47 protein-coding genes, 1 tRNA gene and 2 pseudogenes (2 of these 50 cut by a window edge) are annotated in these 57,203 nt (G+C 69.4%); 28 read left to right on the top strand and 22 right to left on the bottom strand.

What is annotated here, in order from left to right; all coding sequences use genetic code 11:
* A protein-coding gene (locus BSP109_RS08035; RefSeq protein ID WP_101599958.1) for an FAD-dependent oxidoreductase crosses the window boundary here: on the bottom strand, positions 1-549 show its start. It extends 1,683 nt beyond the left edge of the window; the window shows 549 of its 2,232 coding nt (coding positions 1-549); the start codon lies at positions 547-549; the stop codon falls past the left edge of the window.
* 185 nt (positions 550-734) lie between these two features.
* Here BSP109_RS08035 and BSP109_RS08030 point away from each other — a divergent pair, with 185 nt between their 5' ends.
* The 3 genes from BSP109_RS08030 to BSP109_RS08020 all read left to right on the top strand — a co-directional run bounded on the left by BSP109_RS08030 (position 735) and on the right by BSP109_RS08020 (position 4,496).
* Positions 735-1,340 carry a GntR family transcriptional regulator gene (locus tag BSP109_RS08030; protein WP_101599957.1) on the top strand — a complete coding sequence of 202 codons (606 nt, stop codon included), beginning with the start codon at positions 735-737 and terminating at the stop codon, positions 1,338-1,340.
* Positions 1,341-1,764: 424 nt separating this feature from the next.
* Complete coding sequence (gene dctP / locus BSP109_RS08025) at positions 1,765-2,976, top strand: TRAP transporter substrate-binding protein DctP (RefSeq protein WP_180959652.1); 1,212 nt, start codon at positions 1,765-1,767, stop codon at positions 2,974-2,976.
* Positions 2,973-4,496, top strand: a complete 1,524-nt coding sequence (locus tag BSP109_RS08020) for an AMP-binding protein (RefSeq protein ID WP_219618515.1) — start codon at positions 2,973-2,975, stop codon at positions 4,494-4,496. Before dctP ends, BSP109_RS08020 begins: the two co-directional genes overlap by 4 nt.
* A 192-nt stretch (positions 4,497-4,688) precedes the next feature.
* Here BSP109_RS08020 and BSP109_RS08015 read toward each other — a convergent pair whose 3' ends face one another.
* On the bottom strand, positions 4,689-6,131 hold the full coding sequence (locus BSP109_RS08015) for an aspartate aminotransferase family protein (protein WP_101599975.1): 1,443 nt from the start codon (positions 6,129-6,131) through the stop codon (positions 4,689-4,691).
* Between the two features lie 38 nt (positions 6,132-6,169).
* A complete protein-coding gene (locus BSP109_RS08010; RefSeq protein ID WP_101599955.1) occupies positions 6,170-7,663 on the bottom strand; it encodes a CoA-acylating methylmalonate-semialdehyde dehydrogenase in 1,494 nt (497 codons plus the stop codon).
* 158 nt (positions 7,664-7,821) lie between these two features.
* Between BSP109_RS08010 and BSP109_RS08005 the strand changes: the two genes are divergently transcribed.
* Positions 7,822-9,429 (top strand): PucR family transcriptional regulator, encoded by a 1,608-nt coding sequence (locus tag BSP109_RS08005; RefSeq protein WP_101599954.1) that lies wholly within the window; start codon positions 7,822-7,824, stop codon positions 9,427-9,429.
* A 135-nt stretch (positions 9,430-9,564) separates the two neighbouring features.
* On the opposite strand, the gene BSP109_RS08000 is transcribed toward BSP109_RS08005, so the two are convergent.
* A complete protein-coding gene (locus tag BSP109_RS08000) occupies positions 9,565-10,401 on the bottom strand; it encodes a hypothetical protein (protein WP_087003742.1) in 837 nt (278 codons plus the stop codon).
* Between the two features lie 188 nt (positions 10,402-10,589).
* On the opposite strand from BSP109_RS08000, the gene BSP109_RS07995 reads away from it, so the two are divergent.
* The 3 genes from BSP109_RS07995 (at position 10,590) to BSP109_RS07985 (ending at position 13,121) form a co-directional block, all read left to right on the top strand.
* Entirely contained in the window at positions 10,590-11,129 is a 540-nt protein-coding gene (locus BSP109_RS07995) for a peptidylprolyl isomerase (RefSeq protein ID WP_087003739.1), read from the top strand.
* Positions 11,126-11,842 (top strand): rhomboid family intramembrane serine protease, encoded by a 717-nt coding sequence (locus BSP109_RS07990; RefSeq protein ID WP_101599953.1) that lies wholly within the window; start codon positions 11,126-11,128, stop codon positions 11,840-11,842. The genes BSP109_RS07995 and BSP109_RS07990 overlap by 4 nt, the downstream gene beginning before the upstream one ends.
* Before the next feature lie 97 nt (positions 11,843-11,939).
* Positions 11,940-13,121, top strand: a complete 1,182-nt coding sequence (locus BSP109_RS07985; RefSeq protein ID WP_101599952.1) for a pyridoxal phosphate-dependent aminotransferase — start codon at positions 11,940-11,942, stop codon at positions 13,119-13,121.
* Between the two features lie 154 nt (positions 13,122-13,275).
* Here BSP109_RS07985 and BSP109_RS07980 read toward each other — a convergent pair whose 3' ends face one another.
* Both BSP109_RS07980 and BSP109_RS07975 read right to left on the bottom strand, forming a co-directional pair.
* Positions 13,276-13,941, bottom strand: a complete 666-nt coding sequence (locus tag BSP109_RS07980) for a YitT family protein (RefSeq protein WP_087003731.1) — start codon at positions 13,939-13,941, stop codon at positions 13,276-13,278.
* Positions 13,942-13,951: 10 nt separating this feature from the next.
* Positions 13,952-14,728 carry a cell division protein CrgA gene (locus BSP109_RS07975; protein ID WP_257944600.1) on the bottom strand — a complete coding sequence of 259 codons (777 nt, stop codon included), beginning with the start codon at positions 14,726-14,728 and terminating at the stop codon, positions 13,952-13,954.
* Positions 14,729-14,942: 214 nt separating this feature from the next.
* On the opposite strand from BSP109_RS07975, the gene BSP109_RS07970 reads away from it, so the two are divergent.
* The 3 genes from BSP109_RS07970 to BSP109_RS07960 are packed head-to-tail and all read left to right on the top strand — an operon-like array spanning position 14,943 to position 17,094.
* On the top strand, positions 14,943-16,283 hold the full coding sequence (locus tag BSP109_RS07970; RefSeq protein WP_101599974.1) for a class E sortase: 1,341 nt from the start codon (positions 14,943-14,945) through the stop codon (positions 16,281-16,283).
* Positions 16,283-16,447: a hypothetical protein gene (locus BSP109_RS17260; RefSeq protein WP_087003721.1), complete on the top strand. Its 165-nt coding sequence runs from the start codon at positions 16,283-16,285 to the stop codon at positions 16,445-16,447. Before BSP109_RS07970 ends, BSP109_RS17260 begins: the two co-directional genes overlap by 1 nt.
* Positions 16,447-17,094, top strand: a complete 648-nt coding sequence (locus tag BSP109_RS07960) for an aminodeoxychorismate/anthranilate synthase component II (protein WP_179207012.1) — start codon at positions 16,447-16,449, stop codon at positions 17,092-17,094. Before BSP109_RS17260 ends, BSP109_RS07960 begins: the two co-directional genes overlap by 1 nt.
* On the opposite strand, the gene BSP109_RS07955 is transcribed toward BSP109_RS07960, so the two are convergent.
* Positions 17,080-17,757 carry a TetR/AcrR family transcriptional regulator gene (locus BSP109_RS07955; RefSeq protein ID WP_087003715.1) on the bottom strand — a complete coding sequence of 226 codons (678 nt, stop codon included), beginning with the start codon at positions 17,755-17,757 and terminating at the stop codon, positions 17,080-17,082. The genes BSP109_RS07960 and BSP109_RS07955 overlap by 15 nt on opposite strands.
* Positions 17,758-17,953: 196 nt before the next feature.
* On the opposite strand from BSP109_RS07955, the gene BSP109_RS07950 reads away from it, so the two are divergent.
* From BSP109_RS07950 to BSP109_RS07935, 4 genes are read left to right on the top strand one after another with little or no spacing between them, the layout of a single operon-like run.
* Positions 17,954-19,264 carry an acyl-CoA dehydrogenase family protein gene (locus BSP109_RS07950; RefSeq protein ID WP_087003712.1) on the top strand — a complete coding sequence of 437 codons (1,311 nt, stop codon included), beginning with the start codon at positions 17,954-17,956 and terminating at the stop codon, positions 19,262-19,264.
* On the top strand, positions 19,261-20,682 hold the full coding sequence (locus tag BSP109_RS07945; RefSeq protein ID WP_101599950.1) for a phosphotransferase family protein: 1,422 nt from the start codon (positions 19,261-19,263) through the stop codon (positions 20,680-20,682). The genes BSP109_RS07950 and BSP109_RS07945 overlap by 4 nt, the downstream gene beginning before the upstream one ends.
* Before the next feature lie 49 nt (positions 20,683-20,731).
* Positions 20,732-22,324: a long-chain-fatty-acid--CoA ligase gene (locus tag BSP109_RS07940; protein WP_101599949.1), complete on the top strand. Its 1,593-nt coding sequence runs from the start codon at positions 20,732-20,734 to the stop codon at positions 22,322-22,324.
* Positions 22,325-22,336: 12 nt separating this feature from the next.
* Positions 22,337-23,350 carry a cyclase family protein gene (locus BSP109_RS07935; RefSeq protein ID WP_101599948.1) on the top strand — a complete coding sequence of 338 codons (1,014 nt, stop codon included), beginning with the start codon at positions 22,337-22,339 and terminating at the stop codon, positions 23,348-23,350.
* Positions 23,351-23,517: 167 nt separating this feature from the next.
* Here the strand turns inward: BSP109_RS07935 and pknB are convergent, their stop codons facing one another.
* From pknB to BSP109_RS07900, 7 genes are read right to left on the bottom strand one after another with little or no spacing between them, the layout of a single operon-like run.
* Complete coding sequence (gene pknB, locus BSP109_RS07930; protein WP_101599947.1) at positions 23,518-25,437, bottom strand: Stk1 family PASTA domain-containing Ser/Thr kinase; 1,920 nt, start codon at positions 25,435-25,437, stop codon at positions 23,518-23,520.
* The gene (locus tag BSP109_RS07925; RefSeq protein WP_101599946.1) at positions 25,434-27,317 is read right to left on the bottom strand and encodes a protein kinase; all 1,884 of its coding nucleotides are present in this window, start codon (positions 27,315-27,317) and stop codon (positions 25,434-25,436) included. Before BSP109_RS07925 ends, pknB begins: the two co-directional genes overlap by 4 nt.
* Positions 27,314-28,786, bottom strand: coding sequence for a penicillin-binding protein 2 (locus tag BSP109_RS07920; RefSeq protein WP_101599945.1), 1,473 nt, complete (start codon positions 28,784-28,786; stop codon positions 27,314-27,316). The genes BSP109_RS07925 and BSP109_RS07920 overlap by 4 nt, the downstream gene beginning before the upstream one ends.
* A complete protein-coding gene (locus BSP109_RS07915) occupies positions 28,783-30,348 on the bottom strand; it encodes an FtsW/RodA/SpoVE family cell cycle protein (RefSeq protein WP_256970142.1) in 1,566 nt (521 codons plus the stop codon). Before BSP109_RS07915 ends, BSP109_RS07920 begins: the two co-directional genes overlap by 4 nt.
* Positions 30,345-32,000, bottom strand: a complete 1,656-nt coding sequence (locus BSP109_RS07910; RefSeq protein WP_257944599.1) for a PP2C family serine/threonine-protein phosphatase — start codon at positions 31,998-32,000, stop codon at positions 30,345-30,347. Before BSP109_RS07910 ends, BSP109_RS07915 begins: the two co-directional genes overlap by 4 nt.
* Complete coding sequence (locus BSP109_RS07905) at positions 31,997-32,500, bottom strand: FHA domain-containing protein (protein WP_087003673.1); 504 nt, start codon at positions 32,498-32,500, stop codon at positions 31,997-31,999. Before BSP109_RS07905 ends, BSP109_RS07910 begins: the two co-directional genes overlap by 4 nt.
* The gene (locus BSP109_RS07900) at positions 32,493-33,425 is read right to left on the bottom strand and encodes a DUF3662 and FHA domain-containing protein (RefSeq protein WP_087003670.1); all 933 of its coding nucleotides are present in this window, start codon (positions 33,423-33,425) and stop codon (positions 32,493-32,495) included. Before BSP109_RS07900 ends, BSP109_RS07905 begins: the two co-directional genes overlap by 8 nt.
* Before the next feature lie 406 nt (positions 33,426-33,831).
* On the opposite strand from BSP109_RS07900, the gene BSP109_RS07895 reads away from it, so the two are divergent.
* Positions 33,832-33,915, top strand: a tRNA-Leu gene (locus tag BSP109_RS07895).
* A 104-nt stretch (positions 33,916-34,019) separates the two neighbouring features.
* Here BSP109_RS07895 and BSP109_RS07890 read toward each other — a convergent pair.
* Positions 34,020-34,931, bottom strand: a complete 912-nt coding sequence (locus tag BSP109_RS07890; RefSeq protein WP_180959651.1) for a LysR family transcriptional regulator — start codon at positions 34,929-34,931, stop codon at positions 34,020-34,022.
* A 159-nt stretch (positions 34,932-35,090) separates the two neighbouring features.
* Between BSP109_RS07890 and BSP109_RS07885 the strand changes: the two genes are divergently transcribed.
* Positions 35,091-35,285 (top strand): hypothetical protein, encoded by a 195-nt coding sequence (locus tag BSP109_RS07885; protein WP_101599943.1) that lies wholly within the window; start codon positions 35,091-35,093, stop codon positions 35,283-35,285.
* Positions 35,286-35,432: 147 nt separating this feature from the next.
* The gene (locus BSP109_RS07880; RefSeq protein WP_101599942.1) at positions 35,433-37,145 is read left to right on the top strand and encodes a sodium:alanine symporter family protein; all 1,713 of its coding nucleotides are present in this window, start codon (positions 35,433-35,435) and stop codon (positions 37,143-37,145) included.
* 69 nt (positions 37,146-37,214) lie between these two features.
* Here the strand turns inward: BSP109_RS07880 and mgtE are convergent, their stop codons facing one another.
* Complete coding sequence (mgtE, locus tag BSP109_RS07875) at positions 37,215-38,588, bottom strand: magnesium transporter (RefSeq protein ID WP_101599941.1); 1,374 nt, start codon at positions 38,586-38,588, stop codon at positions 37,215-37,217.
* 127 nt (positions 38,589-38,715) lie between these two features.
* Between mgtE and BSP109_RS07870 the strand changes: the two genes are divergently transcribed.
* Both BSP109_RS07870 and BSP109_RS07865 read left to right on the top strand, forming a co-directional pair.
* Positions 38,716-39,054 (top strand): metalloregulator ArsR/SmtB family transcription factor, encoded by a 339-nt coding sequence (locus BSP109_RS07870; protein WP_219618514.1) that lies wholly within the window; start codon positions 38,716-38,718, stop codon positions 39,052-39,054.
* A gap of 18 nt (positions 39,055-39,072) precedes the next feature.
* The gene (locus tag BSP109_RS07865; RefSeq protein ID WP_087003662.1) at positions 39,073-40,050 is read left to right on the top strand and encodes an SRPBCC family protein; all 978 of its coding nucleotides are present in this window, start codon (positions 39,073-39,075) and stop codon (positions 40,048-40,050) included.
* Positions 40,051-40,090: 40 nt separating this feature from the next.
* Here the strand turns inward: BSP109_RS07865 and BSP109_RS07860 are convergent, their stop codons facing one another.
* From BSP109_RS07860 to BSP109_RS07840, 5 genes are read right to left on the bottom strand one after another with little or no spacing between them, the layout of a single operon-like run.
* On the bottom strand, positions 40,091-41,716 hold the full coding sequence (locus BSP109_RS07860; protein WP_101599939.1) for an ABC transporter permease: 1,626 nt from the start codon (positions 41,714-41,716) through the stop codon (positions 40,091-40,093).
* On the bottom strand, positions 41,716-42,516 hold the full coding sequence (gene modA / locus BSP109_RS07855; RefSeq protein ID WP_101599938.1) for a molybdate ABC transporter substrate-binding protein: 801 nt from the start codon (positions 42,514-42,516) through the stop codon (positions 41,716-41,718). The genes BSP109_RS07860 and modA overlap by 1 nt, the downstream gene beginning before the upstream one ends.
* Positions 42,517-42,540: 24 nt before the next feature.
* Positions 42,541-43,917 (bottom strand): molybdopterin molybdotransferase MoeA, encoded by a 1,377-nt coding sequence (locus tag BSP109_RS07850; RefSeq protein ID WP_101599937.1) that lies wholly within the window; start codon positions 43,915-43,917, stop codon positions 42,541-42,543.
* 2 nt (positions 43,918-43,919) lie between these two features.
* The gene (locus BSP109_RS07845; RefSeq protein WP_101599972.1) at positions 43,920-44,222 is read right to left on the bottom strand and encodes a MoaD/ThiS family protein; all 303 of its coding nucleotides are present in this window, start codon (positions 44,220-44,222) and stop codon (positions 43,920-43,922) included.
* A 15-nt stretch (positions 44,223-44,237) separates the two neighbouring features.
* Entirely contained in the window at positions 44,238-45,482 is a 1,245-nt protein-coding gene (locus tag BSP109_RS07840; protein ID WP_101599936.1) for a GTP 3',8-cyclase MoaA, read from the bottom strand.
* A gap of 126 nt (positions 45,483-45,608) precedes the next feature.
* Between BSP109_RS07840 and BSP109_RS07835 the strand changes: the two genes are divergently transcribed.
* From BSP109_RS07835 to BSP109_RS07800, 8 genes and pseudogenes are all read left to right on the top strand, one after another.
* Positions 45,609-46,748, top strand: coding sequence for an MFS transporter (locus BSP109_RS07835; protein WP_257944598.1), 1,140 nt, complete (start codon positions 45,609-45,611; stop codon positions 46,746-46,748).
* A 76-nt stretch (positions 46,749-46,824) separates the two neighbouring features.
* A complete protein-coding gene (gene glp / locus BSP109_RS07830) occupies positions 46,825-48,309 on the top strand; it encodes a gephyrin-like molybdotransferase Glp (RefSeq protein WP_101599934.1) in 1,485 nt (494 codons plus the stop codon).
* Positions 48,306-48,800, top strand: a pseudogene (gene moaC / locus BSP109_RS07825) (cyclic pyranopterin monophosphate synthase MoaC); the annotation flags it as partial. The gene glp and the pseudogene moaC, both read left to right, overlap by 4 nt.
* Positions 48,801-48,904: 104 nt before the next feature.
* Complete coding sequence (locus tag BSP109_RS07820) at positions 48,905-50,212, top strand: molybdenum cofactor biosynthesis protein MoaE (RefSeq protein WP_101599932.1); 1,308 nt, start codon at positions 48,905-48,907, stop codon at positions 50,210-50,212.
* An 8-nt stretch (positions 50,213-50,220) separates the two neighbouring features.
* Complete coding sequence (locus tag BSP109_RS07815; protein ID WP_146001103.1) at positions 50,221-51,603, top strand: HesA/MoeB/ThiF family protein; 1,383 nt, start codon at positions 50,221-50,223, stop codon at positions 51,601-51,603.
* Positions 51,604-51,665: 62 nt separating this feature from the next.
* Complete coding sequence (gene fdhD / locus BSP109_RS07810; RefSeq protein WP_087003639.1) at positions 51,666-52,541, top strand: formate dehydrogenase accessory sulfurtransferase FdhD; 876 nt, start codon at positions 51,666-51,668, stop codon at positions 52,539-52,541.
* 53 nt (positions 52,542-52,594) lie between these two features.
* A complete protein-coding gene (locus tag BSP109_RS07805) occupies positions 52,595-53,377 on the top strand; it encodes an SDR family oxidoreductase (RefSeq protein ID WP_087003635.1) in 783 nt (260 codons plus the stop codon).
* Positions 53,378-53,544: 167 nt separating this feature from the next.
* Positions 53,545-54,465, top strand: coding sequence for an enoyl-CoA hydratase-related protein (locus BSP109_RS07800; protein ID WP_101599930.1), 921 nt, complete (start codon positions 53,545-53,547; stop codon positions 54,463-54,465).
* 323 nt (positions 54,466-54,788) lie between these two features.
* Here BSP109_RS07800 and BSP109_RS07795 read toward each other — a convergent pair whose 3' ends face one another.
* Positions 54,789-56,312, bottom strand: a complete 1,524-nt coding sequence (locus BSP109_RS07795; RefSeq protein ID WP_087003629.1) for an OFA family MFS transporter — start codon at positions 56,310-56,312, stop codon at positions 54,789-54,791.
* A 250-nt stretch (positions 56,313-56,562) separates the two neighbouring features.
* Between BSP109_RS07795 and fdnG the strand changes: the two are divergent.
* A pseudogene (gene fdnG / locus BSP109_RS07785) lies at positions 56,563-57,203 on the top strand (formate dehydrogenase-N subunit alpha); its annotated part runs 2,530 nt beyond the window's last position; the annotation flags it as partial.

The raw sequence follows: 57,203 nt of genomic DNA, 5'->3' as shown, positions 1-57,203 counted from the left end.
CGGGGAGACGAAGGAGTCCATGAGGTGGCCCCAGTGCTGCAGTTCGAGGCCGTCCAGGCCGCCGTCGGCCACCCGCCGCGCCGCCTCCGCGTAGTCGGCGATGATGCGGTCGATGTCCCAGTCCTCGGCCTCCTTCGCGAAGGCGCGGTGGGCGGGCTCGCGATACCGGCTCGCAGATACGAGAGGCAGCCAGTCGCCGGTGAAGTTCGAGGACCGGGCGCCCAGATGGGTCACCTGGATCATGACCTTGGTGCCGAGGTCATGTACCTCGTCGGTGAGCTTCCGCAACCACGGGACGACGTCGTCTGTGCTCAGGTCGATGTTGCCGAACGCGGCGGGGGAGTCGCGGGAGACGATGGCGGAACCGCCGATCATCGTGAGTCCCACACCGCCGCGGGCCTTCTCCACGTGGTAGCTGCGGTAGCGGTCTGCGGGCATGCCGCCGTCGGTGTAGGCGGGTTCGTGTGAGGTCGAGACGACCCTGTTGCGCAGGCGGACGGAGCCGATGGAGAACGGCGTGAGCAGCGGGTCCGAGGCGGGGGATGACATGAGGGGGAACCTCCGGCGCATCGCGGTGTCGGATCGCCGCGTTGCGATCCGGGTACTCGGTAATCGATTACCGAGTACCTGTACTGTAGTGACCTGGACCACAGGTGCACAAGGGGTGCGCACGAGATGGGTGCGGCGGTGCACAGCGGTGCGCACGAGCTGCTCACGAACCGGAGGTGACGAGGATGTCGCTGCGAGAGACAGCGCTCGAGGAGATCCGCTCCGCGATTGCGGTGGGGGACCTCGGCGAGGACCGCATCTTCTCCGCCGCGGGGCTGGCGAAGACCCTGGGCATGTCCCTGAGCCCGGTGCGGGAGGCGATGATGTCACTCGTGTCGGACGGCACGGTTGAGGCAGTGCCCAACCGCGGGTACCGGCTGGTCCCCGTCACCCACGCGGATCTCGACGAGATCCTGCGCCTGCGTCTCCTGCTCGCGGGGCCGGCGGTGCGTGCGTTGTGCGAGGCGCGGGATGAGGGCACACTGGCGGACCTCCGCGCCGCTGCGACAGACGCCACCACCGCTGCCGAGGCCGAGGACCGGAAGTCGTTCTTCGCCGCCGACCGCCGGTTCCACTTCCTGGTCCTGAGCAGGGGGCTGGGGGAGAAGGCGGCCTCGATCGGGTTGCGCCTGAGGGATCAGAGCCGCGTCGCGCACGACGAGGAGAAACCGCAGGAGGCCGACAGGGAGAGTGCGGCGCAGCTGCACGGGCTAGTCGACCTCATGGAAGCGGGTGATGCGGAGGCTGCGATCGAACTGGTGGACGACAATCTGCGGTACTTCGTGGCGTGAGTGGCTTCCTGACGTGAGCGCAGGTGCCGCGGGCAGAGCGGCGCGGCGTTCGGTCGGCCGGCCGCCTCTGCGTGGGCACCCTCCCAGGGCGGCCGAGGAGCACCGCCGATTTCGAGTGCTCAACATACGAGCTCTCAGGTCGCCGATTCACCCGCATTGTGAACACTCGTCCTGGGTGCAGCTTCGCACACGCGTCGTCTCCCCGCCGCGCTGCGCGCCCGGACCGCACACCCGCAATAGTCCGCGCGCGCCCGTGCATTAGACAGACTGAACGAGCGTTTGTTAATTTCACAGGGACCGGCAGTCTGCCGATGCATCACGTGCGCACGAGGAAGTGGGTTCAGGTTTGAGAGCGATGAAGAGGTCAGTCTCTGCGGTTCTGGCGGTTGCCGCTTTGGGACTCGTGTCGGGATGTGCGGGCTCGGTGAGCGGAACCGAGGCGCAGGGCGGCGGAGACGGATTCGCCTATGGGTCAACGCAGGAGGACGTCGATGCGGCGCTGGCGGACCTGGAGCCGGTGACGCTCACGTACCAGCCGGGCGGGTCCTCGGCAGAGTCGGTCACCGCGGCCAATGGACTGGCCTTCCGGGAGTACGTCGAGGAGCGCTCGGGTGGGAAGATCACGCTCGAGACGACGTGGGGTCAGGCCATCGCGCCGTACGGAGAGCTGGTCGACGCCCTCAACGACGGTCGCGTCGACATCGCCTATCACGCAGCGATCTACTTCCCGGACGAATTCCCCACCGTCGATGCGTTCAGCAAGATCACCCAGTACTCCACGCCGGCACCGCTGACCGGAGAGGCGATCTCCGCAGCGATGATGAGCGAGCTCGCGTGGAACAGCGATGAGCACCTGCAGACCATCGAGGACCAGGGGCTCGTCCCGCTGTCGCCGCTCATGAGCTCCGGCGACTACTGGACCGCCTGCGGAAAGCCGGGAACCACCGCTGAGGACTGGAAGGGCCGGCAGATCAGGATCGCGGGCACCGCGCACACGGAGCTGGCGAACGCGATCGGCGCCAGCCCGGTGTCGATGGAGTACGGCGAGACGTATGAGGCCCTCCAGCGGAACACCGTCGACTGCACCTTCGTCCAGCCTCAGGTCGCCGGTGCCACCGGTCTGCTCGAAGTGGCTCCGCACGTCGCGCACTTCTCCGAGCAGCGCATGACGGGCGGAGCGACCGCCATGCACGTCGCCGGCTCGGGATTCCAGGACCTCCCGCTGGCATACCAGCAGATCATCTTCGATGCCGAGGCCGAGCACATGCACGGCATCATTCAGGCGACGCTCGACGCGGGTCACAAGGCGGTCGCAGATTCGAGCGCCGCCGGCGGAGAGTTCTCCACCATGGACGAGGAAGTCGAGGAGATGCTCGTCGCGAAGCAGGAGGAGCTGGTCGACGACCTCATCGCGGACGGGCGCCTGCCCGAGGACATCAGGGACACGATGACGGAGCTCGCGGACAAGTGGACGGCGATCGTCGAGGAGCTGGGCTACACCGACGACGGCGAGCTGGCGGAGTTCGACGAGTGGTACGAGCCGGGCAGCATCGACTTCCGGCCGCTGGGCGAGCGGGTCTTCACGGAGGCCGCGGAAGCACACCGACCCGGAGCAGCATCGGAGGATGATCAGTGAACATAGAGCTCGAACTCTCACGCACCCATCTGCCGATCGCGGGAGTGTATCGGCATGCCCACGAGCTGCCCGATCGCACTGCCATGGTCGACAGCACCACGCGGATCACATTCGCTGAGTTCCTGGTGCGCATCCAGCAGGCGGCGGCCCGATTGGTCGCGGCCGGGGTGGAGCGCGGCGATCGGGTGGCCGTGGTGGCGGGCAACTGCGCCGAGTTCCCCGTCGCGGCGTACGCAGCCAACTACCTGGGCGCGATCATCGTGCCGGTGAACTTCCGTCTCGCTGCGGGCGAGGTCGCCTACATCGTCGGCAACTGCGAACCCTCCGTCGTCATCGCGGATGCGGACAGGATGTCGACCGTCCACGACGCGCTGGCCGAGCGCGGGGACGCGGTGCCGGTCATCGACCTCGCGGTGCTCGCCGCGCCGACAGGTGAGTCGACGATCCCCGATCCTGTGGTGTGCGCGGAGAATGACGACCAGGCGATCATGTACACGTCGGGCACGACGGGCAGGCCCAAGGGCGCGGTGCTCACGTACTCGAACTTCCTGAGCACCACGATGCGCTCGTCCGCCTCTTGGGCGTATGTGCCGGGCAGAGACGCCGTCCTCGTCGCCTCCCCGATGTTCCACATCGCCGCGTTCAACGTCATGACGACGAACATCGCGAACGGTTCGGCCTGCGTGATCACTGCGTCGACCGGCTTCGATGCGGGCCATCTGCTCGACGTCATGGCCGAGCACCACGTGACGCGCACCTTCATGGTGCCGGCTCAGTGGCAGCTGATCGTCGATGAGCAGCGGCGCACGCCGCGTGACGTGGACCTGCGCTTCTACAGCTGGGGTGCCGCGCCTGCGACAGAGGCACTGCTCACCGCACTGCGCGAGACGTTCCCGGATGCCATGTCGCAGGCCGCGTTCGGGCAGACGGAGACGACCGCCTCGGGCCTGTCGCTCAACCACGAGGACTCGGTGCGCAAGCTCGGGTCGGTGGGGCTGCCGGACCGCAACGTGTCGATCCGAGTGGTCGACGCACACATGAACGATGTGCCGCAGGGTGACGTGGGGGAGATCGTCTACCGCGGCCCCGGCGTCATGGATCGCTTCTGGAACAACGAAGCGGCGACGAGGGAGTCCTTCGCCGGGGGGTGGTTCCACTCGGGAGACCTCGTCAAGAAGGACGACGAAGGTTTCGTCTATGTCGTCGACCGGGTGAAGGACATGATCATCTCCGGCGGCGAGAACATCTACTGCGCGGAACTGGAGAACGTCCTCGCCTGGCACCCGAAGGTCGCCGAGGTCGCGGTCGTCGGCCGCAAGGACGACAAGTGGGGCGAGGTCCCCGTTGCGGTCGTCGTGCCGCACAGCGACGACGAACCGCCCTCCCTCGATGAGCTGCGCGAGTTCTGCGAGGGTCGTTTGGCGCGGTACAAGATGCCCAAGGACATCGTCGTCCGGGATGCGTTCCCCCGCAGCGGCACCGGGAAGATCCAGAAGAACGTGCTGCGCGACGAGGTGTGACGGCGCTCGCCGCTGCGTCCAGCACTGAGCTGGGATCGCTTCAGATCCAGTGAGTAGAACCTGGTCCAGAGTCGTGGAGAACTGGACCAGGTTGCACTCACTCGCGGTGGGGCGCGCGGTGGCACGTGCCGCGGGGGTGGGTATGGCAGTCGAGTGATCCTGCGGGTCGCTCGACTGCCATACCCGACTCGCTCACTCCACGTAGCCGTCCGCCACATCGAGCGCGCGGTCGATGACGTCGAGCGCGGTGCGGACGTCCTCTTCGCTCACGTTGAGCGGCGGGACGACGTGGATGCGGTTGAAGTTGGCGAACGGCAGGACGCCGCCTTCCTTGATCGCACCCATCACCGCGTTCATCGCGTCGGAGGAGCCGCCGTAGGGCGCCATCGGCTCCTTCGTCTCGCGGTTCTTCACCAGCTCGATGGCCCAGAAGCAGCCCATCCCGCGGACGTCGCCCACAGACGGATGCTTCGCCTTGATCTCCTCCAGCCGCGGACCGATGACCTCGTCGCCCATGCGCTTCGCATTCTCGATCATGCCCTCGTCGCGCATCGCCGTGATCGTCGCGACGGCCGCGGCGCACCCCAGGGGATGACCGGAGTACGTGAGTCCGCCGGGGTACTGGCGGTCGACGAACGAGGAGTACACCTCGTCGGAGATGATCACGCCGCCCAGCGGCACGTAGCCGGAGTTGACGCCCTTCGCGAAGGTGATGAGGTCCGGCGTCACGCCCCAGTGGTCGATCGCGAGCCACTCGCCGGTGCGGCCGAACCCGGCCATCACCTCGTCCGCGATGAACATGATCCCGTGGCGCTCCGTGAGCTCCCGGACCCCTTCGAGGTACCCCGCGGGAGGCGCGTAGATCCCCGCCGTGCCCGGGACCGTCTCGAGGAGGAGTGCCGCGATGCTCTGCGGGCCCTCCAGGGTGATCATGTCCTCGAGGTGGCGCAGCGCCCGCTCCGTCTCCTCCGCCTCCGTCGTCGATCCGAAGTAGGACCGGTACGGGTAGGCCGGCATGAAGTGGACGACGCCGTCGCCGGGATTGTCGTTCGCGAACCGGCGCGGATCGCCCGTGAGGTTCACCGCGAGGTTCGTGCCGCCGTGGTAGCTGCGGTAGGCGGACAGCACCTTCTGTCGACCCGTGTGGAGGCGCGCCATGCGGATCGCGTGCTCGTTCGCGTCCGCGCCGCCGTTCGTGAAGAAGACGTGCTCGAGCCCGTCGGGTGCGATCTCCGCGATGAGGCGGGCGGCCTCGGACCGGGCGTCGTTCACGTGCTGCGGCGCGATCGTGCAGATGTCCGCCGCCTGGTCCTGGATCGCACGGACGACGGCCGGGTGCTGGTGGCCGATGTTCGTGTTGACCAGCTGGGATGAGAAGTCGAGGAGCTCGCGCCCCTCGCCGTCCCAGACCCGCGTTCCCTCGGACCTGACGATCGTCATCGGGTTGAAGGGGCCCTGCGCCTGCCAGGAGTGGAAGACGTGCTTCCGGTCCAGGTCATGGGCCCGCCGGCCGCGGGCCAGCATCTCCTCCGTCACCGGACCGGCCGCAGTGGCGGACCCCGCCGCCGAGGCCGCTGCGGCCTCGGCGCCGATGTCACCCGCTGCTGTGGATGTGTTGTGCTCTGTGTTCGTCATGGTCATGATCGAATCCTTGTCTCCGTGGGAGCCGCTGCTCACGAGTTGGTGGGGAACCCGAGGTTGATGCCGCCGTGGCTGGGGTCCAGCCATCGCTTGGTGATGACCTTGCCGCGGGTGAAGAAGTGCACGCCCTCCGCGCCGTACGCGTGCGTGTCGCCGAACAGGGAATTCTTCCATCCGCCGAAGCTGAAGTGGGCGACCGGCACGGGGATCGGCACGTTGACGCCGACCATCCCGACCTGGACCTCGTTCTCGAACTTCCGTGCCGCACCGCCGTCGTTCGTGAAGATCGCGGTGCCGTTGCCGTACGGGTTCGCGTTGATGAGCGCGAGGCCCTCCTCGTAGGACGGCACGCGGACGACGACGAGCACGGGTCCGAAGATCTCATCCGTGTAGATCGACATGTCCGGCGTGACGCGGTCGAACAGCGTCGGGTTGAGGAACGCGGCGTCGCTGTCCGCGTTCGGGCTGGTGGTGCGCCCGTCGAGCACGAGCTCCGCGCCGGATTCCACGCCGGCGTCGATGTAGCCCGCGACCTTGTCCCGGTGCGCGACCGTGATGAGCGGTCCCATGTCGGAATCGCGCGTGCCGTCGCCGACCTTGAGGCCCCTGGTCCGCTCTGCGATCTTCGCGACGAGTTCGTCCGCGATCGCATCGACGGCGACGACGACGGAGATCGCCATGCAGCGCTCACCGGCGGCGCCGTAGCCCGCATTCACAGCGGAATCGGCCGTGATGTCGAGGTCCGCATCCGGCAGGACGAGCATGTGGTTCTTCGCGCCGCCCAGAGCCTGGACGCGCTTGCCGTGCGCGCTCGCCGTCTCGTAGATGTACTTCGCGATCGGCGTGGAGCCGACGAAGGACACGGAGTCGACCTGCGGGTCGGTCAGCAGCGTATCGACGGCCTCCTTGTCGCCGTGGAGCACGTTGAACACGCCGTCCGGGAGTCCCGCCTCCTTCCACAGCTCCGCAAGCCAGTTCGCGGTGGACGGATCCTTCTCCGACGGCTTGAGGACGACGGTGTTGCCCGTGGCGATCGCGACGGGGAAGAACCACAGCGGCACCATCGCGGGGAAGTTGAACGGCGAGATGATGGCGGAGACGCCGACGGGCTGGCGGACGGAGTGGACGTCGATGCCGGTCGACGCGTTCTCCGAATGGCCGCCCTTGAGGAGGTAGGAGATGTTGCAGCACAGCTCGACGACCTCGAGCCCGCGGCTCACCTCGCCCAGTGCGTCGGAGAGGACCTTGCCGTGCTCGGCGGTGATGATCGCCGCGAGCTCCTCCTTGCGGGCGTTGAGCAGCTCGCGGAAGTTGAACATGATCGAGGTGCGCTTGGTGAGCGACGTGTCGCGCCAGGCGGGGAACGCCTCTGCGGCGGCCGTGATCGCCTCACGGCTGCGGTCGGCGGAGGCGAGTGCCACCCTGCCGGAGTTCACGCCGGTGGCGGGGTTCACGACGTCGCCGAAGCGCGCGCCGTCGGATTCTGCGACTGTCTGTCCGTTGATCCAGTGACTGATGGTGTTCACGGTGACTCCCTTCGTTGCGAGTACTGTGATCGCGCATGCGCGGCGTCCGCGCGGGTGCGACGATCCGATGCCTCCAGTGTGGGTGGTGCGGAGCCTGCGCGCCAGATGCACAGTGTGAAGTATGAATGCGTGAAACTGACGGTCTGTAAGATCGAGGCATGTCCGTGCACACCGCTGTTCCGGAGCCGCACTCCTCACCTGCTGTGACACCTGCTGTGACAGTCCGCTCGATCCTCCACCTCGATGAGATTCGCGGGGCGCGCCCCCAGGTCCTGAGCGGGTCCGATCGCCTGGACCGCCCCGTCCGCTGGGTGCACATCGCAGAGACGGAAGAGGTGCCGTCCCTGCTGGAGGGCGGGGAGCTCATCCTCAGCAGCGGCACGATGTTCCGCCAGTCGCCCGTGCGGACGCGCGACTTCCTCACGCGGCTGGATCAGGCGGGAGCCGCGGGGTTCGTCATCGAGATCGTCGATGAGGCGGGGAGGCCGTCGACCATCGACCGGGACGTCCTCACGGAGGCCGTTCGTGGACTGGACTTCCCCGTGATCGTCCTGGCGGCCCGTGCGCGCTACGTCCGGGTCACGCAGGCGGCGCACAGACTGCTGATCGGGGAGCAGCTGGCCCGCGTCGAGCGTGCGCGCCGCGTGCACGACGTCTTCACCGACCTGAGCCTCCGCAGCGCGGACGAGCAGCTCATCGTCGACACGACGGCAGAGCTCCTCGGATCGGCCGTCGTCCTGGAGGACGCCGCGCACCGCGTGCTCGCCTTCAACTCCGCCGCCTCCTCCCCGGGCGAGTTGCTCGACAAGTGGCCACTGCCCAGCCGCCAGCAGGTGACCGTCGGTGTGCGCGGCAGGCGATGGGGGAGGCTCGTCGCTCCGTTCGCCGCGGCGGATGACGACCATGCCGGTGAGGTGCTGGAGCGGGCGGGACAGGCCGTCACACTCGTGCGGATGGCGACGCAGAACGAGCGGGACCTGCTGCAGCATGCGGCGGACGCGCTGATCCACGAGCTCATGGGCTCCAGCGACATGGCAGAGGAGGAGGCGCGTCTCCGTGCCCGGTCCCTGGGCCTGGGACCGGCCCGCGCCTACGTGCCGATCGCGGTGCGGATCTCCGCTCCCGAGGCCGTGGAGGAGGGGATCGCGTCCCTCCAGCTGCGCGAGCAGGCCGTGCGCACCGAACTCGTCGCGGCGGCGAAGCACGCCGGAGCCACCGTCATCTCAGGCGGCCGCCGGTCGGGGATGATCGTCGGCGTCGTGGGCTGCAGCGGCAGACGGGTCGAGGACACCCTGACGGCGCTGTTCCAGCGCTTGGGCGAGGAGTCGGGGGAACGGCACAGCGCCGGTGCCGGTGCCGAGGCCGACACGCTGCTGGAGGCGGGGCGTGACCTCGAGCATGCGGTGCAGGTGGCGGACATCGTCGCGACCATGTCCGTGCGCGACCGGCCGTTCTACCGCTTCGCGGACGTGCGGCTGCGGGGGCTGGTCTCCGCGCTGCGGGATGATCCGCGGCTGCGTGCGTTCGCGGAGTCGGAGCTGGGGACGCTCACGGACGAGGGGGCGAGCGACGACCTCGAGTTCCTCGAGCTGTTCCTGCGGGAGGGCGGGAACAAGTCCGCGATCGCCCATGCACTGGGACTCAGCAGGCCCTCCGTCTATGCGCGGGTGAAGCGGGTCGAGTCAGCGCTGGGGGTCTCTCTGGAGGACGCCGAATCGCGCACGTCCCTGCACACCGCTGTGCTCTGGTTCCGGGCGCAGGAGTGAGCGCAGGAGTGAGGGCAGTCCGTGCCCGCACACGACTGCGCCCGGGGGAGCGGATCCCCCGGGCGCAGCGGTGATGCGGTGTCTGAGCGGGACTCAGTGGGTCGGGCTCAGCGAGTCGGGCTCAGAGAGCAGGACTCAGCGGTTCTGCGTGTCCTCGTCGTCCTCATCCTGGCCGTCGACGTCGACGCCCTCGGCCTCTGCCTGGGCGACTGCAGCCGCCGGGGCCGGGACCTGCGAGGTGATCGACTCGTTGGCCGGCTGCTCCGAGGCGGGCGTGGAGCCGACCGGACGGGCATCCGCAGGACGGTTGCTCGGCAGCGGGGTCGACCACGGATCGTCGACGGGCTGCAGACGGCGGGCCACGGCGAAGCCGATCGCACCCAGTCCGACGACGCCCAGCACGATCCAGAACCACTTGCCGCCGCCCGAGGACTTCTGCGCAGTGCGCTTCTCGAGGTCCGCGCCGGCCTTCTTGAGCGCCTTGCGGGCCTTCTTCACGGCCTTCTTGTCGCCGGTGAAGCGAGCGACCGCGTCATCGAAGCCCTTCGAGGTCTCCGTCGAGGCGAGCAGACCCGCCACCGATGACGCCTTCGCGCCGGCCTTCTCCGCGACGTCGCGGGCACGCTTCTCCGCCTCTGCGGACTGCTCGCGCAGAGCCGGCGCCACGCGCGCCTCGTATTCCTTCTCCGCAGACGCACGGGCGTCGTCGAACCGCGACTTCGCGTCGCTGAGCGCGCCTTCGACGTGGGGGCGGACGGTCTCTGCAGCGGACTGCAGACGACCGCTGGCCTCGCGGATGCGCGGTGCGGCGGCGTCGGACGCCTCGTTGAGCCACGCATTCGCGCGCTCGAGGTACGGGCCGGATGCCTCGAGGGCCTGGGCCGACGATTCGCGGACCACATCACCCACGGAGTGGAGCCTCTCACCGACTTCGTCGATGAAGGTCTTCGGCTGGGACCTCTTCTTGAACATCTCACCCTCCGAGGTGGTCGGCAGACTTCTTCTTCGCTGACAGTCTATGGGGTGGTGTCGAGTCCGGACGCACCGATAGCGCCAACTGGCCAGACTGTGGGCGTACTGCCATGGTCCGGAGAGCGCGCACCCACGTCCCGATGCACCTCCGGCCGTCCTGTGTCCGCGGCTCATGGAACAATGAGCGTATGACTGTTTCAACTGGCAAGGCCATCCTGCACACGAACAAGGGCGACATCACGATCGAGCTCTTCGGCAACCACGCTCCGAAGACCGTCGCCAACTTCGTCGGACTCGCGACGGGCGACAAGGAGTACGTCGACGCGCAGACCGGTGAGAAGAAGACCGGACGCTTCTACGACGGCATCGGCTTCCACCGCATCATCAAGGACTTCATGATCCAGGGCGGCGACCCGCTGGGCACCGGCACCGGCGGCCCGGGCTTCGAGTTCGACGATGAGATCCACCCGGAGCTCCAGTTCGATCGCCCGTACCTGCTGGCCATGGCGAACGCCGGTCAGCGTGGGGGGAAGGGCACCAACGGCTCGCAGTTCTTCATCTCCACGGTCCCCACAACGTGGCTGAACGGCAAGCACACCATCTTCGGCGAGGTCGTCGATGAGGAGTCGAAGAAGGTCGTCGACGCGATCAACGCGGCTCCGACCGGCGCGATGGACCGTCCCAAGGAGCCCATCGTCATGGAGTCGGTGGAGATCGTCGAGGCGTGACCCACCCGTCACCGCCGCCGGCCAGGCGTCCCCGCACGGGGATCCTGGCCGGGGCGCCCGTCACACAGGCCATCGTCATCGTGACGGTGGCCTGTTGGCTTGTCGGCCTGATCCCCGGGGTCGAACTCGGCAGGCTCCTGGGCTTCAGCCCGCTCCTGTCCGCGACGGAGCCGTGGCGCGCACTCTCCGTCATGCTCGTCCACGCGGACATGCTCCACCTCCTCTTCAACATGGTGGGCGTCCTGCTGTTCGGCTCCTTCGTGGAGCGGTCGCTGGGCCACGCCCGCTTCCTGACGGTGTACCTGCTGTCGGGGCTGGGCGGATCCGCAGCGGTGCTGCTGCTGGCCGCGCCGTACGAGCCGGGGTGGTTCTCCCTGCATGTGGGGGCCTCGGGCGCGCTGTTCGGTCTGCTGGGAGTCGTCCTCACTCCCACCCGCTCGCTCGACCGGAACTGGGGCGGCGCCGCCGCCTTCCTCGTCCTCAACGTGATCTACAGCGTCGTGTCGCAGGGGATCTCCTGGGAGTCGCACCTGGGCGGCCTGGTGGTCGGCTTCGGCCTGGGGTGCGCGGCGCTGCTGCCGCGGCGCGGTGAGCGCTCCACGCGGGATCGCGCCGTGACCGTGTGGTTCTGGGCGGCGGCCGGCGTCCTCCTCGTGACGATGGTCGTCGCGGTGCTGCCGGGACTGCGCGCCTCTGCCCTCATGGCCGGCTGACGGACGCTCCGCGTGTCCGCCCCGCCCGCGCGGGACCGCCGGATAGCGTGGTCGAGGAGCCCTCACGGCCCGTACGGGCAGAAACGGAGATCCGACGATGAGTCACGACGACGCTGCGGGGCCCACCGCCTCGCAGATGGCGACGACCTACCCCGCGAGCGTCATCCGGCAGGTGTTCGAGCGGGTCGCGGCGTTCGACGACGTCACATCGCTGACGGTGGGCGAACCCGACTTCGACACCCCCGCGCACATCGTGGACGCGGCCGTCGACTCCCTGCGCGCCGGCGATACCCGGTACACCCCCAACGCGGGCATCCCAGAGCTGCGCGATGCGGTGGCGCGGCTGTACTCGGAGCAGTGGGGCCGCGATCTGCAGCGTGAGAACGTCGTCGTGACCGTGGGCGGACAGGAGGGGATGTTCCTCGCCCTGCGCACCGCGGTGGATCCCGGCGACGACGTCCTGGTGACAGACCCGTCGTATGCGAACTATCAGGGACAGATCCACCTCATGGGGGCGCGGGCCGTCGCCGTCCCGCTGACGGAGGACAACGGCTTCATCGTCACCGCGGACCAGGTCGAGGCCGCTCTCACACCGCAGACGAAGGCGCTCATCCTCAACTCGCCGGCGAATCCGCTGGGCGCAGTCGTGCCCGAGGAGGAGCTGGTGAGGATCGCGCAGCTCGCTCGCGAGCACGACTTCCTCGTCGTCTCCGACGAGGTGTACGAGCGGATCATCTACGACGATGTCCGGCACGTGTCGATCGCACAGGCGGTTCCCGACTTCGAGCACTTCCTCATGGTGGGATCCCTGTCGAAGTCCTATGCGATGACCGGCTGGCGGGTCGGGTACATCGTGGGACCCGCGCACCTGCTGGCGGCGACGACTCACATGAAGGAGGGCGTCACCTCCTGCTCGCCCGCGTTCGTCCAGAAGGCGGCGGTCGCCGCACTGGACGGCCCGCAGGACGCGCTGCATGCGATGGTGGCGTCCTACCGGTCGCGGCGAGACCTCATCGTCGAGGGCCTCTCCGCGATTCCAGGTGTGTCGTGCACGGGTGCGAACGGCGCGTTCTACGTGTTCGCGGACATCCGTGCATCGGGCCTCTCCAGCGCCGAATTCGTGGAGCGCCTGCTCATCGACCACCGGGTCGCGGTGATCCCGGGGTCGGCGTTCGGAGCACAGGGCGAGGGGTTCATCCGGCTGTCCTACGCGACGGATGAGGCGACGATCACGGCGGGCGTCGCCGGGATCGCCGCCCTCATGGCGTCTGTGGCGTGATTCCCCGGGTTATCCACAAGTCTCTCCACAGCAGTGGATAGAATAACACCGGTGTGTTTCAGCTGGTCAGAACCGTGCGCTGAAACGCTTATCAGCTGGGCAGGGCGCCTGTCCACTAGATGTGTGGACAGGCGCGGCGAGGGGTGTACGGGTGTCAGTCCGCGTCTGTCGTGAGGGGATCGGCGCGGCCCAGGAGCTTCTCCGCCAGGATGAGGAAGAACTGGGTGATGTAGCCGATTCCCACCGCGTAGGCGATCGTTCCGACGCCGAATGTGCCGCCCAGCAGGAAGCCCGCGATGAGGACGGCGATCTCCACGATCAGGCGCATCGCCCACACCGGTCTGCCCGTGCGCTGCACGAGGCCGGTCATGAGTCCGTCGCGCGGGCCGGGGCCGAAGTTCGGGATGATGTAGAGAACCGTGGCGATGCCGTTGAGGACGATGCCGAACACCAGCAGGGCGATGCGGATCGCGAGCGAGTCCTGATCGGGGACGATCGCCATCGTGATGTCCATGAAGACGCCGACGAGCACGGCGTTCGACACTGTTCCCAGCCCCGGCCGCTGCTTGAGCGGGATCCACAGGAACAGGATGATGAACGAGGCGATGATCGCGATGACGCCCACGGAGACGGTCAGTCCGAGGCTGCCCAGCTGGATCGAGATGCCCTCGTGGAGGACGTCCCAGGGGAAGTTGCCCAGGCGGGACTCGATGACGAGCCCCGCCGATGCGCCGAACAGGACGAGCCCTCCGTAGAGGGTGATGAGGCGGATCCACAGGGGGTGGCCGCCCAGCAGACGGAAGTTGCCGGTCGATTTCACTGACGCTCGACTAGCGCCAGCGTGTCGACATCACGAGACCCACGACGAGGATCGCGAATCCGACGCCGAGGTTCCAGTAGCCCCACGCCCCGACCGGGTAGGCCCCGCTGGAGACGTAGAAGACGACCAGCCAGGCGAGGCCCAGCAGCAGGACCGTGACCATGGTGGGCACGAACCAGCGGCCGTTCGGCTTGATCGTCTGCGCGCCGGGGGTGCTGGTGTACGAAGCGGTCTTGCGGTTGGCTGCGCGCTTCGCGGGATCGCCGGACTTCGCCGAGTTCTTGCCGCTCTTCTTCGCACCGGTGGCCTTGGAGTCTGCGGCCTTGCGGTTCCGGCCCGTGGCCGTCGCGGACGCCTTCGCGGTCGTGGAGCCCTTGGCGTTCTTCGCGGAGGAGCCCGTGGCATCCTTCGCCTTCGTGGGCGCGGCGTCCGCTGTCGCGGACTTCTTCGACGAGGCTGCCTGTGTGGTCGAGTCAGCCTCGGATTCCGTCGTCGAGTCCGTCTCCGCCTCTGCGTCGTCCTCGTCATCCGTCTTCACGGCGTCCGACGTCGCAGGTGCCGGCGTCTCGGGGAAGGTCTTCCCCGAATCGACGACCGTGTCCGCATCGTCCGGTGCGTCGTCCTGCTCTGGCTCAACGCCGGGCAGGTCGTGGGCGTCCAGCCTGGCTTCGTCGGCGTCGAGCTCCTCCACCGGCAGGTCGGAGGCTCCCGTGCCGACGGTGTCCTGCTGGTCCTCCGCGGAGTCGGATGTCCGGCGGACCCGGTTCGTGCGATTCGACTTGGCCACGTCTCTCCTCGGGAGGTCGGCTGCAGTCCGACCGTGGTGTCTCAGGCTGATGATCGTTGGCCAGTCTAGCTCCCGACATCCTTCTTCGCGCAGAGGACGTCCGCGCATGCGACTATCATGGGCGGGGTGTGCCCAGCCCGATCCGCATCGTGCTGGAGCCGCACGGCAGACGATCGCTGGATGGAAGCCGGAGGGGGCTGATGTGGACCAGCCGATGACGAGGCGTGAGCGCCGGGAGCGCGAGCGCGCCGCCGAGGCTGCCGGAAGCGACCGCCCCGCCGGCCCGACCGCGGATTCACCGGCTGCGGGACCGCCGGGTGCGGGCTCACAGAACACCGCGCCCACCGCTGGTCCGCCTGGGTCTCAGCAGTCCAGGGCACCGTGGTCGCAGCCGGCCGGCTCACAGCAGCCCGCTCCGGCCGGCGAGCAGCGTCCCCTCATCCGGCCGGCGTCCCGTGCGCCGGGCCGCACCGGTTCCGGCCCTGCACACCATCACGCCTCTCCGCAGAGCCCCCCTGCACAGGGGCAGCCCACTCAGGCATATCCCGCACAGGCCCATCCGGCACAGGCGTATCCGGCTCCGGGCTCGCCCACTCAGGGCACTCCAGCCCAGGGTTCCCCTACATCGACGTTCCAGTCAGCAGGGCCCACCGGCGGATGGTCGACCTCGCAGGGGCAGGGCGCCGTGCGAGGTCCGGGCGCGGCGCAGTCCGCCGGCGCGACCTCCGCGGCCGATCCCAGCGGGAGGGGCGATGCGCGGGGTGCTGCTGCGGCCTCGGCGGTGGGAGCCGGGCGGACCGACCGCAGGCGGAAGACCGAGTATCAGCCGCTGGGTCCGGTCCGCGGCACGATCCGCGCGTTCGGCGAACTCTGCATCACGGCGGGCATGGTGCTCATCCTCTTCGTCGTGTGGCAGCTGTGGTGGACCGACATCGCGGCGAACAGGGACAACGAGGTGCTCGCGGACCAGCTGATCACCGATTGGCAGGAGAACCCCGACAACACGCTCCCCGACGACCCGGACACGCCCTTCGTCGCAGACCCGGTCGCGGAGAACACCGGGTTCGGCATCATGTACGTCCCCCGATTCGGCGAGGATTACTACCGGACGGTCGCGGAGGGCGTGTCCATGGAGCCCGTCCTCAACCGGATGGGCGTGGGCCGCTACCCCAGCTCCGCGATGCCCGGCGAGGTCGGCAACTTCTCCGTCGCCGGCCACCGCGTGACGTACGGCAAGCCGCTCAACCAGATCCACCAGCTGCGTCCCGGCGATGAGATCGTCGTCCAGACCGGCGACGGGTTCTACACGTACACGTTCCGCAACTTCGAGATCGTCCTGCCGGATGCGACGGAAGTGCTCGCGGCCGTCCCGACGATGCCCGACTACAAGGGCAAGGACCGCATCATGACTCTCACTGCCTGCAATCCGATGTTCTCCGCGCAGGAACGCTACGTCGCGTACGCGGAGCTGACGGACTGGAAGCCCGCGGGCGATGGCGCACCCGCGTCGATCGCCGACTCGCCCGCCTTCCAGAAGGTCGGAGGGGATGCCTGATGTACGCGCTGCTGTGGAGGGCTCTTCCGGGGCCGTGGATCGTGAAGCTGATCATCTGCCTCATCCTCATCGCGGCTGTCGTGTTCCTGCTCATGGAGTACGTGTTCCCCGTGATCGCGCCGTACATGCCGTTCAATGACGCGACGATCGAGGAGGGCGGCTGATGGGCGCGAGGATCCTGGTCGTCGACAACTACGACAGCTTCGTCTACACACTGGTGAGCTACGTCGAAGAGCTCGGGGCGACGACGACGGTGGTGCGCAATGACCAGGTGACCGACGCCGAGGCCGCGGCTCTGCTCGCGGACCACGACGGGGTCCTGCTGTCGCCGGGTCCCGGAGCGCCGGCCGATTCCGGGATCTGCCCGGGCCTCATCCGTGAGGCTGCGCGCACGAACACGGCGCTGTTCGGCGTCTGCCTGGGGCACCAGGCCCTGGGCGAGGTGTTCGGGGCGACCGTGGCGCATTCGCCGGTGCTGATGCACGGCAAGACATCGCAGGTGGAGCACCGCAGCACGAGCGTGTTCGCCGGATGCCGCAGCCCTCTGATCGCGACGCGGTACCACTCGCTGTCGATCGTCGACGACACGATCGACACCGACGTCTTCGAGATCACCGCGCAGACCCCCGACGGGATCGTCATGGGCATCCAGCACCGGAGCGCACCGCTGGCAGGAGTCCAGTTCCACCCGGAATCGGTCCTCACACAGGACGGCTACCTGATGGTCGGGAACTTCCTCGCCATGGCGGGGATGCCGGCGGCGGTCGAGGCGGCGGCCGGCCGGACGCCGGTGGTCTCAGCGCAGGTCTGAGCGAGGGGACTCCATCGTCTGCCTCGACGTCTCACCGACGGTGCTGCGCGCAAGCTGCTGATAGCGAGCGATCATCGTGTCGATGTCGGTGCGCCCGTCCGGTCGGTACCAGCGTGCGATCCCCGTGCAGGCCACGATGATGAAGCGGGAGGCCTCGCGGGGGATGTCCGTGGCGAAGACGCCCTGGCTGACGCCCTGCTCGATCGTCGAGGTGAAGAGCTCCTCCTGCCGGTCTCGGTAGGCGACGACCTCTGCGTACGAGTCCGCGTCGAGGTTGTGCAGCTCCGCGTTGCCGATCGCGCTCTCGCGGGGGTGGGCCGCGTGGATTCCGACGTGCATTGCCACGAGCGCATCGAGCTGAGCGCGCGGGTCGCTCCCCGCCTCGGCCTTCGCGCTCTGGCTCGCGGTGACAAGAGCGATCATCCCGCGCAGGGCGATCGTCGCGAGGATGTCTGCCTTCGATCCGAAGTGGTTGTAGAGCGACCCCGAGCTCATGCCTCCGCGCGCACCGATGTCCCGGATGTTCGTGCCGTTGAATCCCTTCTCTGCGATCGCCCCGGTCGCGGCGCGCAGGATGCGGGCAGCCATCGGATCGTCATCGCCGCGGAGGACGCCGCCGGGGAAGCGGTCCGTGAGATCCGCGGCGGGAGGGGAGTCGGTCATGTCTCTGCAGTGTAATCGGATGGAGCCGACCTCTTGCGCGGTCCACGGGACGACAGTAGTGTCGCAGACAATCACCCACTGATCAGTTGATCAGAGGCGCGATCGCGTGGTGCACGCCGGCGTGCATCTCGTCCCGCAGGTCTCTGACCAGCACTGTCATGGGGTGGACCGTCACCGCTGAGAGGACCGCAGACCGATGATCGACGAGTACACAGAGCTTCCCACCCACCTCCAGGAGTTCCTCGCGGAGCTGGATGCCTTCATCGAGGCGGAGATCCGCCCGCTGGAGCAGCAGGACGACAACATCCGCTTCTTCGACCACCGGCGTGAGCACGCGCGCACGGACTGGGACAGGGACGGCCTGCCGGACGAGACGTGGGAGGCGCTGCTGGCACAGGCCCGCCGACGGGCCGATCAGGCCGGGATCTACCGGTACACCCTGCCGAAGGAGCATGGCGGCCGCGGCGGGTCCAACTTTGACATGGCTGTGATCCGGGAGCACATGGCATCCCAGGGACTGGGGCTGCACAACGATCTCCAGACCGAGCACTCCGTCGTCAGCAACAACGTGGGGCTCCTGCTCATGCTCGAGTACGGCACGGAGCAGCAGAAGGAGGAGTGGCTGGAGGCGCTCGCACAGGACCGGGCCTCCTTCTCCTTCGGGATCACGGAGCCGGATCACGGTTCGGACGCGACCCACATGGAGACGACTGCGCGGAAGGACGGCGACGAATGGGTCATCTCCGGGGAGAAGACGTGGAACACCGGAGTCCACACGGCGACGCACGATCTGATCTTCGCCCGGACCAGCGGCGATGCCGGCGACGGTGAGGGGATCACCTGCTTCCTCGTGCCCACGGACGCGCCGGGGTTCCGGGTCGAGGAGTACCTGTGGACCTTCAACATGCCGACCGACCACGCGCATGTGTCACTCACCGATGTGCGTGTGCCCGACTCCGCGGTGTTCGGGCCGGTGGGCAAGGGGTTGGGCGTCGTCCAGCACTTCTTCAACGAGAACAGGATCCGTCAGGCGGCCTCCAGCCTGGGCGCCGCGCAGTTCTGCGTCGATCAGGCGGTCGAGTACGCGAAGGAGCGCAAGCCCTTCGGCAAGCCCCTGGCACAGAACCAGGGCATCCAGTTCCCCCTGGTGGAGCTGCAGACGCAGTGCGAGATGCTGCGCGCACTCGTCCACAAGACCGCGTGGCAGATGGACACCCGCGGCGCGTTCGCCGTCTCCGACAAGGTGTCGATGTGCAACTACTGGGCCAACCGGCTGTGCTGCGAGGCGGCGGATCGTGCGATGCAGGTGTTCGGCGGGCTGGGCTACTCCCGGCACACGCCGTTCGAGCACATCTACCGTCACCACCGCCGCTACCGGATCACCGAGGGCGCGGAGGAGATCCAGATGCGCCGCGTCGCCGGCTACATGTTCGGGTTCATGAAGCAGCGCGCGCCCAAGGGCGTGGCGGATGAGGGCAGGCCCCACGAGTCCGGGCAGGCCCGATGAGCGAGGGCGATGCTGACGGCCACCTGTACGACGCGATGCTGTCGCACGTCCTCGGGGCACCGGCGACGGTCACGTCCGTCGTACCCGTGAGCAAGGGCGCGAGCAAGCGGATCGAGATCATCGACGCCATCGTCGCGGGAGCACCGTCGCGGGTCGTGCTCCGCGCGGAGCCGACGGACGACGTGGATCCGACGGGCATGGAGCGCGAGGCTGCGGCGATCCGCGCGGCGAGTGCTGCGGGAGTACCGGTTCCGGAAGTCTTCCGCGCCAGCAGCGGTGACGCAGTGATCCCTGCGCCCTACGTCGTCACGTCGTTCGTCGACGGCGAATCCCTGCCGCGCCCCATCCTGCGCACGTTCGACGGGGAGGACGGGCACGACGGCGAGGCGTTCGCGGAGCAGCTGGGCGACATCGCCGCCCGCCTCCACTCAGCGGAGGTGCCGGACGGGCTGTTCGAGGCGAGGACGGACGAGCTCGAGGCGTGGCGGTCCCAGTTCGACGAGTACGGCGTCGTCTCGCCCGCCTTCGAGCTGGCCTTCGCCCACCTGGGTGACACGCCGCCGCCCTCGTCGGAGCCTGCGTTCGTCCACGGTGACCTGCGGATGGGGAACCTCATGGTCCGGGGCGGGCGGGTCGAGGCGGTCCTCGACTGGGAACTGGCGCACATCGGGGATCCGGCATCGGACCTCGGATGGGTGAGTGCTGTGCAGTGGAGGTTCGGGGGGCCAGGCGTGGTCGCCGGCGTGGGCTCACGCGAGGCGCTGCTGCGCGGCTACAGCGCGGCGGGCGGACGGCCCATCGCCGAGGCCGCGGTCCAGTGGTGGGAGACCCTCTCGATCCTCAAATGGGGGGTCATGTGCCTCCGCCAGGCGGCACGGGCGGAGGCGGAGCCCGAGCGCGGTCTGGAGCTCGCCCTCATCGGACGGAGGTTCGCGGAGTGCGAGGCGGATGTGCTCGACGCACTCGGCTTCGACCTGCCTGCGTCTGCCCCAGAGACGGACGGATCCTCGGGTACGGACGGATCCTCGGGTACGGACGGATCGTCGGGCACGGACGGAGCCGGCGCCTCGGGCGATGACGGGGCCTCGGACGGCGACGGAACCGGGGCCTCGGCGACGGAGACGATGGTGCAGGGACTCGCCGCCTCCTTCGACCGTACGTACGAGGGTCGGATGCAGGCGGCGGCGCTCGACACCGTCCTGCGGGACCTGCGTGTCGGACCTGCGCTGCGCGAGGCGTCGTCGGACGCGCTCGCCACCGCCGGATTCGCGGCGGAGGCCGACCTCGCCCAGGCGATCCGCGCCGGGGCGGTCGACACGGACGATCAGCGGGTGCGCGCAGCGATCGCAGCGCCGGTCATCGAGCGGATCACCCTGTCGAACCCGCGCCACCTGAGCCGGATCGCAGAGCGCCGGTGACGAAGTGACATCCGCGCACCGGGACAACCATCTGCACGAGGGAGTGGATATGACACAGACGGATGACGAGAGAATCGCAACGGGTCGGCGCATGTCGCACGCGACGCAGCTGTCGCGGCAGACGCGCAAGATCCCCGATGCCGCGGCACTGAGCCACGGGGGAGTGACGCTCACATACGCCCAGCTGAACGGCAGGGTCTGCGCAGTGGCGCGCGGACTGGCAGCACTGGGCGTGGGGCGCGGCGACAGGGTCGCAGTTTTCATGATGAACAGGACCGAGGTCGTCGAGTCCTACCTGGCGGTGATGAAGCTGGGCGCGATCGTCGTGCCGGTGAACTTCCGGCTGACGGTCCCGGAGGCGGAGTACATCGTCGAGAACGCTGATGCGAAGGTCCTCATTGCGGACGACGACCTCATCGAGTCCGCGCGACAGCTGGGGCCGGTGCAGGACGACGCGGAGAGTCCCGTGGTCCTCGTCCACGCGTCGAGCGGTCCCGTCGAGGGTGCGCACTCCTACGCCGACCTGCTCCGAGAGGATGATGCGGACTTCGACCTCGACGTCCCCGAATCGGATCCCGCGTTCATCATGTACACGTCGGGCACCACCGGGCGTCCCAAGGGCGCGGTCCTCACCCACATGAACCTCTTCATGAACAGCGTGAACGCCAACACGATCCAAGGGGTCTCCCGCGAGGATGAAGTCTGGCTGTCCGGCCTGCCCCTGTTCCACATCGGCGGACTCAACGGAATCCTCATGTACCTGCTGGTGGGCGGCCACTCAGTCCTCATGGAATCGGGGAACTTCAGCGCGGAGGCGGCCGTGGCCACCATCGAGGAGTACGGGGTCACCGCCTGCTATTTCGTTCCCACCCAGTGGCGAGACATCTGCGAGGTCCCCGACGTCTCCCGGCGGGCGTCCTCCCTGCGGCGCATCTCGTGGGGCGCCTCCATCGCTCCGCCGTCGACACTCCAGGCGATGGCGGACACGTTCGAGGGGGTGCCGAACTTCAACATGTTCGGGCAGACGGAGATGAGCTCCGTGACATGCATGCTGCGCGGCGAGGACGCCGTGCGCAAGATGGGAACCGTGGGCAGACCGATCTCCAACGTGGAAGCACGGATCGTCGACCCGAACGGCGACGACTGCCCGGTCGGTGAGGTGGGAGAGATCGTCTACCGCGGACCGACCGTCATGCGGGAGTACTGGCGGAACCCGCAGGCGACGGCGGAGGCCTTCCGCGACGGCTGGTTCCATTCGGGGGACCTGTGCGTCGCGGACGAGGACGGTTTCATCACCGTGGTGGACCGCAGCAAGGACATGATCATCTCCGGCGGAGAGAACATCTACAGCGCGGAGGTCGAGGCCGCCATCGACGCCCATCCGAAGGTCCGCGAAGTCTCCGTCGTCGCCCGCCCCCATGCGAAATGGGTCGAGACGCCGACGGCGTTCATCGTGCCGGTCGAAGGGGCGGAAGGTCCCACCGAGGACGAGATCATCGCGTTCTGCCGGGAACGGCTGGCGTCGTACAAGAAGCCGACAGCGATCGTGATCGTCGATGAGCTGCCGAAGAACGCGGTCGGAAAGATCCAGAAGTTCAGACTGCGCGAAGAGGCGCAGTCTCTGACGAACGACGAGGAATGAGAGGGATCGATCATGGGCAGGAACAGCAAGGGTGAATGGACTCTGTCGTGGACGCCGCCGCAGTACTCCGTCGACGACGACGGGAAGCGGATCGGATACACGAACGAGAACACTCCGAACAACTGGGGCCGATGGGGCCACGAGGACGAGCGCGGGACGACGAACTTCATCACCCCGGACCTCGTGAAGGAGGCCGCCGGACTGATCTCCAGCGGGAAGACGATCAGCTGCGCGGTCCCGGTGGAAGCAGGGGGCCCTGTGCACCCGTCGCGTCCCGGGGTGGTGCACCACTTCGGGTATTCGGGGGCGGACAGTGTCGTGGGCTCTCGCCTCCAGTCGATCGCGCCGGGGTTCCAGGGGGCCGACGACTACATCTTCATGCCGCTGCAGGGCAGCACGCAGTGGGACGGACTGCCCCACATCTTCCACGACGACGTCATGTACAACGGCTACTGGATGGGCAATGTCGAGGGGATGGGCGGCGCCGCGAAGTGCGGGATCCAGAACCAGAAGGACACGCTCACCAGTCGTGGAGTGCTCCTCGATCTGCCCCGTCATCAGGGGATCGAGAGATCGGAGCCCGGTGTGCCGATCACTCCGGCGATGCTGGATGAGTGTGCACAGGCCCAGGGCGTGGAGATCCGGCGCGGGGACATCCTGCTCATCCGCACAGGTCACGTGCCCTGGTACTACAGCCTGGCCGACAAATCCGAGTTCTGGGCCGCAGGCGCTCCGGGACTGTCCGATGCGACGGTCGAGTGGATCCACTCGAAGGAGATCGCTGCCCTCGCTGTGGACAACATCGCCGTCGAGGTGGAGCCTGCGGAGAATCCCGAATCCCAGCTGTATCCGGTGCATGTGCGGCTCATCCGCGACCTGGGCCTCACGATCGGTGAGGTGTGGTGGCTCGAGGATGTCGCGACGGAATGCATCGCAGAGGACCGGTGGGAGTTCTTCCTGTCCGCAGCTCCGATGAACGTGTCGGGTGGAGCGGGTTCGCTCATCAACCCCATCGCCGTGTTCTGAGCGGAGCGTGCTCATCCTGAGTGCGCTGACACGTCACCGACGAACGTGACCGGTCATTCCTGCACAGAATCCAGCGAGAATCTGTGCAGGAATGACCGGTCAGTCGGTTGGCTGGCGTCCTGGCTGCCGGGAGCCCACGTTGCAGGCTGCCCCAGCCGCAGGCCGCCTCAGCTCACGCGGGCAAGGAAACGGTCCCACGCGTGGGCCAGGCTGCCCCAGCCGCGGTTGTCGTTCCCGCCGCCGTTGTTGCCGTTCCCATTGTTTCCGTTGTTCCCATTGCCGTTGTCTCCGCCCGGTCCCGGGACCTGCGGGGGATCCACGGTGAAGCCCGGTTCCGGAGCGGACGGCGACGGGCTGGGGGACTCCTCGGCCTCCTGTGCCACGGTGATGGTCACCGTCGAGCCCTGATCGACGTCCGTGCCTGCGGGCGCGACCTGCTCGAAGACTTCGCCGGCCTCGTGATCGCCGGTCTCCTCCTCCTCGACCGAGCACGAGAGCTGGTACTCGTCGCCCTCGAGCGTCGTGCAGGCCTCTTCCTCCGTCATGCCGGTGACGTCCGGAACCTCGACCTGACCTGATGACAGGACGAGGTCGACGCTCGACTCCCGGGGGACCTCGGTGCCGGCACCCGGACGGGTCTCCATGACCTCGCCACCGGGGACGTCGGGGGAATTCTCCTCGATGTTCGAGCCGGCCGTGAGCCCCGCGTCGCCGATCTTCTGGCGTGCGAGCGACTCCGTATCGCCTGCGACCTCCGGCACCTCGATGCTGTCCGGTCCGGTGGAGACGAACATCGTGATGCGATCGCTCTCGGAGACCTGGGAACCGGAAGCGGGATCGGTCTCCACGACGTTGCCCTCGTCGATCTCGTCGTCCGCCTGGTCCTCCCTGCCGACGACCAGCCCGAGCCCCTCCAGATAGGTCTCCGCCTCGTTCGCCTCGCGGTCGGACATGTCCTCGAGTGCGAAGGTCTGAGGCTCCTGCTCTGCATTCATCGTGTACATCCACAGACCCAGGCCGGCCAGCACGAGTGCCAGGAGAGCCCCGCCCACCCACAGCCAGGTGCGGCTCTTCTTCTCCTCCTGCTGGTTCTCCTCGATCTCGCCCAGCATCCCGGTGTGCGGACCGGGCTGCTGTTCGACCGCCTGCGTGGGCGGTGCATCGGCCCACGCCGCAGCCGGTGCGGATGCCGACATGAGCTGAGTCGCGGGGCCCTCGCCGTCGATCGCCAGCGGGCGACCGTCACGAGCGGCCAGAGCGTCCTCGCGGAAGGCGTGCGCGTCCTGATACCGCGCGTCCCGCTGCTTGTCGAGGCCGTGCATCACCAGACGGTCGATCGCCGGCGGGATGCTGGGGACGAGCGTGGACGGTGCCTGCGGCGCCTCGCCGACGTGCTGATAGGCCACGGCCAGCTGGGAATCGCCCACGAACGGCGGGCGTCCGGTGAGCAGCTCGTACAGCAGGCACGCGGTCGAATAGAGGTCGGAGCGCGCGTCGACGACTTCGCCGCGCGCCTGCTCCGGCGACAGGTACTGGGCGGTGCCCACGACGGACTGGGTCTGCGTGAGCGACCCGGTGTCCTCGAGCGCGCGGGCGATCCCGAAGTCCATCACCTTGATGTCGCCCTCGGGCGTGAGCATGACGTTCGCCGGCTTGATGTCTCGGTGAACGATGCCGTTGCGATGGCTGTACTCGAGCGGTGCGAGCACCCCCGCCGCCACGTCGAGTGCCTCGGTGGCCGTGAGGGGACCGTGCTCGGACAGGACCTGGCGAAGGGTCTGTCCCTCGACGTACTCCATGACGATGAACGGGACCGTGATCGTCCCGCCGCCGGGCTCCGCGAACTGCTCCTCGCCGGAGTCGTACACGGACACGATGCCCGGGTGGTTGAGGCTGGCAGCGGACTGCGCCTCGCGCTCGAGCCGGGTGTGGAAGCTGGGATCGCGGGCGAGATCGGAGCGCAGCAGCTTGATCGCGACGCGCCGGCCCAGACGGGTGTCGACGCCCTCGTGGACCTCGGCCATACCGCCGCGACCGATCACCCGCCGGATCTCGTAGCGATCGGACAGCTTGCGGACCTCGCTCATGGATGGCCTCCGTTCGCTGCATCGGTGCGGGAGTTCTCCGAACCGAACTGCACGTCTTCATCGCCGCCGCCGTTGCTGCCGCCGTCGGAGCCGGAACCAGCGCCGTCGTCGGATCCTGAACCGCTGTTGCTCCCAGAATCTGAACCGCCGTTGCTGCCGCCGTTCGACCCGGCGTCGGCCTCCGAGCCGGAATCAGAGCCGCTGTCGGTGCCGCCGTTCGACCCGCTGCCGTTGTCCGAGCCGGAACCTGAGCCGCCGTTCGACCCGGAGCCGCCGTTGCTGCCCGAATCGGATCCCGAGCCGCTGCCGCTGCCGCTGCCCGAACCGGAATCGGAACCGCTGCCGCCGTTCGAGCCCGAGCCGCCCTCACTGCCGCCGTCCGAACCGGAACCGCTGTCCGAACCAGAGGTGCCCGAATCGCTGCCCGGCTCCTCCGGCTCTGGCTCGGGTTCCTCTGCCGGCCCGGAGGACACCTCGATCGTGATGGTGTCGCCCTCGGAGAACACGTAGCCGTTGTTGCCGGAGCGGACGTTCGTCACGGTGCCGGCGGCCTGCTGCGACTCCGCCTCCACGGACTCGACCACGAGCCCCTGCTGCTCGAGGTTCCGCGTCGCCGTCCCCTCGGACTGGCCGACGTAGTCATTCGGGTCGATCTCGATGGTCGCGTCTTCCTCGGTCGACTCCGCCGTGGGCGTCGTGGTCCCCGTGGGCTCCGGCTCGCCGGGGGATCCGAAGAAGATCCACCCGACCCACACCAGTCCCGCGATCACCAGTGCGATGAGCACACCGATGGTCACCTTCATCCCGGTGCCCATCTTCTTGTCGTCCTCGTCGAGCTCCCCTTCGGGATTCTCATCGAGTTCGCCCTGCTGCGGAAGCGCGCGGGTCTCCGTCGTGGGTGCCGCTGCCGGAGCTGCCGCCGCCGAGGCCGCCGCCGGGTCCATGACCCGCGTCGCCTCGTCACCGGGCTGGTGGAAGGCGCGCGTGACGGCGTCCGAGGCGGCCGCACCGGCAGCCGCGCCCGCGAGCATCTGCGGAACTGCGGCCTCGGCGCCGGCGGTGTCTCCGGAGCGCAGCGATCGGGCGGCCTTCGCGAGTGCCTCGCCGGAGTCCGGGCGCTGGTCCTGCTTCTTGCTGAGCAGACTCGCCACGAGCCTGCGGATCGGTTCGGAGACCGTGTCCGGCAGTTCGGGTGCAGTCGTATTGACCTGGGCGATCGCGATGGCGACCTGCGAGTCGCCGGTGAACGGGCGACGCCCGGCCAGCGCCTCGTACATGATGATGCCCAGCGAATACAGATCGGACTTGGGCGTGGAGCCCTTGCCCGTGGCCTGCTCGGGTGCGAGGTACTGCGCGGTGCCCATGACCTGGCCGGTCTTGGTCAGCGGAGCCTGATCCGCGACGCGCGCGATGCCGAAGTCGGTGAGCTTCACGCGGAAGTCCGGCGTCACGAGGATGTTGCCCGGCTTCACATCGCGGTGCACGACCCCCGACCGGTGGGCAGACCCCAGCGCCTCCGCGGACTGTGCGATGAGCTCGAGGACATCGTCCTCGGGCAGCACTCCGTTGCGGTCGATGAGCGCGGACAGCGGCTCACCCGGCACGTACTCCATGACGAGGTAGGGCGAACCCGTCTCCTCGCCGTAGTCGAACACGGAGGCGATCCCGGGGTGGGACACAGCACCCATGCTGCGCGCCTCCGCGCGGAACCTGTCGAGGAAGCCCTGATCGCTCAGGTACTCCTCCTTGAGGATCTTCGCCGCGACCTCCCGGTCGATGACCTTGTCGCGGCCCTTCCAGACCTCGCCCATTCCTCCGACGGCGATGCGGCTGGTGAGGTCGTAGCGTCCTCCCAGCACGGTTCCCGGCTGTGGCCTCATCCGTTGATCACCGCTTCCATCACATTCTTCGCTATCGGTCCGGCGACGCGGGCTCCCGATGCTTCACTGCCGGCGCTGCCGCCGCTCTCCACCACCACGGCGACTGCGACCTCCTGGTCATCCTCCGTCTTCGCGAACGAGGTGAACCACGCGTGCGGCGCTGCGCCCTCCGCGTGCTGGGCCGTGCCCGTCTTGCCGCCAACCTCGGCTCCGGGGATCTGAGCCACCTGGCCCGTTCCACTGTTCACCTGTTCCACCATCATGTCTGTGAGCTGCTCCGCGGAATCGGAGCTGACCGCCCGCGAGAACTCCTGCGGCTTCAGCTCGGAGATCGAATCGAGCGTGCGGGAGTTGCGGACGTTGTCGATGAGCTGGGGCCTCATGACGACGCCGTCGTTCGCGACGCCGGCGGACACCATCGCCATCTGCAGCGGGGTCGCGCGGACCTCGAACTGGCCCAGCGCGGACTGCGCGGTCTGGGGGGCGTTGAGCTCGCCGGGGAAGGAGGACGGTGTCACCCGCAGGGGGATCGTGAGGTCCTGGCCGAAGCCGAACTTCCGTGCCTGCTCCTCCAGCGCGTCGCCGCCGACGTCCATGCCCAGCTGGGCGAAGGAGGTGTTGCAGGAGACGACGAGTGACTGCTGGAGCGTGATGGAGTCGCCCGCGCCGCACGAGCCGCCGCCGGAGTTGCGGATCGTCGCGCTGGTCTCCGGGAGGTCGAGCTCCGCGGGGCCCTCGAGCTCCGAGTCCTTCGTGTAGTCGCCCGATTCGAGTGCCGCTGCCGCTGTGATGATCTTGAAGGTCGACCCCGGTGGGTAGAGGTTGCCGCCGATCGCCCGGTTGTAAGCCGGGTTGTCGGGGTCGTCGATGAGCGAGTTGTAGGCGCCCTGCGCTTGCTCGGAGTCGTGCGAGGCCAGCGCGTTGGGGTCCCAGCCGGGCGTCGACGCCAGTGCGAGCACGCGGCCCGTCTTGGGGTCGATGGCCGCGACGGCGCCCTTCTGGCCGCCCAGGCCCTGGTATGCGGCGCTCTGCGCGGCGGGATCGATCGTGAGCTCCACAGCGGCGCCCATGGGCTGCTCGCCGGTGAAGATCGAACGCACCTTGTCGTAGAAGAGCGCGTCGTCGGTGCCGGACAGGAGCCCGTTCTCCGTGCGCTCGAGCCCACTGGCGCCGGACACGACGGAGAAGTACCCGGTGAGGCCCGCGTACTGCTCCGCGGGCAGGCTGTCCGCGCCGTAGGTGCGTTGGAACTCGTACGTCGAGTCCGTCGGCACCGAGTACGCGACCGGGGTGCCGTCGACCAGGATCGGGCCGCGCTCCCGTGACAGCTCGTCGATGATCGTGCGGTTGTTGAGCTCATGCTCGCTGAGCGACTGCGCCGCGAAGAACTGGACGTAGCTCGTGGAGCCGAAGAGGAGCGCGAACATCACGAGCCCGACGACGGAGACGTGCCGGAGTGCCTTGTTCATGCGCGACCCCCTTCCGAGGTGTGGTCCGTGCCCGGGCGGTTCCCCGAGGGGGGCTGGTTCACCGGCTGGGGCTGGCTGCCTGCGTGGGGCTGGTTCCCTGAGTCGGGCTGGCTGCCCGCGTGGGGCTGATTCCCCAGTCGAGGATGGATCATGGTGTCGGCCTCCGCGCTGTCCGCTGACGGCGCGTCCTCCACGGCCAGCGTCGGGAGCACGCCGGTGGCGAACTCCTCCTGGGGCCGGCGGGCGTTGTCGCTGATGCGCAGGAGCAGTCCGATGATGATCCAGTTCGCGACCAGCGAGCTGCCGCCGTGGGCGAGGAACGGCGTGGTGAGGCCGGTGAGCGGGATGAGCCGCGTGACTCCGCCGATGACGATGAAGCACTGCAGCGCGATCGTGAAGCTCACGCCGGTGGCGAAGAGCTTGCCGAACCCGTCGCGGGAGGCGGAGGCGATCTTCATGCCGCGCTCGAACAGGAGCACGTACAGCAGCAGGAGGGCGAACAGCCCGATCATGCCGAGCTCCTCACCCAGCGACGCGAAGATGAAGTCGGAGTTCGCGTAGGGGACGACCTGGGGCCGGCCCTCGCCGAGCCCGTTGCCGAGCAGTCCGCCGTCGGACATGCCGAAGAGTCCCTGCACCAGCTGGTACGAGCCGCCGGGGGTCTTGTTGTACTCCTCCGACGTCAGGGCGTTGAGCCAGCCGTCGATGCGCTGCTGGACGTGGGAGAAGAGCTGGGTGGCGACCAGCGCGCCCGCGGCGAACATGCCGAGCCCCAGGAAGATCCAGGTCTTCTTCGCCGTGGCGACGTAGAGCATCGCGACGAACAGGCCGAAGTACAGCAGGGATGTGCCCAGGTCGCGCTGGAAGACGAGGATGCCGACGCTCGCGACCCAGGCGATGAGGATGGGGCCCATGTCGCGCAGGCGCGGGAACTGCAGCCCCAGGATCTTCGGGCCGGCGAGCACCATCTGGTCGCGGTAGGCGACGAGGTACCCGGCGAAGAAGATCGCCAGGAGGATCTTCGCGATCTCACCGGGCTGGAACGACATCGGGCCGATGAAGATCCAGATGCGGGCGCCGTTGACCGTGCGACCCAGCCCCGGGATGAGCGGCAGCAGCAGGAGCACCAGCGCGGCGAACCCGGAGGTGTAGGTGTAGCGGCGCAGCAGCCGGTGGTCGCGCAGGAACACGATGACGAGCGCGGCCAGCACGGTGCCCAGGGTCATCCAGACCAGCTGGGAGGTCGCCGCGCTGCTCTCCAGCGCCATGTCGATGCGGTAGATCATCGCGAGCCCGATCCCGTTGAGCAGGACCGCGATGGGCACGAGCACGGGGTCCGCGTAGGACGCGCGCCACCACACGACGACGTGGAGCGCCACGCCGAGCACGGCGAGCCAGATCGTGTACGAGTAGACGTTCGCCGGGATCTCGTCGGTGGTGCCCACTCCGACGAGCGCATAGGCGCCCGCGGATATGACGACCGCGAGGAGGATCAGCAGGAGCTCTGAGACACGGTGCTTCCTCGGTCCGCGGACGGCGCTGGACGGGGAAGGCATGGTCATCTCTCCGCCTCTCCCCGGTCCATCGTGGCGCCGTTCCGGGCTCCGGACGTCTCCGATTCGTCTGCGACGCCTCCGGAGACGCCGTTCTCTCCCGACGGCGACGGCGCGGGGTCCTCGCCCGTCTGCTCGGTGGTCTCGCCTGCGACGGAGCCGGCGTTGCGGGTCGCCTCCGCACGGAGCGTGTCGACGACGTCGGTCGCCGCGTCGCGGGAGTCGGCGGGGATCGTGGCCTCGAGGCGCTGCTGCGAGAACGTCGACAGGTCCGTGACCGTGACGTCCGTGCTCTCCTCGAGCGACGAGAGTTCGATGGGGCCCAGCGACTGCGGGAGGCCCTGGTACACCGCGACCGTCCCGTCGGACGCTGCGACGTAGTACTGCGACTGCACGTAGCGCCACCCGGACAGGGCGGCCACGACGATCGCCAGGACGACGACTCCGGCGATGAGGACGGTGATCCACGGGCGGCGCCGGCGCGGGGACTCGTCGCCCCAGTCCGCGAGGTCCGCGTCCTCGTCCCAGTGGTCGTCCTCCCGCACCGCGGACCGGGCGCTGCGCGGGGCGGCAGCCGCTTCCTCGGCCGGCACCTCGGTGTCCTCCGCATCGTCCGCCGAGGTGCGGGTCGCCGTCGCGGTCGTCGTCGCGGCCGCAGCCGTGGACGAGGAGAGGGCGGCGGTGTCGGCCTCGTCGGACCCGTTCGCCGCAGCGGTCGGCGGTTCCATGGGGGGAGTGGCGAGTCCCTCGATGGGGACCGTGGGAGCCTCGACCTCGTCGAAGATGACATCCATCTGGCTGGTGTCCGTGCTGTCGACGTCCTGGCCGCCCAGGAGTGCGTAGGACGGGTTGACGCGGACGGAGCCGACCGCCTCGCCGAAGTCGTCGATGTCGACGTCGTGCGACGGGTCGAGCACGTCGCCGATCACGACGGTGACGTTGTCCCCGCCGCCACCGGCCAGTGCCAGCTCGATGAGCTTCTCGCAGCAGTCGCCGGGATCCGCGATCGTCGCGAGCGCGTCATGGATGTCCTGCATCGAGGCGAAGCCCGTGAGGCCGTCCGAGCACAGCATCCAGCGGTCGCCCGGCACGGCGTCGTGGAACGACAGGTCGAGTTCCGGGGCCGCCCCGACGTCGCCCAGGACGCGCATGACGACGCTGCGCTGCGGATGGGTGTCCGCCTCTTCCAGCGTGATGCGGCCCTCGTCGACGAGCATCTGGACGAAGGTGTGGTCCTGCGTCACCTGGGAGATCTCGCCCTTGTGCATGACGTAGGCGCGCGAGTCGCCGATGTGGGCGAGCGCCAGCCGGTCGCCGGCCTGCAGGAGAGCCGTGACGGTGGTGCCCATGCCCGCGAGTTCGCTCTGCTCGACCACGGCGCGGCCGATCTGGTCGTTAGCGGCGAGGATCGCGGCCTTGAGGTCGTCGAGGACTCTGCCGTCGTGGTCCGCTTCGTCGAGGAAGGTCAGGCGGCTGACGGTGATCGCGGAGGCGACGTCGCCGCCGGCGTGACCGCCCATGCCGTCCGCGATGAGGAGGAGGTGAGCGCCCGCGTAGCCGGAGTCCTGGTTGTTCTTGCGCACCTGGCCGGTGTCCGAGCGCGCTGCGAAGTGGAAGGTCGGCACGCTGGAGTGCGGGGAAGTGGTGCTCTGTGCGTTCACGCGCGCAGCTCCATCGTCGTGTGACCGATCGTGATCGGCATGCCGGGCTCGATGCGTGTGGGCTGCGTCAGGCGCGTGCTCCCCACGTACGTCCCATTCGTCGAGCCCGCGTCCTCGACCACCCAGGCACCGGCCTGGGGGTAGATGCGGGCGTGGTGGGATGAGGCGAAGTCGTCCTCGATGACGAAGCCGGAGTCGTCCGCCCGCCCGATCGTCAGCTGTCCCGCGGACATGAGCAGGGAGAACCCGCTCTGCCGTCCGGAGGTCACCACGAGCGTGGGTGAGGAGCTGAATGCGGACTGCTGCTGCGGCTGTGCTGCACCGTGCGCGGCGGCGGCCGGAGCCTCGGCAGCGGCGCGCCCGCGTCGGCGGTCCCGGCGATTGCGGGCGACACGGGGACCGAAGAGGTCCTGCCGCAGCACTCCCGCGATGAGGAAGACGAAGAGCCAGAGCAGTGCGAAGAGTGCGAACCGCAGCACTGTGACGGTGAACTCACTCACTGAAGCGGCCTGCCTCGGAGTAGGTGACGGGGGTGTCGCCGGCGGTGAGCACGGAGCCCTCCGACAGCGAGACGGAGCCGATGGGGCGGCCGCTCATGTGCGTGCCGTTCGTCGACCCGAGGTCGGTGGCGACCGCCTGGTCGCCGGACACGGTGATCTCGAAGTGCCGGCGCGACATGCCCGGATCGTCGATGACGACGTCCGCGCTGTTCGCGGAGCGACCGAACACGGTGGTCCCCTGGGAGAGTCGGTGGACCTGTCCCTGGGCGGTCACGGTGGGGGTGAAGGCAGGTCGTGCGGGACGTGCCGGGGGCGCGGCCGGGGCTTCGGTCGGGGCGCCGCGACGGCGGCTGCCCGGGGCCTCGGGAGCGGGGTGTGCGTGGGCGACGCTCGGTGCCGGTGCGGCGGCCGGTGCGCGCTGCGGGGAGGCCTGGCTCTGCGGGGCGGAGACCGGTCCTGACTGCGCTTCGTACTGCTCCGGGACCACCGGGTTGGAGCGGGACGGCGGATCGTAGCCGCCGCGGTTCGCGGGCTGGGCCGCCGGTGAGCCGTCCGGGCGGCGCGTGGTCGCGCGTACGCGGTACATACCGGTGTCGAGGTCGTCTGCGACCTCGAAGGTCACCGCGACGGGCCCCACGAAGCTGTAGCCCTGCTCGATCGCATGATCGCCGACGACCTGTCGCAGGTCCTGGCGGAGCTCGGATGAGACGGGACCCAGGCGGTCCAGGTCCCCGCTGGACAGCTCCACCGCGTAGGAGTTCGCGGTGAGTGTCCGTCCACGGGACACGACGGCGGCGCGATTGTCCGCCTCGCGGCGCAGGGCCGAAGCGAGTTCGACCGGTTCCACCTGAGAGCGGAACGCGCGCGCGAAGGCACCGTTGACCACGCGGTCGATTCCGCGTTCGAAACGGTCGAGAACCCCCACGACGCCTCCTTTCCGAGTTCAGTCTGTCTGCCGGGTCACACCGGCGACGGGCACAGGTGAGCGCTGCGGCGCACGGCACATCAGCACTCCATGCTAACGCGACGATCCTGAGTCCTCACCCTATGCGTGCTGTGCGCATCAGGGCATCGGGGCTGGTGGAGCGATCCGATCCGCATGTGCGCGCCTCAGGTGGCGGGTTGGACGGCGGCACCTGAGAATGTGTCTGTGAGATGTCCGGCGGGTGAAAGACGCGCCGTGCGGGGTGAGTGCGGAGGGCGATCGGGGAGGGTCCGGACAGTGTGCGGGGTGGGCCGGAGGGCTGCGCGAGGGGGCCCGAAGCCTGCGTGAGGATCTCGATTGGTGCGAGGGCCCCGCTTACTGGTAACGTCTCGTGCTGTTGTCATTCGCGCGAGTGGCGGAATTGGTAGACGCGCTGGCTTCAGGTGCCAGTGTTCGAAAGGACGTGGGGGTTCAAGTCCCCCCTCGCGCACGATGTGGGAGGGCCTCGGAACCGAACGGTTCCGGGGCCCTCTCGCTTGTCCGCCGCAGACGTGGTTGATCCGAGCCGCGGCGATCAGTCCTTGCGATGGCCACTCAGGTCCGGCGCGTGGTGCGCTCGTGCTGCGCTCCCATGTCGCTGAGGACTGAGAGCAGGCGCTCCGCCGCCGGGTGGTGGCGCACGGAATCCAGCACGTAGGCGACGATGACGCGTTCGGCGTCGGGGCGCACCAGCCGGCGCGCGACGATCGCGTCCGGCAGATCGCGGGCCGCGAGCGCGGGCATCGCGCAGACGCCCGCGCCGCTGGCCACGAAGGCGATCGCCCCGCGGTGATCGGCCGCCTGGACGACGGATCGGGGTGCGATCCCCGCCGCCCGCCAGACGTCGGCGATGATGCGGGCCCCTTCGCCGTCGCCGACGTACTCGTGGATCCACGGATCGGCGCCCAGATCCGCGGCCGCCACCTCGTCGGCTGCCGCGCATCGGTGGTCGCGCGGCAGGATCGCGACGAACGGGTCGCGGGCGATCTCGATCCGGGTCACTCCGGCGGGGACGTGGGGTGCTGTGGTGGCGCGCTCCGTCCGGATGTCGATGTCAGGACGTTCGGTCGACACGGGCGGATCGGTGAGCTCGATGAGCAGTGTCGTCGTGGGGAACTCGGCGCGCAGTCGGGCGGCGATCGAGGGCAGCCAGTACTCGCCGGCGGAGGCGAAGGTTCCGACCGTGAGCGAGCCGGTGTGTCCGATCCTCAGGTCATCGATGAACCGATCGACCCTGCCGAGCGCGGCGAGAGCGTCCTGCCCCCGATCCGCGAGGCTGCGGCCGTGTGCCGTCGGGACGATGCCCCGGCCGGACTTCTCGAAGAGCCGCAGCCCCGTCTCCCGCTGGAGGATCGTGAGGTGCTGGCTCACCGCGCTGGGAGTGAAGGACAGGGCGTCTGCGGCGGCCCTCACGGACCCCGTCGCGACGACGGAGCACAGGACGCGCAGACGGTGGACGTCGACCATACGCCAAGCATAAGCGGAGCTGAACGCTGCGCAAGGAAGCATCGCTTGTCCTCAGGTGTTGTGTGGGCGGATCATTGAGGTGGGGACGGGGCCGCCCGGCCGTCGCCCGCCACAGATCGGCGAGGTGAGTCCAACGGGCACGAATGGAGGGGAGAGGCCATGCTGACAGGAGTTCTCACGCTGACGGGAGCGATCCTCGCGCTGCACAACTTCGCGCGCGGCAGAGCAGTGTGCCCTCGCGGTGAACGGCTGCCGCTGGAGCAGTTGGATGGTGCGGGAGTGATCCAGACGATCGGCCGCGGGTGGATGACGCCCGACCTTCAGAGCCTCTGGAACGAACCCCGCGGAGGCTGACCCGCCTCCGACGCCTGAGTGCTTCCGACGCCTGAGTGCGTCCGACGCCTGCGTGCCGCACCTCGATGGCACGCGCTTGCTACTGTGAGGCAGGCGCTGTAGCCGGACCTCCCCTCCGGTGGTACCGCGACCCCGCGCCTCGGGACTATGAAGACAGAGTTGTCAGTAGACGCGTATCGATCGGTATCGGAAGCCGTTGTCACGGCGGGAGCGGCCGAGGAGGCGGTCGGCGGATTCGATGCCGCAGTCGAAGCCGTCTTCGGTCCGATCGCGACGATCCTGTCCGCGATCGTCTTCTTCGAGATCCCCGTCTTCGGCGGGGTCCCGGTCATCGTCCTGTGGCTCATGGCTGCGGCCGTCTTCATCACGTTCTATCTCCGACTGCAGCCGATCACAGGCATCAAGCATTCGCTGCGCATCATCCGCGGCAAGGCGACGCGCAAGACGGATCCCGGCGAGGTGTCGTCGTTCCAGGCGCTGGCCACGGAGCTGTCCGGCACCGTGGGGCTCGGCAATATCGCCGGTGTCGCCGTCGCCATCACCGTGGGCGGGCCCGGCGCCGCGCTCTGGATCATCATCTTCGGCTTCTTCGCGATGACGGTGAAGATGGCCGAGGCGACGCTGGGTGTGAAGTACCGCCAGGTGGCGTCCGACGGCACCACGTCCGGCGGTCCCATGTACTACCTGCGCGACGGGCTCGCGGAGATCGGCCGTCCCAGGATGGGCCGCTTCCTCGCCGTCTTCTACGCGATCGCCACCGTCATAGGCGTGTTCGGAGCCGGCAACCTGTTCCAGGCGAACCAAGCGACCGCCGTCCTCGTGAATGCGACGGGAGGGGACTCCAGCTGGCTCGCGGACAAGCTGTGGCTCGTCGGTGTCATCATGGCGGCGCTGTGTGCGCTGGTCATCCTGGGCGGCATCAAGAAGATCGCAGAGTGGACGTCCGCGATCACACCCCTCATGGCGATCCTCTACTTCCTCGGTGCGATCGCGGTCGTCCTCGTGAACATCACGAACGTGCCGGACGCCTTCGTCCTCATGTTCCGGGGTGCCTTCACCGGTGAGGGCATCACCGGCGGCCTCATCGGGGTAGCGATCGTCGGCATCCAGCGTGCGCTGTTCTCGAATGCAGCGGGTGTGGGCTCAGCCGGTATGGCGCACTCGGCCTCGAAGACGGACGACCCGGCGACGGAGGGCTTCACCGCCCTGTGGGAGCCGCTGGTGGACTCGATCATCGTCTGCACCCTCACGTCGCTCGCGATCATCACCACCGGTCTCTACGACGTGGAGACCGACGGCTCCAGCATGGCCGGTGTCGAACTCACCTCGCTGGCGTTCGGCACGGTCACGTCGTGGTTCCCCGTCCTGCTGACGGTCTGCGTCGTCCTGTTCGGGTTCTCCACGATCCTCGCCTACGCCTACTACGGGCAGAAGGCGATGGGCTACCTCACGAACGAGAACCGGAAGGTGGAGAAGGGCTTCCAGATCGCATGGGTCCTCGCCGTGGTCGTGGGCGCGTCGATCTCCCTGGATTCCGTCATCGCATTCTCCGACGCGATGTTCTTCCTCATGACCGTCCCCAACCTGCTCGGCATCTACTTCCTGTCCCGCGTCCTGCGGCTGGAGATCCTCCGGTACCGGACGCGCGCGCAGGTGGGCACACTCGACGAGATCCCTGCCGAGCTCCAGGTGGGTCTGCGCGACCATGAGCCGACGAAGGCTCAGGTGAAGGCTGAGGAGCTCCGCCTGGAGCAGGCGAAGGAGAAGCGCCGGGAGATCCGCCGGGAGTTCCGGAAGGCGCAGCGGGCACGGAAGGACGACGAGGGCGGCCGGGCCGGCCGCTTCGGTCGTCGCAGCTGACTCACATGGAGGAGCCGAGGCCCGAGCGGATCTCCGCTCGGGCCTCGGCTCCTCCATGTGCTCGGGCAGTCACTGCAGGCCCAGCACCGCGGTCGCGATCGTGAAGTACAGGATGAGGCCCGTCGCATCGCAGAAGGTGGAGATGAACGGGTTGGAGAACACGGCAGGATCCGCGCCGATCCGCTTCGCGATGATCGGCATCAGCCCGCCCACGGTCGCGGCCATGATGCAGACCGACAGGAGCGTCAGCCCGATCACGATCCCGATCGCCCAGTCGTAGGCCAGGCCGGCGACCGCGAAGCCGAGGGCGCCCAGGACGGATCCCAGCAGCGCGCCCACGCGCAGTTCGCGCCAGATGACGCGGCCGAGGTCCCGGATCCGCACCTCGCCCACGGCCAGTGCGCGGGTGACGGTGGTCGCCGCCTGGTTGCCCGTGTTGCCGCCGGTGCCGGTGAGCAGGGGGATGAAGAGGGCGAGGACCACGACCTGGTCGAGCCGGTCCTCGTACACCTCGAGCACCTGCACGGTGAGGATCGCGGAGACGGCGAGCACCAGCAGCCACACGATGCGACTGCGGACGATGCGCAGGATCGAGCTGGAGAGGTACGAGCGGTTCAGTGGTTCGGAGCCGCTGCCGCGCGCCACGTCCTCCGCGTCCTCCTCGTCGATGATGTCGAGGACGTCGTCCATCGTGAGGATGCCGACGATCCGCTCCTCCTCATCCACGACCGGCATGGCGATGAGCCGGTGGGAGAGGAATTCGCGAGCTGCTCGTTCACGGTCGGTGAGGGCGTGGACGCTGAACGCATCGCGCACCAGGTCGCCCACGGCGGTGTCGGGTGCCGTGGTCTCCGCTTCGAGGAGGTTGCGCAGCGAGACGACGCCCGTGAGGACACGACCTGCGCCGACGACGGGGAGCAGGTAGACGGTCTCCGGGCCGTCGATCCGCGCGCGGACGACCTCCATCGCGTCGGCGGCCGTCCAGTCCGCGTGGAGGTTCAGGACCTCGGGGGACATGTAGCGGCCGATCGCGTCCCGGGGATAGCCCAGGACCGCGGCGGTCATCTCGCGCTCGTTCGCGTCGAGTCCACTCATGAGGTCGGACACGACGCGCGCGGGGAGCTCGCCGAACAGATCGGCGCGGTCGTCGGGGTCCAGGCCGTCGATGATCTGGGCGACCTCCGGTTCCCGGAGGTTCTGGAGGAGCTCGGCCTGATAGTTCGGCGGCAGCCCCTCGAACACCGCGAGCGCATCGTCCTTGTCGAGCACGCGGAAGAGCACGGCGGACTGCAGGGGCATCGTCGTGTGGACGAGCCGTGTGAGCTCCTGCCGCTCGACGTGGGGAGCCAGGTGGGCGATCGCGTCGACGCTCTCGGAATCCATGCGCCCGGAGAGCGCCCGGTCGAGCGCGTCTGCCGCGGCCTCAGCCGTCATCTCTGTCATGCGACACCCTCCTCGCGATCCGACCCCTCACTGTACGGGGGCGCGGGTGCGGCGGCACGCGCGCCCGACGGTGGGCCATCGAGGCGAACCATTGACACACGCAATGCGCAACCATATGGTTGTACGTATGGTGGATGTCATGCTCAGCGACGCGGAGGTCGACCGGATCTTCCGGGCTCTGGCCGATGCGACGCGGCGCGACATCGTCCGGCGGACGCTGTCCGGTCCCGCGAGCGTGTCGACGCTCGCGTCGAACTACGACATGTCGTTCGCCGCCGTGCAGAAGCACGTGTCCGTTCTGGAAGGGGCTGGACTCGTGAACAAGGAGAAGAAGGGCCGGGAGCGCCTGGTCCGCGGCAACCCGGAGATGCTGGCGCGTGCCAGGCACCTCCTCGACGAGTACGAACAGATCTGGCGCGGCCGCATCGCCCGCCTCGACGCGCTCCTCGACGACGAGCAGCGCTGATGACTGGAAGGTCCTCCCATGCCCATCACATCCATTGACCAGAACGCCGAAGACCTCACCCTCACGATCACCGCGGACTTCCCCGTTCCCGTCCGCCGGCTGTGGGATGCGTACGCGGATCCGCGGCAGCTGGAGAAGTTCTGGGGACCCGTCGGGTGCCCTGCGGTCTTCACCCGCCATGACCTCACGACCGGCGGACGCTCGCACTACGCCATGACACTGCCCGACGGCTCCGTCTCACGCGGGTATTGGGAGTTCGTGGCGGTGGATCCGCTGCGCTCCTTCGAGGTCCGCGACGGATTCGCCGGTGAGGACGGCGTGCCTGCCGCGGACATGCCCAGCATGCGCATGGTCTTCGTCTTCACGGAGACGGAGTCCGGCTCCCGGCTCACGACGACCACGTTCTTCCATTCGGCCGAAGAGCTCGAGCAGCTGCTGGAGATGGGAATGCTCGAAGGCACGAAGTCGGCCATGGGGCAGATCGACGATGTGCTCGCCGACCTGGTGTCGTTCGCGGCGGGCCGTGGGACGGAGATCCAGATCCTCGACGACACGACGGTGCGCGTGAGTCGCGTGATCCGCGGCTCCATCGACCATGTCTGGCGCGCCCACCACGACCCCGCGCTCATCCGCCGGTGGATGCTCGGTCCCGACGGCTGGACGATGCCCGTGTGCGAACCGGCGCAGAAGGTGGGGGACACCTACCGCTATGAATGGGAATCCGATCAGGGGACGGACCGCTTCGGCTTCACCGGGGAGGTCCTCGCATCGGTGCCGCCCGCACATGAGACCGCGACCGAACAGATGATCGGCACGGACGGTCCGGGCGCCACCAACGAGATGACGCTGACCGCGGTCGACGGCGGCACCCTGCTGGCGACCGTCATCACCTACCCGTCGCTGGAGATGCGCGACATGGTGCTGGACACCGGCATGGTCGACGGCATGGAGTCGAGCTACGCCCGCATGGAGTCCGAGGTCCTCGCGGCGACCTGACCAGGGCATGGCTGAAGAGGGCACGACTGACCGGTGCCCGTCAGTCGTGGGCCAGGCGGATCTCCCGATCGGCCAGGGCCTGCACCTCCGCAGGATCGTGGCTGACCAGCACGCACGTGCGGTCCGCCAGCAGCTCCCGCAGCAGTGCGCGGATCTGCGGGGCCGAATCGGCGTCGAGCGCGGCGGACGGCTCGTCCAGGAGGACGATCTGCGGATCCGTCGCGAGCGCTCGCGCAAGAGCGACGCGGGCGCGCTGTCCTCCGGACAGTCCGCGCGGTTTCACCCGTCCCAGATGCCCGATGCCGAGGTCGTCCAGCATCCGCTGAGACTGCGCCTTCGCGTGTGCCCCCGTCACGCCCGCGGCGCGGAGCCCGAACGCGATGTTGCCGCCGGCCGTCATATGGGGGAAGAGGCGCGGGTCCTGGAGGAGGAGCGTGACGCTGCGTCGATGCGGTGGCACATCGGCGCCGCTCCGTCCGCCGGCGATGTGCGTGAGGACGCGGTCGTCCACCTCCACGCGTGCGCGCGGGGGGATCAGGAGCCCGGCGACGACGGCGAGGATCGTCGACTTCCCGACGCCGTTCGGCCCGGTGAGGGCGAGGGTCTCACCGGGTTCGACGGTGAAGGACTGCGCGATGCGACGATCCGGTGCGTCGAACTCCACCACCAGCCGAGGCGGGCGTGCACGGCGGGCGACCGGCACCTCGGCGGCGGTCGTCTCCTGTGTCCCGGCCATCCGTCCCTCGTGGGCAGGAGGCATGCTTGCGGCGGCGCGGGTCCGGACCCGCGCCGGTGAGCCGCGGCGCCACGACTGCGGGAGCGAGTAGACCGCGATGACGACCAGCAGCGCGATCGCGACCAGCAGCATGGAGACGGCGACGGCGGCGTCCGGGTCGGTCTCGCGGCGGAGGTAGATCTCCAGCGGAAGCGTGCGGGTCGTGCCCGCGAGCGACCCGGCGAACGTGAGCGTGGCCCCGAACTCGCCCAGCGACCGGGCGAACGACAGCACCGCGGAGGACGCGATCGCGGGCACCAGCAGCGGCAGCGTCACCGTCGCGAATGTGCGGCCGGGTCCGGCGCCCAGCACGGCCGCGGCGGTCTCGAAGTCCGTGCCGTGGGTGCGCATCGCGCTCTCGACGCCCATGACGACGAACGGCAGCGACACGAACACCTGCGCGCAGATCACCGCCGCCGTCGTGAACGCGATGTCGATGCCGGTGGCCTCCATGGGGGCGGCGAGGAGGCCCTGACGGCCGAACGTCGCCAGCAGCGCCAGACCGCCCACCACCGGCGGCAGCACCACCGGCAGCAGCACGAACGCGCGCACGGCGCGGAGGAGGACCGCCTCGCTGCGCGCGAGCATCATGCCCAGCGGAACGCCCAGGACGACGCACACGCCGGCGGAGACGCACGCGGTCGCGAGCGACAGGCGCAGCGCCGTGAGGGAGTCGGGGCTGGTGACGAGTCCGCCGAACTCCGACCACGGCACGCGCAGCGTCAGCCCCACCACCGGCAAAATGACGACGAGCGCGCCCAGCAGCGCGAACGGTGCCAGCCCCCACGGGATCCCGGGAGAGCGTTCTCGGGACAGCGGGCGGCGACGCGTGCCGCCGCGCGCTGCTGCGTGCGTGTCCGTGCCACCCGCAGACGGCGGACTGCTGCGCATCACGGCGCCCCGAAGCCCGCTGCGTCGAACACCGCACGGCCCTCGTCAGACAGGACGAAGTCCACGAACTGCTGGGCGGCCTCGACGTTCTCCGCGTCTGCGTTCCCCGCATCAGCGACGGGCGCGATCGGGTAGAGGTTGACGGCGTCGTCGGACTCCGGGAACTCGACGGCGTCGACGTTATCCGAGCCCGAGGCGTCCGTCCGGTACACCAGCCCCGCATCCGCCTGGCCGTTCGCGACCTTGCCGAGCACGTCCGTGACGGCCGGCTCCTCGCTCACCGCGTCGATCTCGACGCCTGCGGACTCCGCGACGGTCTCTGTCGCGGCACCGCACGGGACCTGGGGCGCGCACACGACGACGTCGAGGCCGCCGCCGGTGAGGTCCGCGAGTCCCTCGATGCGCTCCGGGCTGCCGGTCGGCACGGCGATGACCAGCGTGTTCGACACGAAGTTCTGGGGTTCTGCCGCGACGAGGCCGTCGTCGACAAGGCTCTGCATCGTGCGCTCGTCCGCCGTGGCGACGACGTCCGCGGGCGCACCCTCCCGGATCTGCGTGACGAGATCAGACGATCCGGCGAAGCTCAGCTGGACGTCGACGCCGTCGTGGGACTCGGCAAATCGGTCTGCGAGATCCTCGAACGTGTCGGTCAGCGAGGCGGCGGCGAACACGGTGAGGGTCGTCGACTCCGCGCCGTCCCCGTCTGCGCCGTCCCCGGCCGGGGAATCAGCGGCTGATCCGCCGCAGGCAGAGAGGAGGAGTGCGGAAGCCGCAGCGGCGGCCGCGAGGGACTTCGTCACGGTGACTCCTTCGCCGTCATCTCGTCACCACTCCAGCGGGAGGAAGGCGATGCGCTCGCCCGCCCTCACCGGACGGGTCGGGAGGACCAGCCAGCCGCGCCCCATAGTGAGGCCGCGCATCATGTTGGATGCGACGTGCTCGACGGGGAGCCATGCGTCTTCGTGGTCGCGGGTGCCGGGCGCCGGTGGCGTTCCGGGGCCCACAGAGGGTACCGGACCTGCAGAACCTGCCGGGCGTGCGGGGACGAGCCGGTCCACCTTCTCCGCCGGAAGGTCTTGCGCCGCCGGGACGGTGAGAGGCACCTCTGGATCCGACCCCCGCAGGCCGCGCAGCACGGCCGATCCCACGATCCGCATCGCCGCCAGCGCAGCCAGCGGGTTGCCCGGAAGCGCGAGGACGGGCACCGGTCGCGACGTCCCCGCGGGGACGCGCCGATCGCGCATCGCGAGCATCGTGGGGTGCCCGGGCCGCATCCCCAGCTCGTCGATGATGAGCCGATCGCCGGCGCCGGGATCCGCTCGGGACCCGGCAGTCTCCGTCAGGACCGCACGCACGTGGTCGGCGTCTGACCTGCCCGTTCCCCCGGTCGAGACGACGACGTCGGCGAGGTCGACGAGCTCCGCCAGCGCTTCCCGCGTCACCGCGCGGTCGTCGCCGATCCTGCGCACGGCCGCGACCTCGATCCCGGCGGCGCGCAGCACGTGGGGCAGCTGCACCTCGAAGGCGTCGCGGACCTCGCCCGCAGCCGGTGTTCCGGACGTGCGCACCTCATCGCCGGTGAGCAGGAGGGCGGCGGTCACCGGCGGCAGGACCGGCACGTCGTCGTGCCCGCTGATCCCGGCCATCGCGAGCAGCGGAGGGGTGAGCGGGCGGCCGGCCGAGGCGAGCACGTCGCCGGCTGCGGCTTCGCGCCCGGCCAGGCGCACGTGGCGGCCGGGATCCAGCTCCGAGCCGGGGGAGTCCGGCCGCATGCCGATGCGGACACCACGCCCGTCCGGCTCGCTGTGCGTGTACTCGGATCGCACCACGCCCGAGGCCCCGGCCGGCATGACTCCGCCCGTCACCACGGTCCGGGCGTGCCCTGGCCGCAGCTCGCGCAGCGATTCGGTGTCGTCCAGAGTCCACGGCGGCGGGCCGGACACGGCATAGCCGTCCATCGCGGACGAGTCGTAGTGGGGGACGTCGAACAGAGCCCGGAGGTCCCCGGCGAGGGTGCGCCCGAACGCCTCCGCGAGCGGGACGGGAGCAGAGGAACCGGCGAGTGCGGATGCGCGGGCGCGAGCGGCTTCGTCCCCGGTCGCGTAGGCGAGCCGCATGGCTTCGTCCCAGCGGGGACCTCGGGCGCGGCGATCGGGTCCCAGGACGGGACGAGAGTCTTCTGCGCGGGCGGTCTCCGCCACGCTCAGCCGCCTGCGAAGGGCGGCAGCACGTCGACCCGCATACCGGGGCGCACGAGGTCGTCCTCACCCATGACGACGCCGTCGATCAGCACGCTCGACTGCTCGAGCACGCGTTCCAGCGAGGGCTCATCCCCGGGCGGATCCGGGTGGAGGGAGACGAGCAGCGCTGCGAGCTGCTCCCGTGTGAGGGCCTCGACGCGGTGGGGGATCGGGACGGACTCCTCGGTGAGATCACCTGCGGCTGCCCGAGCGGCGGCGAAATAGCGGACCGCAAGAGTGCGTCTCGGGGTCTGTCCCGGGCTCATCGTCGTCTCCTCCACTCAGCCGCCGATCGCGCTCATCGTACGGTCCGGCTGCACGTAGTCGTCGCTGTCCAGCCCGGGCTTCTCCATGCCGTGGGCCGCGGGCTTGAGCCACATCGCCTGCTGCCACAGCCGGGCGACCACGTCGTCGGACTCCCCGGAGCGCATCGCGGAGGCGAGGTCGAACTCCTCGTGGGAGAACAGGCACGACCGCACCTTGCCGTCCGCGGTGATGCGGGTGCGGGTGCAGGCGGAGCAGAAGGGCTCGGTGACCGAGGCGATGACGCCCACCCGGCCCAGCGGCTCTGCGGCATCGGTGCGGGAGCTGGGGACAGCGTCGGGATCAGCATTGGGATCGGAGTCGGAACCGGAACCGGAGCCGGAGTCGGGATCGGAGTCGAGAGGCAGGACCCGCCAGAGTTCAGCGGGCGCGCCGCCCCGGGGCACGTCGTCCGGGACGAGGCGCCAGTGCTGCGAGAGGAGTTCGCGGACCTCCCGGGCGGTCACCATGCCCTCCCGCGTCCAGCCGTGGTCGCCGTCCAGCGGCATCTGCTCGATGAAGCGCAGATCGAGCCCGCGCTCCAGGGCGAAGGCGAGGAGATCGGGTGCCTGGTCGTCGTTCTCGCCGCGCATCAGCACCGCATTGACCTTCACGGGATGCAGATCCGCCGCCAGCGCGGCGTCGATCCCCGCGAGCACGTCGGCCAGGCGATTGCGGCGGGCCAGTGCACGGAAGGTGTCCGCGTCGATCGTGTCGAGTGAGACGTTGAGGCGCGTGAGGCCCGCGGCGGCGAGGGTCGCAGCCCGCTTGGTGAGGCCGATCCCGTTCGTCGTGATCGCGATGGGCAGGTCCGGATGGCTGCTGCGGACGCCCGCGATGATGTCCTCGAGGTCCGGGCGGATGAGCGGTTCCCCGCCCGTGAGCCGGAGATCCCGCACCCCGTGCACGGCGACGGCGATGTCGACGAGGCGGACGACCTCGGCGGCGGTGAGCAGGGAGGGAGGAGGCATCCAGTCCATGCCGTCGGCCGGCATGCAGTACGTGCAGCGCAGGTTGCACTTGTCCGTGAGCGAGATCCGCAGATCCGTCCCGAGGCGACCGTGCCGATCGAGGAGGCCGGGGGCCGTGGGCGCGTCGCCCGCCCGCTGATCGAGCTCAGCCTTCGTCGCGCCGTGGGCTCCTGCGTGGAGCGCCGCAGCGGTCTCGTGCGAGTCGCCGGCTGTGGAGGCCCGCACTGTGGGAATTCCCAGACTCACGTCCATACCCTCCGAGTGTACGGCCCCAGGCCCCGCAGTCCTATCGTCGGTGCGCTGGCGGTCGCGATAGCCTGCGAATATGCATCCTCTTCTCGGTCGCAGGCCCATGCCCGTGCATCTGACTGTCCCGCAGTGAGGGGTTCGGTCCTGCGCTCGCCGGGCATGTCCCTGCTGGTGCTCATGACGGTCCTGGGCTTCTCCGGGTTCGCAGCCCTTCTGCCGGTCGCGCCGCTGTGGGCGGTCCACGGAGGTGCCGGCTCGGTGGGTGCGGGGCTGGTGAACGGCGTGCTCATGCTCTTCACCGTCCTCACCCAGCTCGTGGTCCCCGCGTCCCTGCGCCGCTTCGGATGGGCGCCGGTCCTGACCGCCGGAATGCTGCTGCTGGGTCTGCCGGCGGCAGCCTTCGCCCTCAGCGACGACCTCGCAGTCATTCTCGTGCTGTCCGCAGTGCGGGGCCTGGGCTTCGGGGTGCTGACCGTGACCGGCAGCGCCCTGGTCGCGGAGCTGGTCGAACCCGCCCGCCGCGGCCAGGCGATCGGCGTGTACGGACTGGCGATCGCCGGCCCGCAGGTGCTCTTCGTGTCTGCGGGCCCGTGGATCGTCGAGAATCTGGGCTTCGGGATCATCTTCGCCATCGGTGTGCTGCCGGCTGTGGGTGTGCTGCCGGCGATCGTGCTGGGGCGCAGGGCCGAGCACGTCCCACGCTCACAGGAGCGCCCTCCGTACCTGCAGCTGCTGCGTCCCATGGCCCTGCTGCTGGCCGTCACCCTCGCCGGTGGCGCCCTCATCACCTTCATGGCGCCGATGAGCGACAGCGCTGTCCTGAGCACGTTTGCCCTGCTGTGCTTGACGGTCGCCGCAGCGCTGGCCCGGTGGCAGGCGGGCACGTTCTCCGACCAGTTCGGGCCGCAGGCGTTCATCTGGCCGCTGGTCCTGCTCACCACCATCGGCATGGCCGTGCTCGCGTGGGGCGTGCGCGACCCTCAGACCACTGATGTGGTGGCTCTGCTGCTCGGAGCGACGCTGGTGGGCATCAGCTACGGCGCCCTGCAGAATCTCACGCTGGTGGTGGCGTTCCAGGCTGTCAGCCGCCCCCACTACGGATCGGCCAGCGCGGTGTGGAACATCGGCTTCGACGCCGGAACGGGCCTGGGGTCGGTGATGATCGGCATGATCGCCGCCGGCTCGTCCTTCAGCACCGCCCTGCTGGTGGGCGGAGCCCTTTCCCTGCTCACCCTGCCGCTTGCGGTCCGGCGCCCGCGGTTGCTGTAGTGACCAGGAGGTAGGCGACTCGGTGCGGCGCTGAAAGGACTGACCGGTAATACTCCGCCCCGGTAGAGTCGCAGCCATGACCGAAACCGGCGGCCAGGCGTCCACCTTCCTAGGCCCCCTCCACAGCTGGTCCGAACCGCGCAGCTGGTCCGAACCGCGCAGCTGGTCCGAACCGCGCAGCTGGTCCGAACCGCGCAGCTGGTCGGAACCGCGCAGCATCGACGATCACGTGAGAGCCCTCGTGACAGCGCTGAGCGTGCGGACGATCGGCGCGGAGACCGTCCCCGTGGGTGAGGCGCTCGATCGTGTGCTCATCGATGACCTGCGGGCGCCCTTCGATCTGCCCCGCTTCGACAATTCGCAGATGGACGGGTTCGCGCTGGACGCGGCGGCGACTCCCGGGTCCTTCGCCGTCGCCGGCATGATCGCCGCCGGTCAGACGGGTGACGCGGTCGAACCGGGTACGGCGGTGCCGATCATGACCGGCGCACCCATGCCGCCCGGTGCCAGCGCGATCATCCCCGTCGAGGAGTCCGACGGCTACGACTCCCCGTGCCTCCAGGTCCCGCAGACGCCCGCAGGCCGGTTCGTCCGCCCACGCGGCAGCGACATCGCCGCCGGGGACGTCGCACTCCCGGCCGGAGCGGTCCTGGGTTCTGCGTCTCTGGGGGTGCTCGCAGCGTTCGGCCTGACAGAGATCAGCGTCCGGGCCCGCCCCCGCGTCCTCGTCGTCACCGGTGGGGATGAGGTCGCAGCGCCCGGCACGCAGCTGCGCGACGACCAGGTCTTCGATGCGAACGCAGCACTGCTGGCCGCCGTCATGCGCCGCTGCGGCGCCGACATCGTCGATGCGCTCGTCGTCGATGACACGGTCGAGGACTTCCGTGCGTCGCTCGCCGCACGCGTCGACGCGGTGGAACCGGACCTTGTCGTCACGAGCGGCGGTATCAGCGCCGGCCGGTTCGAAGTGGTCCAGCAGGGGCTGGGCGGGCTGGATGATCCGGCTGGGTCGGAGGAGTCGGCGCGGCTGGGTGAGCCGGCCGGGCTGGGTGAGTCAGCCGGGCTGGGTGGATCGGGTGCGCAGGGTGCCGGAGTGGACCTCGGCGGCCTGATCGCGCACGTGGGTTTCGGCTCCGTCGCGATGCAGCCGGGCGGTCCGCAGGGGGTGGGCGTCCTGGAGCAGGACACCGGAGCGCGGATCCCGATCGTCTGCTTCCCCGGCAACCCGGTGAGCACCTGGATCAGCGCGCACGTCCTGCTGCGCGACGCCCTGGACCGTGCCTGGTCCACCGGGCGGCCCTCGCGCCGAGTGACCGCTGCGCTCGCCGCCCCGGTCACGCCGCTCGCCGCCAAGACCCAGCTGCGCCGCTCCGAGATGGGAATGGGTATGCTCCACGACGGGCCCACAGACCCGGACTCCACACGACTGCGCGTGCGCGCGTTCCCGGGCACCAGTTCGCACCTGCTGGCCACCGCGGCCCATGCGGACTCCCTCATCGTGGTCCCGCCGGGCCCCGAGGAACTGCCGGCCGGCACCGCCGTCGAGGTGGTGGTCCTGTGAGCGCCCACGACGACGCGCGCACGTCGGGCCGCCTCACGCACGTGCGGGCCGACGGCACCGCCCACATGGTCGATGTGTCCGCGAAGGCCGTGACGAGCAGGGTTGCCGTCGCGTCCTCGCGGCTGACCACCACCGCCGAGGTCGTCGACCAGATGCTCGAGGGCACCCTGCCGAAGGGCGATGCGCTCGCCGTCGCCCGTGTCGCGGGGATCATGGCAGCGAAGCGGACTCCGGATCTGGTGCCGCTGTGCCACCCGCTGCCGCTGACCGGCGTCTCCGTCGACCTGGAGCGGGCCCCGGATGATCCCGGCGCGATCGCTGTGCGCGCCCGCGTGAAGACGAAGGGCGTCACGGGAGTGGAGATGGAGGCGCTTACCGCGGCGTCCGTCGCGGCCCTCACGCTCTACGACATGGTGAAGGCGCTCGACCGCGACGCCGTCATCGGTCCCACCCGGGTCGAGGAGAAGTCCGGAGGCGCCTCCGGCGACTGGGGCAGGGGACCGGCGGACGGCCTCGGCGACGGGGGTGCCGGTGACAGCGGTACCGGAGACGGCGGCCCGGGTGCTGAGAGCCTCGGCGATGGGAAGGACCACGGATGACACGGCAGACGCGACCGGATGCGGACAGGCGTCCGCGCAGGGCGACGCGCGGCGGTGACCGGTCGGCGACGTTCGGTGAGGGCAGGCGCGCGGTGGTGCTGGTCGTGTCGACGTCCGGCTACGCGGGCGAGGCCGAGGACGCGACCGGACCGCTGCTGGTCGGCTGGCTGGGCGAGCGCGGCTACCGCGTGGACGCGCCGCAGATCGTCCCGGACGGTCCTGCCGTCGGCGAGGCACTCAGGCGGCACGTCCGGGACGCGCCCGAGTCGGAGCGTCCCCGCGTGATCGTCACGACCGGCGGAACAGGGCTGGCGCCGGAGGACACGACACCCGAGGAGACCCGCAGAGTCCTGGACAGGGAGGCGACGGGGATCGTCCAGGCGCTCGTGGACCACGGTCTCGCGAAGCTGCCGGAAGCGGCCATGAGCCGGGGCACCGCCGGTGCGTGCGACCGCACCTTCGTCGTGAATCTGCCCGGGTCCGTCGGGGGAGTGAAGGACGGGATCACGGTCCTCGACCCGATCCTCCACCACATCCAGGCGCAGCTCGAGAACGTCAGCGACGGGGTCCATGCTCCGCGCGGGCGGGTTGGGAATGCTGGACGTGCTGAGCATGAGGGGCACGCTGGACGTGCTGAGCATGACGGGCACGCTGGACGTGGTCGGCATGACGGGCCTGATGCCGGAGAATCGTCGCAGGTGGCAGGAGCGCACGCCGCGGTGGGCACGGCGCCCGCCGGCGGTCCGGCCCTGCACGGAGCCCACGCCGCGGTGAACGGAGCGCCCGCCGACGCGGCGCTGCCCGCGACCGAACCGTCCCCGGTGCTCGAGGCCCAGCCCGCGACCGAGCCGTTCCGGGTGTACACGCCGGAGCCGGCTGTGGAGCCGTTCGCCTGGGGACGCATCACGGAGGAGCCCCTGGACCTCACCGCCGCCGAGGCCCGCGTGAAGACCCCGCAGACCGGCGCACTCGCGGTGTTCCACGGGGTCGTGCGCGACCATGACTCCGGTCGGGACGACGTCGTGGGGCTCGCGTACTCGGCGCATCCGGAGGCTCAGAAGGTCCTCGACGAGGTGCTGGCCGAAGCGGCAGCAGACCACCCCGGCGTGCGCATGAGCGCCGAGCACCGGATCGGTGAGCTGCGCGTGGGCGACGATGCACTGCTGGTGGCCGTCGCCTCGGCGCACCGCAGGGAGGCGTTCACCGCCTGCGCGGAACTCGTCGACCGCATCAAGGCGCGCGTGCCGATCTGGAAGCGCCAGGATTACTCCGACGGCGGCCACGACTGGGTGGGCGTGGAGTGAGCCCTGGAGTGAGCCCTACCGGTCGCTATGCCCGGCAGATCCGCGTCCCCGGTGTGGGGGAGTCGGGTCAGGAGAAGCTCGCGCAGGCACGCGTGCTGCTCGTGGGCGCGGGCGGGCTGGGCAGCCCGGCCGGTCAGTACCTCGCGGCGGCCGGGATCGGGACGATCGGGATCGTCGACGATGACCGCGTGGAGGTCAGCAATCTGCATCGGCAGGTCGTGCACCGGACGCAGGACGTCGGCAGGCCCAAGGTCGACTCCGCCGCAGATGCGCTGCGGGCACTGAACCCCGAGGTGACGGTCGTGACGCACGACCTGCGCCTCACCCCCGACACGGTCATGGAGGTCGTGGAGGGGTACGACGTGGTCGTCGACGGGGCGGACTCGTTCGCCACCCGCTACGTGGTGTCGGATGCCTGCACGCTCCTGGACATCCCGCACGTGTGGGCAGCGGTGCTCACCGACGGCGGTCAGCTGAGCGTCTTCCACGCCTCCCGCGGGCCGATCTACCGCGACCTGCTGCCCGTCATGCCGCCCGCCGGCGCGGTGCCCAGCTGCGCGGTCGCCGGTGTGCTGGGCACGGTGCCGGGGGTGCTCGGCACGGCGATGGCCGGCGAGGTGCTGAAGCTCGTGCTGGGGATCGGCCGGCCTGCGATCGGCCGCGTGCTCGTGTACGACATGCTCACCGCGGAGTGGGAGACGGTGCCGCTCGCGCGCTCGCCCCGCGTTGCCCGGCCGCAGACCGCCGCGGACGTGGGGCGCGGCGTCCCTCGACAGGTGAGCGTGACGCAGCTGGCGGGCGTGGTGGGCGCGGTGAGCGCGGTGGGCGCGCCAGGCGCATCCCGCGCGCCGGTGCACCCAGTGCAGCCATTCGCCGCCTCCGTGTCCGAGACTCCGGTGCAGGAACCGGCGTCTGAGACACGCAACCGGCGAACGGGCGACCGGTCCCTCGCCGCGGGGCTGGTCGTCGACGTGCGGACCCCCGCCGAGGCCGCCCGCGGGATGATCCCCGACGCCCGCCTCCTGCCGCTGGACCGGATCGAATCTGACCCCGAGGACGCGGTCGCTCAGCTGCGCGAGTGGTCGGCGCAGATCGACGCGGTCGACGTCTACGTCCACTGCCAGGCCGGTGCGCGCTCCGCCCGCGCTCTCGAGGTGCTGGGCCCCCTCGTGGATGTGGACGCAGGGGCCCGGGGGGATGTGGACACGGAGACCCGGGGGGACGGGGCGCCGCACCCGGCGCTGAGGCTCCATGACGTGGTGGGCGGGTACGAAGCGTGGGCCCGGGAGTTCCCGGACACCGGTGCGCGATCGGAGGATGCCGACGGACCGTGGGCGGCCGCCGGACGGGACGCAATCTCCCGACAGGAGTCTGCCACCGGACGGGAGTGATCACCGGCCGGGAATGGGAGACACTGGGGGGGCAGCTCGTGAGCGGAGTGCAGGAGGCGGCGATGCGCAGGACGGTACGGACGCGGGTGCGTCGATTCGACGAGACGGGCCTGATCGATGCGCGGGCGGATTCGCTGGCGGGTGAGGAACCGCTGGAGGTGCGACTCGACGGCGAGCAGTTCACCGTCACGATGCGGACTCCGGGCGACGACGTCGAGCTCATCGCGGGCTTCCTCCTGAGCGAGGGCATCGTGACGGAGTGGAAGCAGATCCTGCGCGTGGACTTCTCGACGGGCATCGACCCGGACGGCACGCGGAACCTCAACGTTGCGCGGGTCGTCCTGGAGCCGGGGACCTGGGATCGGGATCGCTACCAGGCGCGGCAGATCTACACGTCGTCCGCGTGCGGCATCTGCGGCACGGCCTCGATCGAGGCCGTCCAGCGCACGTCCACGTACCCGATCGTGCTCGACGCGATGAGCGAGGACGGCCCCGTCGCCTCCCCTGCGATCACCTCACGCGTGCTCCTCTCGCTGCCGGACGCCATGCGCGAGGAGCAGAAGCTGTTCGGGTCCACCGGTGGAGTCCACGCCGCAGGTCTCTTCCGCATGGCGCGCGACGCCGGCGGAATCGCGGACTCCGCAGAACTGGTGGCGGTGCGCGAGGACGTCGGACGCCACAACGCCGTCGACAAGGTCATCGGATGGGCGCTGCAGGAGGGGATGCTCCCGCTGTCGGACACCATCCTCCAGGTGTCGGGCCGCGCCAGCTTCGAGCTCGTGCAGAAGGCCGCGATGGCGGGGATCCCCGTCCTGTCCGCCGTGAGCGCGCCCTCCGGCCTGGCCGTCGAGCTGGGTCGCGAGCAGGGCATCACCGTGGTCGGCTTCAACCGCGGCACACGGTTCAACGCCTACTCCCATCACGAGCGCATCGCGTAGTACTCACGACAGCAGACCACAGCGCAGAACACACAGCAGTGAAGGGGAGCGACATGGATCTGGGAATCGCAGGCAGGCGCGCGGTCGTCTGCGCATCGAGCGCGGGGCTGGGCCGCGCGTGCGCGACGGAGCTCGCGCGGGCGGGAGCCATCGTCATCCTCAACGGACGGCGGGCGGACGCGCTCGAGGCGACAGCGCAGGAGCTCCGCGATGAGACGGGCGCGGACGTCCGCACCGTCCTGGGCAGCGTCTCCGAACCCGACGTGCAGGATGCGCTCATCGCCGCGGCGGACGGCGCCGTCGACATCCTCGTCAACAACAACGGCGGCCCGCCCTTCCGCGCCTTCACCGATGTGGACGACGACGACATCCGCGCCGGCGTGGAGAACAACATGGTCACCCCGATCGCGCTCGCCCGTCGCGTGCTGGACGGCATGGTGGAGCGCCGCTTCGGCCGCATCGTGAACATCACCTCGTCCTCGGTCAAGATGCCGATCGCCGGGCTCGACGTCTCCTCCGGCGCGCGTGCCGGCCTCACAGGGTTCCTCGCCGGGATCGCCCGCGAAGTCGCCCACGCCAATGTGACGATCAACTTCCTGCTGCCGGGGTCGTTCGACACCGACCGGCTGCAGTCGGGGCAGTCGCTCACCGCCCAGGCGTCGGACCGGTCGATCGACGAGGTCCGCGGCACCGCGGCCGCCGCCATCCCCGCCAAGCGGTTCGGTGACCCGGACGAATTCGGTGCGGCGTGCGCGTTCCTCGCCTCCGATCGGGCCGGCTACATCACCGGCCAGAGCCTGCTCATCGACGGAGGCGCCTACCGCGGCATCCTCTGAGACGAGGCTGGTCTGTGACATCGGCCCTGCCTCTGAGACGAGCAGGGTCTCTCCCGTCGGCAAGGTCTCTGCCGCCGGCCCGACCTCTGAGGCGGACCCGGTTCACAGTCTCATCGAACGAACGATAGATTAGTGGGACCGCCCGGCTTTCAACGAGGAGAGTGGACATGACCGCTGCTGACCAGCAGGCATCCGCCCGCGAGTACACGACGCTCGACTACGAGGTCACCGACCGCATCGCGCTCATCACGATCGACAACCCGCCCAGCCGGAACGGCTTCAACGGCACGATGCGGGACGAACTCATCGCCGCTGCTCAGCGTGCGGACGGCGACGACGGCGTCCGGGCGGTGGTCCTCACCGGTCGTGGGAAGTTCTTCTGCCCGGGCGCCGACCTGAGCGGCGGGGAGTCGACGTTCGACTTCACCTCGGAGAAGCACGCGGAGAGCGACGAGACCGGTGAGCTGCCGACGGTCGACGGGCACCGTCGCGATGGCGGTGGGCAGGTGTCGCTCGCATTCGCATCGATGCGCAAGCCGATGATCACCGCCGTCAACGGCGCCGCAGTGGGCATCGGTGCCACGATGACGCTGCCGACGGACATCAGGATCGCCTCGACCGAGGCCCGGTTCGGCTTCGTCTTCGCGCACCGCGGCCTGGTGCCCGAGGCCGCCTCCAGCTGGTTCCTGCCGCGCATCGTCGGCATCACGCAGGCCCTCGACTGGGTCTACACCGGGCGGGTCTTCGACGCCGAGGAGGCGCGTGCCGCGGGCCTCGTGTCCCGCGTCGTCGCACCGGACGAGCTGCTCGAGACCGCGATGGACATGGCGCGGGCGATCGTCGACCGCGCGTCGGCCGTGTCGCTGGGTGCCAGCCGCCAGCTGCTGTGGAGCATGCTCGGAGCCTCGTCCCCGTGGGAGGCGCACCGGCGCGACTCGCGGCTCATCTACGAGATGGGCCAGCTGGCCGACGCGAAGGAGGGCGTCCAGTCGTTCCTCGGCAAGCGGGCGCCGGAGTTCGAGATGACGGTGCCGAAGGACTATCCGCAGTACCTGCCGTCGTTCCCGGATGCGGACCGCATCGACTGATCGGCTGCGCACAGCAGTTGCGTCCCGCGTCTCGGTAAGGGTAGGTTGACCTTACCTGATCGACGGTGCGCTGGATCCGAGGACCGTGAGACGAAGTCGGAGAGTGCCGATCGGGGCCGACCCGTGACGGGCGATCGGCCGACGTGTCGACGGCCTCCGGGCTGATGGCCGGTCGTCCGCGGGTGCACGGCGGATGCGCCTGGGATGCAGCAGGCGCTCCCGTCAGAGCGAAGAGGCGGCGGAGACGATGAGGGAGTCTCCGCCGCCTCGTTCTGTGCTCGGCCGACGAACCAACAGCCGGCAAACAGTCAGCCGATGAACGCTCAGCCGACGAACAGTGCGGCCGCACGGACTGCGGTCTCGCCCAGGCCGTAGAGCAGGCTGCCCACCACGACCACCGCCAGGACGATGGCGACCGTCGTGTGCACCGCACCGGCGCCCCCGGCGGCGGTCTGCTGGTGGGCGACGGCGGCCTCGGACGCGGCCTCGCGGTCCTCTTCGCGCTTCGAAGCGACCATCATGCTGTCGGAGAAGTGCTTCTCCGCCACCGGACGGATGAGGAGGTTCCCGGCCAGGCCCACCACGAGGATCCCGGCCATGATGAAGAGGGACACGCGGTAGAGCTCGAAGCCCTCGCCGCCGCCGGAGCGGGAGCTCTCCACGATCGAATTCACCAGCAGCGGCCCCGCGACGCCGGCCGCGGACCACGCGGTGAGCAGGCGGCCGTGGATCGCGCCCACCTGGTACACGCCGAAGAGGTCCTTGAGGTACGCCGGCACGGTGGAGAAACCGCCGCCGTAGAACGACAGGATGATGAGCGTGGAGACGACGAACAGGGCGATCGACTGCGAGCCGAAGCTGGCCAGCACGAAGTACAGGCCTGCGCCCACCCCCAGATAGAGGATGTAGATGTTCTTGCGACCGATGTAGTCGGACACCGTCGACCAGATGAACCGCCCGCCCATGTTCGTGAGCGACAGCAGCCCGACGTACCCGCCGGCCGCGACCGCGGTGATGCCGAACGAGGACTGGATCATGGGCGAGGCGCTCTCCAGGATGCCGATGCCGGCGGTCACGTTCGTGAAGAGCGCGACCCAGAGGAACCAGAACTGCGGGGTCTTCAGCGCCTGATTGGCGGAGACGGACCCGGTCGTCTGCAGGGGCTTCGACGCCGCCTTCTCCGGGTCGTAGCCCTTCGGCTTCCAATCCGGGTGCGGCAGTCGGATCACGTAGGCGCCCATCGCGATGACGACGAGGTAGAGGACTGCCAGCGTGAGGAACGTCTGCATGATCCCGTCGGCCATCGAGTCGGGGCCGCCGCCGAAGAACACCATGAGTGCGTTCGAGGCCGGGCTCGCGATGAGTGCACCGCCGCCGAACCCCATGATGGCCAGGCCCGTCGCCAGGCCCGGGCGGTCCGGGAACCACTTCATGAGGGTGGAGACGGGCGAGATGTAGCCGATGCCCAGCCCGATCCCGCCGATCACCCCGTAGCCCAGATAGACGAGCCACAGCTGGTCCATCGCGATGCCGGCGGTGGCGACGAAGAAGCCGACGACCCAGAAGCTTCCCGCGACCACCATGGACTTCCGGGGGCCCGCTCGTTCCACCCAGGTGCCGCCGATCGCAGACGAGATGCCGAGCATCGCGATCGCCAGGGAGAAGATCCAGCCGATCGCGACGTCGCCGCCCTCGCCCATGCCGAAGTGCTCGGCGAGTGGGTTCTTGAAGACGGAGAAGGCGTACGCCTGGCCGATGCTCAGGTGGATCGCGAGGGCCGCCGGAGGGATGAGCCAGCGGTTGAAGGTCACGGGCGCGATGATCGCCTCGCGGTCGAGGACGGACATGGGAGCTCCTTCGCTCTGCGTGTTCCGGCGCGTACCTGTTCGCGGGGGCACGATCCGGTGATCGGCCGGAATCGTGCCTCGGCACATCATTCCCGCCAGCGGGCCCCGTGTCGATGCCCGGGCACAGCGGAGCGTCAGCCGGTGGTGGTCCACCGGCTGTTGTCGAACCGTCCTCCGGTCCCCGTCCGGCCGTCGATTCACTGCTGAACGCACCACTGGTGAGAGGCCCGTTCACTGGTATCGTGGCCGCATGGCGAGGTTCAGTCCGCTCGAATGGCCGGTCCTCAGGCAGTTCCGATCCGGTGACGTCACCGGTCGCGGTCCCTCCGTGACGTCGGGCAAGACGCGTGCGACGAAGCCGCGCACCTCCACCTCCGATGCCGTCGTGAAATCCGTCTGCCCCTACTGCGCCGTGGGCTGCGGGCAGAACGTGTTCGTCCGCGACAACAGGGTCGTCCAGATCGAGGGCGATCCGGACTCGCCGATCTCGCGCGGGCGCCTCTGCCCCAAGGGCGCGGCCAGCGAACAGCTCGTCAACTCACCGGGCCGCGTCACAGACGTCCTCTACCGGGCACCGCGTGCCAAGGACTGGCAGACGCTCGACCTCGAGACCGCGACGGACATGATCGCTGACCGCTTCCTCGAAGCCCGCCGGAAGCACTGGCAGGACGCGGACGAGCACGGCAGCCCGCTGCGGCGGACGATGGGAATCGCCAGCCTGGGCGGCGCGACCATTGACAATGAGGAGAACTACCTCATCAAGAAGCTGTTCACCGCGGCCGGCGCGATCCAGATCGAGAACCAGGCGCGCATTTGACACTCCGCCACGGTTCCCAGTCTGGGATCCTCGTTCGGTAGGGGCGGCGCCACCCAGCCCGTCCAGGACATGGC

Origin of the sequence: Brevibacterium sp. Mu109 (assembly GCF_900169375.1) — a bacterium.
GTDB classification, from domain to species: Bacteria; Actinomycetota; Actinomycetes; order Actinomycetales; family Brevibacteriaceae; genus Brevibacterium; species Brevibacterium yomogidense_A.
Note: the sequence above shows the minus strand (reverse complement) of the source record. Positions and strands in the feature narration are given on the sequence as shown.

What these genes read in the sequence shown, in the direction of transcription:
- BSP109_RS07970 (WP_101599974.1), top strand. Translation starts at nt 14,943, where the DNA reads ATGACGAGGCGTGAGCGCCGGGAGCGCGAGCGCGCCGCCGAGGCTGCC.
- BSP109_RS07960 (WP_179207012.1), top strand. Translation starts at nt 16,447, where the DNA reads ATGGGCGCGAGGATCCTGGTCGTCGACAACTACGACAGCTTCGTCTAC.
- BSP109_RS07880 (WP_101599942.1), top strand. Translation starts at nt 35,433, where the DNA reads ATGAAGACAGAGTTGTCAGTAGACGCGTATCGATCGGTATCGGAAGCC.
- BSP109_RS07985 (WP_101599952.1), top strand. Translation starts at nt 11,940, where the DNA reads ATGAGTCACGACGACGCTGCGGGGCCCACCGCCTCGCAGATGGCGACG.
- BSP109_RS07805 (WP_087003635.1), top strand. Translation starts at nt 52,595, where the DNA reads ATGGATCTGGGAATCGCAGGCAGGCGCGCGGTCGTCTGCGCATCGAGC.
- BSP109_RS08005 (WP_101599954.1), top strand. Translation starts at nt 7,822, where the DNA reads ATGTCCGTGCACACCGCTGTTCCGGAGCCGCACTCCTCACCTGCTGTG.
- BSP109_RS07845 (WP_101599972.1), bottom strand. Translation starts at nt 44,222, where the DNA reads ATGAGCCCGGGACAGACCCCGAGACGCACTCTTGCGGTCCGCTATTTC.
- BSP109_RS07935 (WP_101599948.1), top strand. Translation starts at nt 22,337, where the DNA reads ATGGGCAGGAACAGCAAGGGTGAATGGACTCTGTCGTGGACGCCGCCG.
- BSP109_RS07915 (WP_256970142.1), bottom strand. Translation starts at nt 30,348, where the DNA reads ATGACCATGCCTTCCCCGTCCAGCGCCGTCCGCGGACCGAGGAAGCAC.
- BSP109_RS07890 (WP_180959651.1), bottom strand. Translation starts at nt 34,931, where the DNA reads ATGGTCGACGTCCACCGTCTGCGCGTCCTGTGCTCCGTCGTCGCGACG.
- BSP109_RS07865 (WP_087003662.1), top strand. Translation starts at nt 39,073, where the DNA reads ATGCCCATCACATCCATTGACCAGAACGCCGAAGACCTCACCCTCACG.
- BSP109_RS07795 (WP_087003629.1), bottom strand. Translation starts at nt 56,312, where the DNA reads ATGTCCGTCCTCGACCGCGAGGCGATCATCGCGCCCGTGACCTTCAAC.
- glp (WP_101599934.1), top strand. Translation starts at nt 46,825, where the DNA reads ATGACCGAAACCGGCGGCCAGGCGTCCACCTTCCTAGGCCCCCTCCAC.
- BSP109_RS07940 (WP_101599949.1), top strand. Translation starts at nt 20,732, where the DNA reads ATGACACAGACGGATGACGAGAGAATCGCAACGGGTCGGCGCATGTCG.
- pknB (WP_101599947.1), bottom strand. Translation starts at nt 25,437, where the DNA reads ATGAGCGAGGTCCGCAAGCTGTCCGATCGCTACGAGATCCGGCGGGTG.
- BSP109_RS07885 (WP_101599943.1), top strand. Translation starts at nt 35,091, where the DNA reads ATGCTGACAGGAGTTCTCACGCTGACGGGAGCGATCCTCGCGCTGCAC.
- BSP109_RS17260 (WP_087003721.1), top strand. Translation starts at nt 16,283, where the DNA reads ATGTACGCGCTGCTGTGGAGGGCTCTTCCGGGGCCGTGGATCGTGAAG.
- mgtE (WP_101599941.1), bottom strand. Translation starts at nt 38,588, where the DNA reads ATGACAGAGATGACGGCTGAGGCCGCGGCAGACGCGCTCGACCGGGCG.
- BSP109_RS07995 (WP_087003739.1), top strand. Translation starts at nt 10,590, where the DNA reads ATGACTGTTTCAACTGGCAAGGCCATCCTGCACACGAACAAGGGCGAC.
- BSP109_RS07800 (WP_101599930.1), top strand. Translation starts at nt 53,545, where the DNA reads ATGACCGCTGCTGACCAGCAGGCATCCGCCCGCGAGTACACGACGCTC.
- BSP109_RS07945 (WP_101599950.1), top strand. Translation starts at nt 19,261, where the DNA reads ATGAGCGAGGGCGATGCTGACGGCCACCTGTACGACGCGATGCTGTCG.
- BSP109_RS07925 (WP_101599946.1), bottom strand. Translation starts at nt 27,317, where the DNA reads ATGAGGCCACAGCCGGGAACCGTGCTGGGAGGACGCTACGACCTCACC.
- BSP109_RS07920 (WP_101599945.1), bottom strand. Translation starts at nt 28,786, where the DNA reads ATGAACAAGGCACTCCGGCACGTCTCCGTCGTCGGGCTCGTGATGTTC.
- BSP109_RS07840 (WP_101599936.1), bottom strand. Translation starts at nt 45,482, where the DNA reads ATGGACGTGAGTCTGGGAATTCCCACAGTGCGGGCCTCCACAGCCGGC.
- BSP109_RS07860 (WP_101599939.1), bottom strand. Translation starts at nt 41,716, where the DNA reads ATGCGCAGCAGTCCGCCGTCTGCGGGTGGCACGGACACGCACGCAGCA.
- BSP109_RS08015 (WP_101599975.1), bottom strand. Translation starts at nt 6,131, where the DNA reads ATGACGAACACAGAGCACAACACATCCACAGCAGCGGGTGACATCGGC.
- BSP109_RS07955 (WP_087003715.1), bottom strand. Translation starts at nt 17,757, where the DNA reads ATGACCGACTCCCCTCCCGCCGCGGATCTCACGGACCGCTTCCCCGGC.
- BSP109_RS07950 (WP_087003712.1), top strand. Translation starts at nt 17,954, where the DNA reads ATGATCGACGAGTACACAGAGCTTCCCACCCACCTCCAGGAGTTCCTC.
- fdhD (WP_087003639.1), top strand. Translation starts at nt 51,666, where the DNA reads ATGCGCAGGACGGTACGGACGCGGGTGCGTCGATTCGACGAGACGGGC.
- BSP109_RS07820 (WP_101599932.1), top strand. Translation starts at nt 48,905, where the DNA reads ATGACACGGCAGACGCGACCGGATGCGGACAGGCGTCCGCGCAGGGCG.
- BSP109_RS08030 (WP_101599957.1), top strand. Translation starts at nt 735, where the DNA reads ATGTCGCTGCGAGAGACAGCGCTCGAGGAGATCCGCTCCGCGATTGCG.
- BSP109_RS08000 (WP_087003742.1), bottom strand. Translation starts at nt 10,401, where the DNA reads ATGTTCAAGAAGAGGTCCCAGCCGAAGACCTTCATCGACGAAGTCGGT.
- BSP109_RS07870 (WP_219618514.1), top strand. Translation starts at nt 38,716, where the DNA reads ATGGTGGATGTCATGCTCAGCGACGCGGAGGTCGACCGGATCTTCCGG.